The following is a 57,671-nucleotide window of genomic DNA, read 5'->3' as shown; positions in this document are numbered from 1 at the left end:
CCCCGCAGGCCATTCCCGGCCTGCGGGGTGTTTTTTCTTGTGGCAGGATGGCGCGGGTGGTTTATGGTGCTGCGATGACTGACGCCATCCACCCCTGAGCCGGCGGCCTGCATGTACCGTGCCGCACCCCGCATCCACCGGCTGCTGAGCCGCCTGGTCGCCATCGAGGCGCACGAAGTGCGGGCCACGCTGCTGGGCTTTGCCTGGTTCTGCTGCCTGCTGTCGGGCTACTACCTGCTCAGGCCGCTGCGCGATGCGCTGGGCTTGGTCGGTGGCGCGCAGGAGCTGCGCTGGCTGTTCACCGCCACTTTCGTGGCAATGCTGCTTCTGGTGCCGGCCTTCGGGTGGCTGGTGGCGCGCTTTCCGCCACGCCGCTTCGTGCCGTATGCCTATCGCTTCTTTGCATTGACGCTGCTGGCTTTCAGCGCCTTGCTGGCGCTGCATTTGGACAGCGTGTGGCTGGCGCGCAGTTTCTTTGTCTGGGTCAGCGTGTTCAACCTGTTCATCGTCAGCATCTTCTGGAGCGTGCTGAACGATTGCTTCAGCAACGAGCAGGGCCGGCGCCTTTTCGGGTTCATCGCGGCCGGCGGAACGCTCGGCACGGTGATCGGCCCGCTGCTGGCCGCCGCCGCGGTGAGCGTGTTCGGCCCCATGGTTCTGGCCTTGCTTGCCGCCTTGCTGCTGGAGCTGGCGTTGCGCTGCTTTCGGGGCATCTACCCCCACAGTGCGCCCGGTGCTTCCTCGCCTGTGCGGCCCGTGGGCGGCCAGGTCTGGGCCGGGCTGACGCTGATTGCCGGCTCCCCGTATCTGCTGGGCATCTGCGCCTACCTGTTGCTGCACACGGCGGCGTCGACATTTCTCTATTTCGAGCAGGCGCGCATCGTCGCGGACGCACTGGACGGCACCGCGGCGCGCACGCGTTTTTTCGCGGTCGTCGATTTCTGCGTCTCCTGCCTGACGCTGGGCCTGCAGCTGCTGGTCACCGGCCGGCTGATGCGCCGGTTCGGCCTGGTGCTGTGCCTCGCCATGCTGCCCGTCGTGACCGTCGCGGCTTTTGGCGCCCTGGCGCTGGCGCCGACGCTGGCCGTGCTGGCCTGTGCGCAGGTGGCCAGGAGGGCGCTGGACTATGGCATTGCCCGGCCCGCGCGCGAAGTGCTTTTCACCGTCGTGAGCCGGCAGGAGAAGTACCAGGCGAAGAACGCCATCGAGACGCTGGTCTACCGCGGCGGCGATGCCCTCAGCGGGTGGTTGTCCTCCGCGCTCGGCGCGCTGGGCGTCGGCGTCGGCGGCATCGCGCTGCTGGCCATCCCGATGGCGGCGGGCTGGGGCGCGCTGTGCGTCTGGCTGGGCAGGCGCCAGGAGCAGCTGCGTGGGCGGTCCGTCTCCGGCGTCACGGCGGTTGCGGCAAACCTTGGAGAGAAATCATGAATCCCAGTCATTTCGAAAACGCGGGCGTGAACCGCGCCGGCTTCCTGCGCGCATCGCTTGCGGCCTCGCTCGCGGTGGCGCTGCCCGGCGGTGCCTCGGCCGCGGCCGGCAGCGCACCCGCCAGCCAGATGCGCAAGCGCCGGATCGCCAAGACCGGCGAGGAACTGCCGGTGATAGGCTGCGGCACCTGGGTGGGCTTCGGCCATGCGCCCGGCACGCCGGAGTACGCGCGCCTGCCGGGCGTGCTCGAAGCGCTGTTCGACGCGGGCGGCACGCTGCTCGACAGCTCGCCGATGTACGGCCGGTCCGAGCAGACCACGGGCGAACTGCTGGCCCGCTCGAGCCGCCGCGGCCAGGCGTTTCTGGCCACCAAGGTCTGGACCACGGGGCGCGAGGCGGGGATCCGCCAGATGCAGGAGTCGATGTCGCTGCTGGGGGCGCAAAAGCTCGACCTGATGCAGGTCCACAACCTGGTGGACTGGCAGACCCAGCTGCAGACGCTCAAGGAGTGGAAGGCGCAGGGACGGGTGCGCTACATCGGCATCACGCACTACACGCAGTCGGCCTACCGCGAGCTCGAGGCCGTCATGCGCCGCGAGCCCATCGATTTCCTGCAGATCAACTATGCGTTCGACGACCGGGCCGCGGCCGAACGCCTGCTGCCCCTCGCGGCCGACAAGGGCATCGCGGTGCTGGTCAACAAGCCCTTTGGCGGTGGTGGCCTGCTGCGCCAGTTGCGCGACCGCCCGCTGCCGGCCTGGGCGCACGAGATTGAATGCACCAGCTGGGCGCAGGTGCTGCTGAAGTTCGTGCTGAGCAACCCCGCGGTCACGTGTGCCATCCCGGGTACCAGCCGTCCTGAACATATGGCCGACAACGCCGCGGCGGGGATGGGCACCATTCCTGGTGCGGCATTCTGGCGCCAGCGGTCTCTGGAGTCCTGAGGGCACTGGTGTCAGCATCCAGGGCTGGATCGTGAAGTCCTTCAACGAAGCGGCGGTGCTGGCCACGTTCAAGATGCTGGCCGGCGCAGCCTGAGCGGTTTCAGGCACAAAAAAAGGCTTCCCGTGGGAAGCCTTTTGTGTGCACAGCAGCTGGAGGCCGCCATGTTCAGACGCGTTTGCGGTATTCGCCGGTGCGGGTGTCGATTTCGACCTTGTCGCCCTGGGCCACGAACAGCGGCACGGCGACTTCGAAGCCGGTGGCGATCTTGGCAGGCTTGAGCACCTTGCCCGACGTGTCGCCCTTGACGGCGGGTTCGGTCCAGGTGATTTCGCGCACGACGCTGGTGGGCAGTTCGACCGAGATGGCCTTGCCGTCATAGAACACCACTTCGACAGCCATGCCGTCTTCGAGGTAGTTCAGCGCGTCGCCCATGTTTTCGGCTTCGACTTCGTACTGGTTGAACTCTTCGTCCATGCAGACGTACATCGGGTCGGCGAAGTAGGAGTAGGTGCACTCCTTCTTGTCCAGGATCACGTTGTCGATCTTGTCGTCAGCCTTGAACACGTTCTCGGTGCCCATGTTGCCCAGCAGGGCCTTGAGCTTCATGCGGACGGTGGCTGCGCCGCGGCCGCCACGGGCGTACTCGGTCTTCAGGACGATCATCGGGTCCTTGCCGTGCATGATCACATTGCCGGCGCGGATTTCTTGGGCGATTTTCATAGCTAGATTTGCTGGGGGTTGTGCCGCTCAACGCGTCCAGCTGCGCCGCCCTGGGGGCTGCTGCATTGAAACATGTTCCGCGGCGGGGGGAAACGAAAGCGCTGGAGCTCCAGCGGCAAAACCGGGATTTTAGCTTTTTTCTGCCACAAACTGCTGCAGTTGGCTGATCAGATCCCTGGAATCCATCTGGCATGCGCGTGCGGCCTGTGCGCAATCGCGCCATTCGGCCAGCATCGCCGCGCTCAGAACGGGCAGGGGCGCGCGCGTGGGCATGCCGTTCCAGTGGTGGTGGAACAACCGTAGGGAAGGCGGGGCCTCTAGCCAGTCGAGAAAGGCGTCGAGCTTGGCGTGGTGGGCATTGTCATGCTGGGGATAGATATGCCAGACAAAGGCTTCGCCGGCCCACAGCGCGCGCACCAGCGAATCCTCGCCGCGCACCAGGTTCAGATCGCTGGCCCAGAGCATCTCGTCGAATGCGGGCTGTGCGCAGGGGGCGAGCCAGGTGCAGGGCGGCGCCGCCTGCAAGGGATCGTCGAGCGCGGCGCGCACTGCAGCCGCGGCGCGTCCGGGGGTGACCAGCAGATGGCTGGGTGCATCGCCGGACTGCAACTGGGACAGCAGCTGCGGCAGCGCTGGCGGCTCGTAGCAAAACAGCGAGACCAGGCGCGTCGCGGAGTCGATGCCGCGCGCGGCGCGCCACGCCGCACGCTCGAACGCCGCCTGGCGCGCGCCCAGCGCGGCCTCGCGCAGCAGGCCGCCGGTGCGCGGCGTGAAGCCGGGGTAGAAGAACCAGCGCGTGAGGCCCGCGGCCGGGCCGCTCATCAGCAGCGAGGGCAGGCCGTGGCAGCGCTCGACATAGGGCTCGGCGCTCAGGTATTCGAGGTTGATCCAAACCGGGGCCTGCGCAGCGCCTGGCGCCTGGCGCGCCTGACGCTGCGCCAGCAGCTCGAGGAAGGGCGCGGGAATGGTGCAGCCAAACGCCTCGATGACCACATCGCCGACGCCCTCTGCGGGCAGCCACTCGGCCCTGTCAGGCCAGGCATGGACGCTCAGTCCTGCGGGATACGGCGCGGGCGCCATCCAGGCCAGCGCGCTGGCATCGTCCAGCCACAGCCGCACCTGCTGGCCGCGCGCGGCGAGTTCGGCGGCCGCGCGCCAGCAGACGCCGATGTCGCCGAAATTGTCGATCACCTGGCAGAAGATATCCCAGCGGAGGGAGCGGTTCGAAGTCATGGAAAGGCCTGGAGACATGGCGCGCCGATGGTACCGCTTTCGCCACACCGGTACGGGCTCTCGCGGCGCTTGCCGAAAGCCGGCGCCAGCGCCGCCACAATAGCGCCATGTCTCAAATGCATTCCGATGAACTGCTGGCCCAGGTCGCAGCGCTGCCGTCGCTGCCGGGCGTCTACCGTTACTTCGATGCCCAGGGCGGGCTGCTCTACGTCGGCAAGGCGCGCAATCTCAAGCGCCGGGTGGCCAACTACTTCCAGAAAAGCCATGGCGGCACGCGCATCGGCCACATGATCAGCAAGATCGTGCGTCTAGAGACCACGGTGGTGCGCTCCGAGGCCGAGGCGCTGCTGCTGGAAAACAACCTGATCAAGACGCAGCACCCCAAGTACAACATCCTGTTTCGCGACGACAAGAGCTACCCCTACCTGATGATCTCGGGCGTGGCTGCGCGCGACGGCGAGGGCCCGCAGCCCGGCCAGCGCTTTGCGCGCATGGCGTATTACCGCGGCAGCGTCGACAAGAGAAACCGCTATTTCGGGCCGTATCCCAGCGCCTGGGCGGTCAAGGAGACCATCCAGTTGCTGCAGAAGGTGTTCCGGCTGCGCACCTGCGAGGACACGGTGTTCGCCAACCGCTCGCGGCCCTGCCTGCTCTATCAGATCAAGCGCTGCACCGGCCCGTGCGTGGACCTGATCTCGCCCGAGGCCTACGCGCTGGACGTGCGCAATGCCGAGGCCATGCTGCGCGGCGAAACCGAGGAATTGCTCAAGCAGCTTGAAACCCGCATGCTCGCGCATTCCGCAGCGCTGGAATTCGAGCAGGCGGCCGAGGTGCGCAACCAGGTGACGGCGCTGTCGCGCGTGCTGCACCAGCAGTCGATAGAAACCACGTCGGACAAGGATGTGGACGTTCTCGCGGTGCGCGTGCAGGGCGGGCGCGCCTGCGTGAACCTGGCCATGGTGCGCGGCGGCCGCCATCTGGGCGACCGGCCGTACTTCCCGTCGCAGCTGGGCGATGCCGCGGCAGTGCACGATGCCGAGGACGAAGCCGAAGGCGAGGGTGAAAGGGCTGCGGCCCAGCCGGTCGAGGTCCTGGTGCTCGAGGCCTTTCTGGCGCAGCACTACACCAGCGTGCCCGTGCCGCCGGTGCTGGTGCTGAGCCATGCGGTCGACAAGGCGCTGGTCAAGGCGCTGTCCGAGTCCAGCGGCGTGCGCGTCTCGGCACTGCACCAGCCGCGCGAGCAGCGCCGCGCCTGGCTCGACATGGCGCAGCGCAATGCCGAGCTGCAGCTGGCCCGGCTGCTGGCCGAGGAAGGCTCGCAGCAGGCGCGCACGCGCGCGCTGGCCGAGGCGCTCGACCTGCCCACGCACGATCTCGACAACCTGAGCATCGAGTGCTTCGACATCTCGCACACTTCGGGCGAGGCCACCAAGGCCTCCTGCGTCGTGTTCCATCACCACAAGATGCAAAGCAGCGAGTACCGGCGGTTCAACATCGAGGGCATCGTCGGCGGCGACGACTACGCCGCCATGCGCCAGGTGCTGATGCGCCGCTACGGCCGCGTGGCCGAAGCCCAGCGCGAAGCCGGCGGCGCGGAGCCAACCGCGGGCCAGGCGCGCCTGCCCGATCTGGTGCTGGTCGACGGCGGCGTCGGCCAGGTCAGCATGGCGCGCGAGGTGTTCGAATCGCTGGGGCTCGATCTGTCGCGCATCGTCGGCGTCGAGAAGGGCGACAAGCGCAAGGTCGGCCTGGAGGAGCTGGTGTTTGCGGACGGCCGCGAGAAGGTCTATCTGGGCAAGGACTCGGCGGCGCTGATGCTGGTGGCGCAGATCCGCGACGAAGCCCACCGCTTTGCGATCACCGGCATGCGCGCGGCGCGCGCCAAGGTGCGCATCGGCGGCGGCCAGCTCGAGGAGATCGCGGGCGTGGGGCCGAAGAAACGCGCGCGCCTGCTGCAGCGCTTTGGCGGCGTGCGCGGCGTGGCCGACGCGAGCATCGAAGACCTGATGAAGGTCGAAGGTATTTCACGCGATTTGGCCGATACCATTTACCGGGCACTGCATTGACCATGATGCAACGGAGTGCTTCCGAGCCCCTGCCGCATGACACAATCGCGCTATGTTTCTGACCATCCCCACCTTGATGACCTGGACGCGCATCGTCGCGATACCCTTGATCGTGGGGGTGTTCTACACCCCCATGGAGCCGGGCGTTCGCAACCTGCTGGCCACGGTCATGTTCGTCGTGTTCGCGGCCACCGACTGGCTCGATGGCTATCTGGCGCGCAAGCTCAACCAGACCTCGTCCTTCGGCGCGTTTCTCGATCCGGTGGCCGACAAGTTCCTGGTCTGCGCCTCGCTGCTGGTGCTGGTGCACCTGCAGCGCGCCGACGTGTTCGTCGCGCTGATCATCATCGGCCGCGAGATCGCGATCTCGGCGCTGCGCGAGTGGATGGCACAGATCGGCGCGAGCAAGAGCGTGGCGGTGCACATGCTGGGCAAGCTCAAGACCACGGCGCAGATGGTGGCGATTCCCTTCCTGCTCTATGACGGCGTGCTGTTCGGCGCGATCGATACCGGCGTGTGGGGCCATGTGCTGATCTGGATTGCCGCCGTGCTCACCGTGTGGTCGATGGTCTACTACCTGCAAAAGGCGGTGCCCGAAATCCGCGCCCGCGTCGGCCGCTAGCCGCTCGCGGCGGCGCGCGACAAAAACCGCGGCGCACGCCTGGCAGGGGGGCAATTGCAGCTAGAATCGCTGCAGCCGCTGGGATTGCAGCGGATAACATTGACACTTGGAAGGTCGATGGCATGCACCGCAGGCTTGCGGGCTGGCCGCACGATGCATCGGCATCGGGCAGCAGCGACATTCCATCCACTATTTCTCGAGAGGCCTGTTGTGAATAAGACCGAACTGATTGAGCACATCGCGAACAATGCCGACATCTCCAAAGCCGCCGCTGCGCGCGCCCTGGAGTCGACCATCGAAGCCGTGAAGAAAACCCTCAAAAAGGGTGGTACAGTATCGCTCGTCGGTTTCGGCACGTTCACCGTCGGTGAGCGTTCCACACGCACCGGCCGCAACCCCCGCACCGGCGCCACGATCGAGATCCAGGCCGCCAAGGTGCCGAAATTCCGTCCGGGCAAGGCGTTGAAAGACGCGTTGAACTGACCCGCAGTTGCGATGGGGTGCTTAGCTCAGTCGGTAGAGCGGCTCCTTTACACGGAGTAGGTCGGCGGTTCGATCCCGTCAGCACCCACCACCATCCCACGAGAACCAGGGCCTGGAGCAATCCAAGGCCCTTTTTCTTTGCCTGGCCGCGGCCTGCGGACCGCAATCGAAGCTTTGCGGGCCTCATTGCTGCCATCGGCTGCTGGGGCCATCAGGCGCAGCAGGTAGAATCTGCGCAGTTTCCTTCACCAGGGAGCTGGGTTCGTTGGCAGGCATGTGCATGGAGAGTTCAACAAGGGAGTTCAAACCCTTTCTAGACATATTTCCACGATCGGGCTTGGCTGGCACTCGGCACCGTACAAAGGCGAACAATGGTTCGCCTTTTTTCTTGCTTCCACAGAAAGATCGACTATGTTTGAAGCCATCCGCAAGCACTCCAAGTTCGTGATGATCTTGCTGTTCTTGCTGATCATTCCCTCGTTCATCTTCGTCGGCATCGACCAGAACTATTTCTCGGAATCCAGTCCGACGGTGGCTCGGGTGGATGGCCACGATATCAAGCAGTCGGACTGGGACAATGCGCACCGCATGGAAAGCGATCAGATGCGCGCCGCGAACCCCGAGCTCGATGCCAAGCTGCTCGATTCGCCGCAGGCGCGCTATGCCACGCTGGAGCGCATGGTGCGTGACCGCGTGCTGGTGGCAGCGGCGCAGAAGATGCACCTCACTGCCAGCGATGCGCAACTGGTGCGCAGCCTGCAGCAGATCCCGGCGATTGCCGCGCTCAAGCGTGCCGACGGCACGCTCGATGCCGAGGCCTACCGCGCGCTGGTGGGCGCGCAGGGCATGACGCCCGAAGGTTTCGAGGCCAATCTGCGCAGCAACCTGGCGCTGAGCCAGGTGCTGGGCTCGGCCATCAACTCCTCGTTCGTGACCGACAGCCAGCTCAAGCTGGCAATGGATGCGCTGTACCAGCGCCGCGAGATCCAGGTGGCCCAGTTCAAGGCCAGCGACTTCGCGGCCAAGGTCCAGCCCACGCCCGAAGACCTGCAGGCTTACTACAAGGCCCATCCGGACCGCTTCCAGCAGGCCGAGCAGGCCAGCGTCGAGTACGTGGTGCTGGATACGGCCAGCGTGCAGGCCTCGATGGTGCTCAACGAGGACGATCTGCGCACCTACTACCAGGAAAACCTGTCGCGCATCGCGGGCCAGGAAGAGCGCCGTGCGAGCCACATCCTGATCAACGCGCCCAAGGACATGTCGGCCGACGACCGCATGAAGGCGCGCGAGCAGGCGCAGGCGCTGCTGGCGCAGCTGCGCAAGGACCCATCGTCGTTTGCCGCGCTGGCCAAGCAGTCGTCGCAAGACAGCGGCACCGCGCAAAGCGGCGGCGATCTCGGCTTCTTCGGCCGCGGCGCCATGGTCAAGCCTTTCGAGGACGCAGCCTATGCGCTGAAGAAGGGCGATATCAGCGACGTGGTGGAGAGCGATTTCGGTTTCCACATCATCCAGCTGACCGACATCAAGACGCCGCCGCAGCCGAGCTTTGCCGAACTGCGTCCGCGCCTGGAAAAGGAACTCAAGGAGCAGCAGGCGCAGCGCCGGTTCGCGGAGGTCGCCGAACAGTTTGCCAATGGCGTGTACGAGCAGGCGGACAATCTGCAGGGCGTGGCCGACAAGCTCAAGCTGACCGTGCGCAAGGCCGAAGGCGTGACGCGTGTGCCGGCCGGTGACGCGCAAGGCCCGCTGGCCAGCCCGCGTTTCCTCGAAGCGCTGTTCTCGTCCGAATCGCTGCAAAGCAAGCGCAATACCGACGCCATCGAGATCGGCTCGGGCGTGATGGCCGCCGGCCGCATCCTGTCGTACTCGCCCGCGCATACGCTGGCGTTTGACGAAGTTGCCGACAAGGTGCGCACGCTGTTCGTGGCGCAAAAGGCCGCCGAACTGGCGCGCGAGGAAGGCCAGAAGCAGCTCGCAGCCTGGAAGGCGCAGCCCGCCGCAGCCGCGCTGGGCAACGCCGTGGTGGTGGGCCGCGACCAGTCGCAAAGCCTGCCGCGCGAAGTCATCGACGCCGCGCTGCACGCGCCTGTCGATGCCTTGCCCGCATGGACCGGTGTGGACCTGGGCAATCTGGGCTATGCCGTGGTCAAGGTCAATGCCGTGGCCGAGCGCCCGGCGCAGGACGCGCAGATCGTGGCCGCGCAAAAGCAGCAACTCGCACAGTGGTGGGCGGGCGCCGAAGGCGCGGCCTACTATGAGACGCTCAAGTCGCGCTTCAAGGTGCAGATCAAGGTCGACCGCCCCTGAGATTAAATGCGGCCGGATGGCGCGATTCGCCATCGGGCCGTGTTTTTGCGGTTACAATAGATGCTTCTACGGTGGCTGTAGCTCAGTTGGTAGAGTCCAGGATTGTGATTCCTGTTGTCGTGGGTTCGAGCCCCATCAGCCACCCCAAATATTGAAAACGCCCGAAGCGCAAGTTTCGGGCGTTTTTTCGTTGCGCTTCCGGTTCGCCGCCCGGGCCTTTCGTGCCTGCCCCATGCCCACAGCATTCAGTTCCTGGGTGGTGGCGCTCTGAGGACCGACCGTGCGCTCAAGGGGCGGGTGGGGGCGAAGTGCGCAGGGCAGGGCGCGAGGCGCATATAGGCCTAAAGGGACACGCGAAGTGTGACTTCGATCGGGACAATGGGCAGGCACGTCTCAGCCTGTATGTGATGGCGGCTGGGCACCCGTGCCCCGGTTCGCCAAGCCACCTCGATCACGCCAGGAGATCCAATGCAGATTCCTTTGCCGTCCCTTCGCCCCCTCGTTCCCATGGCCCTGCTGAGCCTGCTCGGCGCGTCGGCGCCCGCCTGGGCCATGCCCGAGGCGATCACCGACAAACAGGACGGGAAGCTCGATTTGTCCGACTGGCTCATCGAACGCAAGGGGTTCTTGCCCATTCCCATCGTCATCACCGAACCGGCGGTGGGCAACGGCGGTGGCGTGGCCTTGATGTTCCTGCGCAATTCGATGGCCGAGTCGGCGCAGAAGGCCAAGGAATCCGGCCTGGCGGTGTCGCCGGACATCTGGGTCGTGGGCGCGGCGGCGACCGAGAACGGGACCAAGGCGGCCTTTGCGGGCGGCATGAAGACCTTCGGCGACGGGCGCTTCAAGTACCGCGGAGCGGTCGGCAAAACCGATGTGAACCTGGCCTACTACGGCACCAGCGGCAACACCACGGGCATCGACTATTCGCTCGATGGATGGATGTCGAGCCAGCAGGTGCTGGCGCGGCTGGGCCAGAGCAACAACTGGCTGGGCGCGCGCTGGATCTACATGAACCTCAGCAACAAGCTCGACATCCGTGGCAATCCCAGCATTCCGCTGCAGCCCCACGAGGTCGCGCGCAAGGCCTCGGGCCTGGGGCTGACGCTGGAGCATGACTCGCGCGACAACGTCTTCACCCCTTCTAAAGGCTGGACCGGCGCGGTCGATGCGATGTTCTACGACCCGGACATCGGCAGCGCGACCCGGTTCCAGAGCTACCGCGGCCATGCCTTTGGCTACTGGCCAGTGCGCAAGGACGTGGTGCTCGCGGGGCGGGTGGACGGGCGCGCGGCGCGCGGGCAGGTGCCGTTCTACATGCTGCCTTTCATCGACATGCGCGGCATTCCCGCGGCGCGCTACCAGGACCGCAACACCGCCGTGATGGAGACCGAGCTGCGCTGGAATTTCACGCCGCGCTGGGCCGCGGTCGGATTCATCGGCGCCGGGCGCGCCTGGGGCAAGGGTGGTTCGTTCGACGATGCCAGCACGGCGGTGAGCAAGGGCGTCGGCGTGCGCTATCTGCTGGCGCGCAAGCTGGGGCTCTGGGTTGGCCTGGACTATGCGCGCGGCCCGGAAAGCGGCACCTACTACATCCAGGTCGGCAGCGCCTGGCGCTGAGCGATGCTCAGTGCAGCGTGGACAGGAACGCCGCCATGTCCTGAGCGTCCTGGGGTGTGACGCCCAGCTGGGGCATGGCCGTGCCGGGCTTGACCTGCTGGGTGTGGGTGAGCCAGCGCGCGAGATTCTGCGGCGTGTTGGCCAGGCTTCCGGCAATGAGCGTGCGCTTGCCCATGCCCTTGAGCGGCGGGCCGACATAGACATCGGCGCCGGTGATGCCGGGAATGCTGTGGCAGGCATTGCATGCGTATTGGTGCAGTGCCTGGCGGCCGCGTTCGACATCGGCAACGAAGTCGGGCGGAAGCGCTGCCTCGAAGCGCACGCGGTCGGTGGCCGCGGGCGCCGACCGGGTCCACTGCGCATATTGGGTTGCATTGAGCTGGGGCAGTTGCTGCATGAAGGCCACCAGTTCCCAGATCTGCGCATCCTCCAACCGATATTGCCAGGCCGGCATGCCGGTCATCTTGATGCCATGGCGTACCACCCAGTAGAGCTCGCGCGGCTTCCAGTGCTGCTGCGCGTCGACCAGCGGGCCGGGCAGCGGCTGCATGCTCAGGCCGATGTCGGACTGCGCCACGCCGGGCGCGCCATGGCATTGCACACATTTGGCCTGGTAGGTGGCGGCGCCGCGCAGCGCCATCTGCGGGTCGGACAGGGCGGGCTCGTCGATATCCCTGGCTTGACGGCGCACCGACTGGCGCATCGCGACTTCCATCAGCGAATGGGTGGCTTGCCAATGCTGGCGCGTGGCGGAAATGTCGTAGGCGCCCGAATAGACCACGACAGCCGCGGTGACGGCTGCTGTAAGCGCAATTCCAGTCGCCGTGACAGCAAGAATCAGAAACAGCTGGTTTTTTCTCATCTGCTTCGATTTTGCGTCAGTTGAGCTCATTCGTGCGACAGAATGGGCTAATGAACCGCAAGTATGCCTTTTCGCCTACGCTGCTGCCGGTGCTGTTCGCGGGTTTGGCCTGCGTCCCTACCGGAATCCAGGCGCAAGACAATTCCGCCACCACCCCCAAGCAGGACCACATTCTCATAGAGCGTGGCAAGGCCTTGCTGGGGCAGTACCAGTGCGGCTCCTGCCATGCGATTCCGGACGTGCCGATCGCGCGCGGACCCGTGGCGCAGCCCCTCGATGCGTGGAGCCAGCGCAGCTACATCGCCGGCCGCGTACCCAACCGCCCGGACACGCTGGCCCGGTGGATCATCGCGCCGCAGTCACTGGTTCCGGGGACAGCAATGCCCAGCATGGGCGTCTCGCCCGAAGATGCGCGGGCCATGGCCGCCTTTCTCTTTTCGCTCGAATGAAGGACGGCGCCTTTTTCGCGGCCGGCGATGCCGCGCAGACCATAGAAACCGTCACCTGGGTGTTGATAGGCGGCGGATTGCTGATTTTTATCGGCGTGATGCTGCTTTTGGCTTGGTCGCTGCGCACGCGCGCGTCCGCCCTGCGGCCCAGGCTGTGGGTCATCGGCGGCGGCGTGGTGTTTCCCGCGCTGGTGCTCACCGCGCTGTTCGTCTGGGTGCTGCCGCGCATGCCGGCCTGGAAGCCCGTGCCGCCCGCCGACGCGCTGATCGTCACCGTGAACGCACATATGTGGTGGTGGGAGGTGCGCTACCGCGATCCCGCCACCGGCGCCGATGTGCGCACGGCCAACGAGATCCGGATTCCCGTGGGCCGACCGGTCTACTTCGCATTGACCAGCGCCGATGTGATCCACAGCTTCTGGGTGCCGCAACTCGCCGGCAAGATGGACATGCTGCCCGGGCGCATGCAGCATCTGCTGGTGACGGCCAAGGAGCCCGGCGTCTGGCGCGGCCAGTGCGCCGAGTTCTGCGGCGCGCAGCATGCGCAGATGGCGCTGCATGTCGTCGGCCTCGAGCCGCAGGCCTTCGACGCCTGGCTGGCGGCGCAGGCCCGGCCCGCGCCCGCGCCGGCCAGCGCGCGCCAGGAACTGGGACGCAGCGCGTTTGTGGAGAACCGCTGCAACGCCTGCCACACCGTGCGCGGGGTGAGCGAGCAATCGCGGCTGGGTCCGGACCTCACGCATTTCGGCAGCCGGCTGCACCTGGGCGCCGGAATGCTGGCCAACACGCCCGAAGGCCGCGAGCGCTGGCTGACGCATATTCAGCAGATCAAAACCGGAGCCCGCATGCCTTCCTACGACCGACTCGACCCCGCCACGCTGGATGCCCTGGGTGACTGGCTGGGATCGCTGCAATGAACGCCGTGCCCGCGCAGCGCGAACTGCCCAACCGCCTGCCACGCCCCGAGGGCGAGCTGCAGGCGCTGCAGCGCGCCTGGCAGCCGCCCCGGGGCTGGCGCCGCATCTCGGCCGTCAACAACAGCCAGATCGGCGTCTACTACCTCGCGACGGCGCTGCTGTTCTTCGTGCTGGCCGGCATACTGGCGCTGATCATGCGCACCCAGCTCGCGGTGCCGGACAACACGCTGGTGGATGCGGGCAGCTACAACCAGCTGTTCACCATGCACGGCTCGGTGATGATGTTCCTGTTTGCCGTGCCGGTGGTCGAGGCGGTCGCGGTCTGGCTGCTGCCCAACATGCTGGGCGCGCGCGACCTGCCATTCCCGCGGCTGTCGGCCTATGCGTTCTGGGCCTATGCGATCGGCGGCCTGGCCTTCTTCATCACGCTGTTCTTCGGCGCCTCGCCCGATGGCGGCTGGTTCATGTACCCGCCGCTCACCAGCAAGGAGTATTCGCCGGGCATAGGCGCCGACTGGTGGCTGCTGGGCATCGGCTTCATCGAGATCTCGGCCATCGCCGGAGCCATCGAGCTGATCATCGGCATCCTGTTCACGCGCGCGCCCGGCATGCGGCTGATGCAGATGCCGCTGTTCGCATGGGCCACGCTGGTCGCAGCGCTGATGATCATCTTTGCGTTCCCGGCGCTGATCGCGGGCACGCTGCTGCTCGAGCTCGAGCGCGCCTTCGACTGGCCGTTCTTCATTCCCGCGCGCGGCGGCGACCCGCTGCTGTGGCAGCACCTGTTCTGGTTCTTCGGCCACCCCGAGGTCTACATCATCTTCCTGCCCGCGGCCGGCATGGTGACGATGATGGTGCCGGTGATGGCGCGCACCAAACTCGTGGGCTACGGCGCGATCGTCTGGGCGCTGGTGGGCGTGGGCACGATCAGCTTTCTGCTGTGGATGCACCACATGTTCACCGCGGGCCTGGGGCCGCTGGCGCTGCATGTGACGTCGGTGGCGAGCTTCGCGGTGGCGATTCCCAGCGGCGTGCAGGTGTTCTCGTGGATCGCCACGTTCTGGAAGGGGCGGGTGCAGATGACTGCGCCCTCGCTGTTCCTGCTGGGTTTTCACTTCATCTTCGTGCTGGGCGGGCTCACCGGCGTGATGCTCGCGGTGCTGCCCTTCGACTGGCAGGCGCACGACAGCTACTTCGTCGTCGCCCACCTGCATTACGTGCTCATCGGCGGCCTGGTGTTCCCCTTGTTCGCCGGCATCTATTACTGGGCGCCGCTGTACAACGGCCACGCGCTGTCGGAGCGCGTGGCGCGCTGGAGCTTCGGGCTGATGTTTGCCGGCTTCAACCTGGCCTTCTTTCCCATGCACATCGCTGGCCTGGCGGGCATGCCGCGGCGCGTCTATACCTACGCCGACGGTCTGGGCTGGGGGCTGCTCAACCTGCTGGCGACGGTGGGCTCCTATGTGTTTGCCGCGGGCGTGCTGTGCTGCCTGGTCGATCTGGTGCGCACCTTCCTGCGCAAGGAACGCGAGCCGGGCAACCCCTGGGGCGCGGATTCGCTCGAATGGCTGCCCCAGGGCGACTACGGCGTGCGCAGCATTCCGCAGATCGAGGCGCGCGCCCCGCTGTGGCACCGGCCGGCGCTGGCCGAGGAAGTGCCCGCGGGCCGGCACTGGCTGCCGGGCACGGTGTTCGGCGGGCGCGAGACGCTGGTCACGAGCCCGGGCAGCGCGCAGATCCGCCATCTGCTGCGCCTGCCCGGCGATGGCTGGCCGCCGTTCATCGCGGCCGCGGGCACGGCGGGTTTCTTCCTGCTGCTCACGGTGTACTGGATCATTCCGGCCTTCATCTCGGCGGCGATCTCGCTGGCCGCGATGCTGGTCTGGCTCTGGGGCTCGGACCGTCCGCCGCCACGGCCCACGGCCCAGATCGGCGAGGGCGTGAGCGTGCCATCGGTGGCCACGGGCCGCGCCTCGCATTCGTGGTGGGCGACGCTGATCCTGCTGGCCGTCGATGCGACGATCTTTGCCTCGTTTGGCTTTGCGCATATCCATGTATCGATGGCACTCGATGTCTGCCCGCCGCCCGGTGCCAGCCTGCCCGTGGGGCGGCTGTGGCCTGCGGGGATGCTGCTGGCGGCTTCCGGACTGATGGTGTGGGCGCAGCGTTGCCTGGGCCGCAAGCCGCAGTCGGTGCTGCGGCTGGCCGTGCTGCTGGCCATGCTGGCAGCCATCGGTGCGATCGGGCTGGACCTGGGGCTGCATCTACGCGACGGCTTGTCGCCGCGCGCCGATGCCTGGAGCGCCACGGTGGCGGCGCTGGTGTCGTGGCAGTGCTTCCACGCGCTGGTGCTGCTGGTCATGGGCAGCTATCTGCTGGCGCGCTCCTGGGCCGGCTGGCTGCGCCCCGATGCGCGCGCCACGCTCGACAACACGGCGCTGATGTTCCACGGCACGGTGGCGCAGGCCATCGTCGGCATGGCGCTGGTGCGCTGGCTGCCGGCCTGGATGGGGGGCTGAAGCGGGCAGTGCGTCACTGCTTTCAGGGAGTGTCACGGGGGTTTCATGCGCGCCCGGCAAGCTTGGCGCTTTGCAAACCCGAAAGACAGCCTTGAAACGCGTTCCTTACGTCCTCTCCCTGGGTCTCATCGTGTCCGCCGTGCTGACGGCGTGCGGCGGCAGCGACGGCGATGTCGCCACCCCGGGCGCCGGCAATGGCAATGGTGTTGACGTGGGCACCGGCACCGGCACCGGCCCCGCCGCGCAGCCCATGGATCTGACCATCCTGCATGTCGGCGACCACCACTCCAACCTCGACAGCAAGAGCAAGGACCTCAAGCTCAAGACCGGCGCTGGCGCGGCCGCTGGCACCGTGACCGCCGATGCGGGCGGTTTTCCGCGCGTCACGGCGGCCATCGAGCAGCTGGCCGCCCAGTCGAAGAACGTGCTGAAGCTGCATGCCGGCGATGCGCAGACCGGCACGCTGTACTTCAACCGCGCGGGCGCCAACGGCGAAGCCGACGCGGCGCTGATGAATACCGTGTGCTTCGATGCGTTCACGCTGGGCAACCATGAGTTCGACAAGGGCGACAGCAACCTCAAGAGCTTCATCGACCTGCTGCACAAGGGCAGCTGCAAGACGCCGGTGCTCAGCGCCAACGTCGAGTTCGGCGCCAGTTCGGCGCTGTTCCCGGCCAAGGCGCCGGGCTACGTGAACAAGTCGGTGGTCGTGCAGCGCGACGGCCAGTCGATCGGCCTGGTCGGCCTGACCATCGCCAGCAAGACCAAGGCTTCGTCGAGCCCCGACGCCGACACCACGTTCGAAGACGAAACCGTGGCGGCGCAGCGCGAGATCGATGCGCTGCGCGCGCGCGGCATCAACAAGATCGTGGTGATGAGCCACATCGGCTATGACTACGACAAGGCCATCATTCCCAAGCTGAGTGGCGTGGACGTGGTCGTGGGTGGCGATTCCCACACCCTGCTGGGTCCCGCCAGCCTCGAAACCTATGGCGTCGGCTCGCCGGCCGGCGACTACCCGACGCGCCTGACCAACAAGGACGGCAAGCCGGTGTGCCTGGTGCATGCCTGGGAATACAGCCAGGTGGTCGGTGAACTCAAGGTGTCGTTCGATGCCAATGGCGACGTGACCCAATGCGTGGGCACGCCGCACGTCTTGATCGGCGACGGCTTCACGGTGGCCAAGGCGGCCGCCACCGAGGCGCAGAAAGCCAGCATCCTGGCCGATGTGAACGCCAGCGGCTTCCTGCGCGTGACCGCGCCCAGCGCCGCCGCCACCGCCACGCTGCAGCCGTTCAAGGACAAGGTCGACGTGTTCAGCAAGAGCCAGGTCGCGACGGCGCCGCAGGAATTGTGCTCGCGCCGCGTGCCCGGGGGTGTCGGCAGCGTCGATTACAGCCGTTCCGGCGCGGACTGCAATGCGCTGGGCCAGGTGAGCCTGCGCGGCGGCGACATCCAGCAACTGGTGGCCCAGGCCTATGTGGATGTGGCCAACGCCAGCTATGGCGGCGCCGACATCTCGCTGCAAAGCGGCGGGGGCGTGCGCGTGCCGCTGAAGGGCAATGTGACGGCGGCCAATGTCATCGAGGTGCTGCCATTCGGCAATATGCTGATGCGCCTCGAAGTCACGGGCCAGGAAGTCAAGAGCATGCTGGAAGACGGCCTGCAGGCCGTGTATGGCGGCAACTCCACCGGTTCGTACCCTTACACCGGCGGCTTGCGCTTCGACGTGAACGCGGGGCTTGCGCGCGGCAGCCGCGTGGCCAATGTCGAGGTGCGCGACGCGGCCACGGGGCTGTGGGGCGTGCTCGACATGGCCAGGACCTACAAGCTGTTCGTGCTGAGCTTCAATGCCAATGGCGGCGACGGCTATGACACGCTGAAGGCCGTGCCGGCCGCGCGCCGTCTCGATATCGGCGTGCTGGACGCCGATGTGTTCCAGGCCTATATCGACAAGCAGGCCAAGGATCCGGTGAGCGGACTGCCGTTGTTGCGCCCGCTTGACGCCGCGCTCTACAGCACCAGGTCGTACCTGGGCCCGCAAGCCCAGCCTTGAGAGGGTGGGGGCCGGCGGGGGCGGCTGATGCCGTACCTGCCGGAGCTTGCGGCACCGGACTACAGGGGAGCGCCAAGGCGCCCAACCATACTCGGCGCATGAACAAGCCCGCTCCTTCCCATTCCCTGCGCTGGTTTTCGCTGCTGGCGCTGGCCGGCAGCATGGCCGGCGCCTCTGCCCAGCAACTGGCCGCGCCCGGCATGGGCGTGAACCCGCATCTGCCCGCGCCCGACAAGGGCGGGTTGCTGCCCACGGTCAACATCGCCCCGGCGCTGGGCTGGGCCGAAGGGCGCATGCCGCAGGCGCCCGAAGGCTTCCGGGTCACGGCGCTGGCCGCGGGACTGGACCATCCACGCTGGGTCTATGTGCTGCCCAATGGCGACGTGCTGGTGGCCGAGAGCAACAAGCCCGAACCCGAAGCGGGCGCGAAGAACGTGCATGCCGACGGCCTGCGCGGCAAGGCCATGGGCATGGTGCAAAAGCGCGCGGGCGCGGGCACGCCCAGCGCCAATCGCATCACGCTGCTGCGCGATGCCGACGGCGACGGCGTGGCCGAGACCCGCAGCGTCTTCCTGCAGAACCTGGTGTCGCCCTACGGCATGGCACTGGTCGGCAAAGAGCTCTACATCGCCAACGCGAATGCCATCGTCAAGGTGCCCTACGAGACCGGGCAGACCTCGATCTCGGCCACGCCGGTCAAGCTCACCGACCTGCCCGCAGGCGCCAACCACCACTGGACCAAGAACATTCTGGCCAGCGCCGACGGCAGCAAGCTGTATGCGACCGTGGGCTCGAACAGCAATATCGGCGACAACGGCATGGCCGCGGAAGAGGGCCGCGCCGCGATCTGGGAAGTCGACGTGGCAAGCGGCAACAAGCGCTTGTTCGCGAGCGGCCTGCGCAATCCCAACGGCCTGGGATGGGAGCCGCAGTCCAAGACGCTTTGGACCGTGGTCAACGAGCGCGATGAACTCGGCAACGACCTGGTGCCCGATTACCTCACCTCGGTCAAGGACGGCGCGTTCTACGGCTGGCCCTGGAGCTACTGGGGCCAGCATGTCGACGAACGCGTGAAGCCCGCCAACCCGGACATGGTGGCCAAGGCGATTGCGCCGGATTACGGCCTGGGCGCGCATGTGGCGCCGCTGGGCATGGCGTTTTCCGATGCGCGCATGCCTGCGCCCTATGCCAACGGCGTGTTCATCGGCCAGCACGGCTCGTGGAACCGCAAGGAACTGGTCGGCTACAACGTGGTGTTCGTGCCGTTCGCATCGGGCCGCCCTTCGGGCGCACCGGTGCAGTTCCTGGGCGGCTTCCTGAACGACGAAGGCAAGGCCTACGGCCGGCCCGCGGGCGTGGCGCTCGACGGCAAGGGCGCGCTGCTGGTGGCCGATGATGTCGGCAACACCCTGTGGCGCGTGGCGCCGGCGAAGTAAGCCGGTCTCAGGCGGCGCGGCGCGCTGCCAGCCAATCCTGCCAGCGGAATACCAGCCACAGCGCTGCGAGCATGGCGGCGCCAAATACCCAGGCGCTCAGCGCGCCGGCCATGCCGCCGGAGAGCAGCGTGCCGATGGTGCAGCCCAATCCCGTCATGGCGCCCCAGCCCAGTAACGTGCCGCCCGCAATGCCGCGCAGCGCATCCCTGGCGGTTGGAAGCCTTGGCGCGAATTGCCGGCTCGCGAGCGCGGCGACGAAGGCACCGCCGATCAGTCCCACCAGCACCAGCGCATTGGGGGTGGCCCAGCTTTCCTGCGGCAGCGTGGCGCAGCCGGCAAAGCCATCGAGTCCATCGAGCCGAGCCGGCACCCAGCCGTGCTGCTGCAGCGCGCCGCGCACCTGGCTGCCCAGCGTGGCCGTGACGCCCAGCGGCCGCATGCGCACGATGGCGGCCACGCTGATCAGCCCGACCAGCAGCCCGCCCAGCGCATAGTTCCAGCGGCCGGTCCACAGCGACTGCCACAGGCTGCGCAGATCCTGCGGCGCGGACGCGGCGCTGGCGCGCGGCTTGCCGGCCTGGCGCTGCAGATGGCGGTGCCAGATCCAGGCCGCCGAGAGCCCCAGCGCGCCGAGCTGCACGGCCAGCGCGCCGCCATAGCCCAGATACCGGGGCAGCCAGACCACGGGGGCATCGGCCACGGCCGCGCTGTACAACGGGTTCCAGCTGTGGAAGCCCAGCGCGAAGCCCAGGCCGGTGCCGATCAGCGCAAAGGGCGCCACGGCCGAGCCTTCGGCCAACCGGTACCAGTGCGCGCTGATGCGCGAGCCCGACACCGCCATGCCCGCGCCGAAGGCCAGCCCGGCCAGCACCAGCACCCAGCTCACCGGGCCGATATGCATCTCGGGAGGGAGCTGCCCGGCTTGCGGATGGGCCACCCAGCTGCCCTGCACGACCGTCATGCCCGCCACGCCCACGGCCCATGCCAGCACGATGGCCAGGATGCCGCGCGGGTCGCCCCGCTGCAGCCAGTCGCGCGCGTGGCAGTAGAAGCAAAAGCGTGTGCGTTGCAGCACCACGCCCAGTGCCATGCCGATGGAAAGGGCGAAGACCAGGGTGCGGCCGCCGGTCCAGGTCTGCAGCTGGGTGGAGAACCATCCCAGCAGGACCAGGAGCGCAGCTGCGGCCCAGGGTTGCCAGGCCGTGGGGGCGGGCGGGCTTTGGGTGGGTATTTCTACAACGGACATGCTTGTTCTCGAGAGCAGGACGTTCATCCTTCGACAGGCTCAGGACGGACGGTGAAGCGGCAGGCTGACCTCAAACGGTGTGGTTGGCCCGCCATGAACGTCTTGCTTACTTCGCCGCCCAGACGGTGCCGGCCGGGTTGGTGATGGGCACGCCCACGGCGTTGCCGTATTCGGTCCAGGAGCCGTCGTAGTTCTTCACGTCGTAGCCCAGGATCTTCGACAGCGCGAACCAGGTGTGGCTGGAGCGCTCGCCGATGCGGCAGTAGGTGATGACCGACCTGCTGCCGTCGATGCCCACGCCGGCGTAGAGCTTGCGCAGCTCTTCCTTGGGCTTGAAGGTGCCGTCCTCCTGCACCGCCTGGCCCCAGGGCACGTTCACCGCGCCGGGAATGTGGCCGGCGCGGATCGCGAGTTCGGGCACGCCGGCCGGGGCAAAGATCTTGCCCTGGTATTCGTCGCCCGAGCGGATATCGATCAGCTTGGCCTGCGACTTGCCTTCGGCCACGGCCAGCGCATCGCTCAGGCGCGCACGCAGGTCCAGGTTGACCTTGCCGACGCGGTAGCTGGTGGCGGCGTAGTCGGGCGCGCGGTTGTTCAGCGCGCGGCTTTCGGCCTCCCACTTCCTGCGGCCGCCATCGAGCAGCTTGACGTTCTTCACGCCATAGATGTCGAACACCCATGCGCCCCAGGCGGCAAACCAGTTGTTGGTGTCGCCGTAGAGCACCACCGTGGTGTCGTCCTTCACGCCGGCCTTGGACAGCAGCTTCTCGAAGTCCTGCTTGCCGACGATGTCGCGGCGCAGCTTGTCGTTGAGGTCGGTGTGCCAGGAGAAGTTCACCGCGCCCGGAATGTGCGCGCGCTCGTAGACGCCGGGATTGACGCTGACTTCGATCACGCGCAGGTCGGAGCGGTTGAGGTTCTGCGCCAGCCATTCGGTGGTGACCAGCGGGCCCGCGGCTGCCGCGGCGGCCGGTGGGGTATTGGCGAGTGCCGCGCCGGCCACGCTGGCCAGCAAGACCGTGGCAAGGGCGCGCAGGCCGGGGGCGAAAGCTGTCGTTGTCATGGTGATCCTTGATGGGTTGGGAGACGGAGGGATTCGCGCCAGCCTCCGCGGCCAGCACTTGCAACTGAATGTAGAAGCGCGTGCCGCGGCCGCCAAGTGAGTTTTTGGCGCATGGATATGCGGCGCACGCATACCGTGGCGGGCTGATGCACATTCCTGCCACTTGCTTCGACAGGTCAAAAAACCACGCTATAATTCGTGAATACGGTGGCTGTAGCTCAGTTGGTAGAGTCCAGGATTGTGATTCCTGTTGTCGTGGGTTCGAGCCCCATCAGCCACCCCAGAACACCGCTGAATTCGTCAGCAGCAAAAAGGACCTTCGGGTCCTTTTTGCATTTGCGGCCGCAGGCGTTGTCCGAGGCCGGGGGCTCGCATATAGTGGTTCTTCCCGTGTCCAACCACCAAGGAACCACCGAATGAAGCAGATTTCCCTTCTGTCCTGCGGCCTGTTGATGTCGTTTGCCGCGCTGTCCGCGGGCGCCGCGGAACGCACCGTCACGCTGAACACGGCCACCGCCAATGGCGAAGGCCCGGCCGTGGGCACGGTGCGCATCGTCGAGACCTCCTACGGCCTGGCGTTCTATCCCGACCTCAAGGGGCTGACCGCCGGCCAGCATGGCTTCCATGTGCATGAGAAAGGCTCGTGCGCACCGACCGAAAAGGATGGCGTGAAGACGCCCGCGGGCGCCGCCGGCGGCCACTACGATCCCAAGGGCAGCGGCAAGCATGGCGAGCCCTGGGGCGACGGCCATCTGGGCGATCTGCCAGCACTCTATGTGGCTGCCGACGGCACCGCCACCTCGCCGGTGCTGGCGCCGCGCCTGAAGCTGGCGGACGTCAGCCAGCGCGCGCTCATGGTGCATGTCGGCGGCGACAACCATTCCGACCATCCCGCGCCGCTGGGCGGTGGCGGCGCGCGCATGGCCTGCGGCGTCATTCCCGGCTGAGCGGGCGCGCCCGGCTACTTCTTCTTCAGCCAGCGGTCGGTGATCTCGCTGGCCTTCTTTTCGGTGCGCCGGTCGATCTCGGCCACTTCCTGCGGGCTGCGCGCCGCGCTGTCGCAGCGTCCCGCAACGCGCGGAAAGCGCTGGCGGCATTGCTGGGCCTGCTGCTTTGCGCGCTCCCAGCCATCGACCTCGCCGTAGAACCTGACCGCGTAGGGCATGGTCTCCTCGGCCACGGCGAAGTGCTGCAGGCCGCGCTCGAGCAGCTTTTTCGATGCGTCGCGCTGCCCGCTTTCCTTCAGGCGCGTGCTGCGCTCGGTGTAGAGCGCCCAGGCCCGATCGGTCTCCGAATTGAAGTTGGCCTCGAACAGGCTGCCCAGGTCGCGCGGCAGGCCGCGCACCGCGCCCGGCTGCGCGCTGGCGGCGCTGTACAGGGCGAACAAGGGCACGGCGTGCGTCGCGGTCGGGCCCGACGCGGCCTGGCGGGCGAGCGCCACGGCGCCGGGCGACTGCGGCGCTTCCATGGCCTTGTATGCGGCCTGGTAGTTCTTCAGGATGAGCTGGGTGCGCTTTTGCGCCAGCGCCGCCTGCAGCGGCGCCTGCGTGGGCGCGCGGTCCTCGGCAACCTCGGGGTAGCGTTCGGCGATCTCGGCCAGGCTGTCCTGGCGCTTGACGGTTTCGGGATGCGCGCTGGTGAGCTTGCCGATCCAGCGCGACAAATCGAAGCTGGCCTGGTTCAGGCCGCCATTGATTCCGGCCTGCAGATTGGCCGAGGCATCGTTGAGCGCGGTGGACACCGCGTTGTTGCTCTGGGGTGCCGTGCGCCTGGCGCGTTCGATGGTACTGGCCTGCAGTGCCTGCTTCAGTGCCTCCTGCTTTTGCAGCTCCAGGGTTTCGTTTTGCTGCTCCCATCCCGCCTGGCGCTCGAGAAAGGCCTTGGCTCCATGCTCATAGCTGTAGCCCAGGCGGTGCGTGACATGCAGCGCAAAGCGGTCGGCCGCGCCTTCCTGGGTCTGGCCATACAGCGCCGTGGTCAGCGTCTTGCCCAGCGCATAGGAGGCCTGCAGCGTGTCGACCTGGTTCCACCCGGTGGCCTGTGCGGTCTTGTACGCGATGCCCAGGCCCAGCGAGGCAAAGCCGGCGGCCGTGTCGGCGCCGGCAATCGCGCCTTCGAGGCTGTGGTAGTGCAGGTAGATATGCCCGAACTCATGGGCCAGCAGCGCCACCAGTTCGTCCTCGCTCTGGACCGATTGCAGCCAGGGCAGCGAGACATAGATGTTGCCCGCAGCGGTCGCATAGGCGCTGAGCGAGGACTGAGCCAGCAGATACACGTCGCCGGGCCAGTCGGGCACCAGCGCCGCGGCCTTGATGCGTGCCAGCAAGCCGTTGAGATAGCGCTGGGCTTCGGGCGCATGCACCAGGCCGAAACCGCGTGCGCGCTGGTTGATCACGTCCTGCTGCGGATCGGGCCAGGCGCGCGCTTCGGGCGCCGGCAGCGCCTCGAGCGGGCTGGCGGGCTTCTGTGCCAGGCTGGACATGCCCGGCAGCTGGTTCAACGCCTGCGGCATGGTCTCGCAGCCGGCCAGCAGCGCGCACAGCAGCGCCAGTGGCCAGAGGCCGCGGCGGGCGATCCCGTGGCGGGCAACCCCGCGGCGGGCCTCACTTGCAGGCATTGGGTCCTGCTCCGGGCGTGGCGATGGTCGGCTGGCTGTCGACGCGCTGGGTGGCGCAGCCGCCCTCGGCGCCGCGCAGGATGCGCACGTGCACTCCCTTGATCCAGTAGTCCTGGCCGGCGATGCGCACGCGATGGAAGCTGGACTTCGATTCCTCGATGGTCAGCGGCAGCCCCAGTTCCGCCACCGGCGCCTGGCGCGCCGCAGCCGCCGCGCCCGCGGACGCGAACAGGTCCACCGTGGTCCTGCTGCTGGGGCTGGCGGCAACGATGCGGTCCTGCGCCTGTGCGGTGCACGCGGCCGCGGCCAGGCAGGCAGCAAGGAAGAAAGCGGTTTTCATTCACGGTCTCCAGGAGTTCGAGGGGATGGGGATGGCCGCGCCGCCGGCTCGGGATCGGGCCCGAGCAGCAACCAGCGCAGGCGCGCGAGATAGCCCAGGCCTTCGGCCACCAGCGTCATGCCGACCAGCTCGACGACGGGCAGCATGCCGATGCGCGAAAAATGCTGGAACGCGGCAATCAGCGCCATGGCGGCAATTGCCTTGAGCGTGATGGCGGCTATCCAGCCGGCCGCGGCCAGCGCGCACCAGGCCAGGCGCGTGCGCAGGCGCGAGGGCGCGTCGGGCGACAGCGGCCGCGGCAGTCCGGGCCAGCGCCGCAGCGCCGCGTCACGCAGCGCCGACCCGCGCCGGCGCAGCCGCGCGCGCAGGAAATTCCAGACCAGGTGCACGAGGAACACCGCGGCAATGGCGCTCAGTCCCGGCAGCAGCAGTGCGCGCGGCGGCGGCAGCGTCCATTCGGCGCTTTGCTTGTAGTCGTTGCCATAGGTCAGGAAGTTGTCCAGCGCCATCGCATGCATGTGCACGCCCGCAACCCGGCCGTGCACCGGCGACTGCGCATAGTCGTTGTAGCCCGCGACCTGGGCGCCGACAAACAGGTACTTGCCCGAGACGTGCTGCGCCAGGGCCGCTTCGTCGAGTCCCGCGATGTCGCTGAACGTCAGCGTTCGGTGGTACGGGCACAGCGCCTGCGTCGGCGCGTCTTCCCAGAGCTGGCGCACGAGGCCTGGCACCAGGCTGCTCCAGCGGCGCTCGCCAGGCGCGCAGTGGCGCGCCGTGCCCGCGGCCGCGGGCGCCGAGTTGTGCCCCCAGACCAGGGCCATGGGTTGGGGATGCGCGCCGCGCGCGATGCCGGCCACGTCCTCGGCCATGGCCAGCGCCGCGCTGCGATAGGCCGGCTGCGCCTGGGGGTCGGGCGACGGGCCCTCGACCCAGGCGGTGCCATTGAAATGGCGCTGCATCTGATAGGTCCAGGCCACGGCATCGAGCGGGTCGGGCACATAGTCGACGCCCACCAACGCGAAGCAGCGGCTGCTCGCGTCCATCAGTTCGCGCCGCACCGCAAGCCGGCCGGTGGCCGCGTCGGGCAGTGCCGCGAGAAATACCGCGATGCCGCGCGCGTGCATCGCGCATAGCTGTTGCTCGAGCGCGGCCCAGCTCGGGTCGGGCCGCTCCTGGCCAAAGGTGATGTCGACCATGACCGCCTTGGGCGGGGCGCCGGGCAGATCCACGAGGCGGCCCAGCCAGTCGGCATGTTCCTGGTAGGAAATGGGCCACGCCGTGCCCAGCCCGTCGAGAAAGGGCTGGTCGTACAGCACCACGGTGATGGCATCGCGGCCCTTGGCGGGATAGGCCAGCTGGGCGCTGACGGGTGCCTGCGCCTTGGCCATGAAGCGCGTGACGGCCATGCCCTGCGCATTGATCCGGTCACCCAGCCAGAGCATGCCGAACGAGACCGCGGCCAGCAGCATGAAGCCGAGCAGCAATGCCAGCGGGCCGGGACACCGCCAGCCCTCGCCCGCACCGCCAAGGTACAGGGCATCGCGCAGCAGGGCGTCCACGCGCTGGCGCAGGGTATGGACTTTCGGACGGGACATGGAGCGGGAGAGGACGGGCTGAGCGGGACGCGGGATGGCATGCTGCGGCGGCCCGGGCGTGCAGCGCAGCCCGCCAGCGAGATACCGTCTCGCTGGCGCAAGTTGATACAAAACGTATCATAGCCAGGCACTTCGTGCCGCGGCGCACATTTCGCGCACTGCGGCGCGGCCGCCACACCGGTCTGTTGGGCTCAGGGCGCGGCGGCGGGCAGGGTCAGCGGCGCCTGCCGCTGCGCCATGGCGCGCTGGAACAGCGCCATGAAGCGCGGCGCCACGCTGGAGATGTGGTATCGGCGGCCGGTTTCACGCGCCGCCTGGCTGTAGCGCGCGCGGCGCGCGGGGTCGGCGCGCAGCGCGCGGATCGCGTCGATCCAGGCATCGTCGTTGTCGGGCAGCAGCAGGCCGTTGACATCGTGCTGCACCAGCTCGGGAGTGAAGCCCCAGTTCGAGCCGATGATGCAGCCGCCGCGCGCCAGGATCTCCATCAACCCCCAGTTCGCCACGCCGTAGCGCAGGGGATAGAGAAACAGATCCACGCCGGCCAGCATCGCGGCGAATTCCGCATAGGGCAGGCGGCCCGGGAACTCGACCACCCGGGCGCCGGGATAGACCTGCAGCAGGTGGTCGCGAAAGCTTGCCACCTTGCCGCCGTAGCGCCGCTCGACCCATTGCTGCTCGTAGCCGTAGGTGGCCGCGGTCGGGTCGCCAATGGCAATGAAACGCGTGCCTTCGGCGTCGCCTTCGCGCACCAGCCGGTCGACCAGGCGCATATAGGTCTCGAAGCCCTTGGCGCTGGACAGGTCGCGCGCGGAAAACGCCACCGTGAACGGCTGCGTTTCTTCCGGTGATGCGGGGCGCTCGCGCAGCGGCGCCTGGATGTCGAAACCCTCGAACTGCACCGCGATGCGGTCCTGCAGCGCGGCGGGAAACATCGCGCGCGCATGCGCGCTGGGCACGATGGTCAGGTCGCTGCACAGCACCTGGTGGAAATGCAGCATCTCGGTATTGCGGTCCGCCAGGCGCTGGGCTTCGTCGGGCGGGTAGGCCGCGTCGTTGCCATGCGCGCGGTAGCTGGGGAATTCGATGTAGCTGACGATGGCCGCATCGAGTTCGTCGTAAAGCCAGTTGGGCGCGCCCCACAGCGAATGCGCGACCACGACATCGATGCGCCGGCCCTGGGCCTGCTCGAAGTCCTTGAGCGCCTTGAGCACGCCGCGGCAGATGCGCGCCGAGCGTTCGACCTTGCTCGAGTAGTAGTAGCTTTGCGGGCCGACGATCTTGCCGTCGGGCTGGAAGGACAGCAGGTGGTCGCAGTCCTTCTCATGGTTGGCCTTGTGGCCGGGCGTGGTCATGAACCAGCTGTCGGCCATGCCGGTGGCGCGCAGGTGGCTGCACAGCAGGCTGTACTGGCTGGGATAGACGGCGCCGACGAAAACGATCAGGGGTTTTTGCATGGGTCAGGGCACGGCGGCAGCGCCGCGCGAATGGGCAGGCAAGGGGACGGGCGCGGGCCGCGTCATCGGTCGATTTCGTCCTCGATCTCTGGCGCGCTGCTGGTGGACACGGGAACCTCGGGCTCGCCATCGCTGATCTGGTATTTGCGCATTTTCTCCCAGAGCACCTTGCGGCTGATGCCCAGCTGCTGGGCGGTGTTCTGCCGTTTCCAGTCGTTGGCGCCGAGCGCGGCAATGATGCGGTTGCGCTCCTCCAGATCCCAGTTCGCGCGGCTGGCCGGCGGCGGCTCGCTCGCGCCCGCGGGCGGTGGCGGAAGGGTCAGGGCCGACAGGTTCTGCGCCTGCTGCAGGATGCGCTCGGTCGCGCCGCCCGCGAGCCAGTTGCGCGTCTGGCGCGCGGCCACGCCGATGCGCTCGGCCAGGTTGCGCAGCTCGCGCACATTGCCTGGAAAGTACATCTGCGCGACCGCATCGAGAATGAAGAACGGCGGCTCGCCGAGCTCGGCCATCAGCTCCTCGCCGACCACCTTGTGCAGGATGCTGGCGAAGATCGCGAGCTTGTCGGCCTCGCCGCGCTCTTCGAGGCTGGGCATCTGCAGCTCCACCACGGCCAGCCGGAAGAACAGGTCGGCGCGAAAGCGTCCCGCATGCACCTGGTCGCGCAGGGGCTTGTTGGTCGCGGCAACGAGGCGGAAGTCGAGCCGCACCGGCGTGGCCGAGCCCAGCCGGGTCACGGTGCGCTCCTCGAGCACGCGCAGCAGCTTGACCTGCTGGTACAGCGGCAGGTCGGCGATCTCGTCGAGAAACAGCGTGCCGCCGCTGGCCTGCTCGAAAAAGCCCTTGTGCGCGGTGACGGCGCCGGTGAACGAGCCCTTGGCATGGCCGAAGAACAGCGACTCGAACAGCCCGTCGGGGATCGCGCCGCAGTTGACGACGACAAACGGGCCCTGGCCGTAATGCGTGTTGCGCACATGCAGGCGCTCGGCGATGCGCTCCTTGCCGGTGCCGGTCTCGCCGCTGATCAGCACGCTGTGTTCGCAATCGGCAAAGGTGTCGACGTCGTTGAGCAGGCCCAGCATGCAGTCGGCCACGGCAATGATGTCGTCCGAGCGCTGCGGCTGGTGGTGCGAGCTTTGCAGGCGCTGCAGGATGCGCGCCAGCATTGCGCGCAGTTCGGCGCCTGTGAAGTCGAAGGGCAGCACATGCGAATACTCGTTGGCATAGCTGCCGGCGGTGGCGCCGCGCAGGTTGGAGCTGACCCACAGCACCGGCATGCCGCCGAACGTGCCCTCGATATGCTGGCGGCTGAAGCGCGCGCCTTCGAGCACGGACACGCTCACGATGGAGATCGCGTTCTGGCTCGACGCGGCCAGCGGCGGCGCGTTGAGGCCGTCGGCGCGCACGACTTCGACGTCCATGCTGAGCATGCAGCGTTCCACGCGCTCGGCAATATCGGCTTGGCCCTCCCAGACGTAGATGACCAAATCACTCTGATTCACTGTGGCGTTCCTTGTAATTCGATGGGTTGCCCATGCATGCGCTCAATGGACCAGTTGCGCCGGGTTGCAGTCGGCCCAGAGCAGTTCGACATCGGCATAGCCGACCTGCAGGCCGAGTGCGCTGAGCAACGGGCCCAGCAGCGAATCGAGCAATGCAAACACCGGCGTGAGCAGCGCGGACAGCAGGGGCGTGAGCGCCGAGACAATGGCCGACAGGCTGTTGACCAGGCCGTCCACTATCGAAGACAGGTAATCGAGCCGCAGGCCCAGCAGCGTGAGGCCGCTGGTATCGAGGCGGAACTGCAGCAGGTTCTGGTTGAAGGCATTGCCGAGATAGGAGCCCAGCTGGTTGCGGGTGCCGGCGGTCTTGACCAGATCCTGCGCCGAGCGCGCGGTCTCGGTCGAATAGCGGAAATCGAGCTGCTGGTACGCCGCCGCGTTCTGGGTGTCGGTGGTGTCCAGGTCGAGCCGCGCCATCAGCTTGACCGGGGCCTCGACGACGGTGATCAGGTCGCCCAGCAAGGTGGCTTTGACGTTCAGGTCGAGAAGATGGAAGAAATCCTTGGACAGGCTGGTCCAGGGCGCGCCGGTGTTCGTCATGGCATCGGGCGCCTGGCCCAGAAGCAGGCTGGCAACGCCGGGTTTGGCATCGATGCTTGCCTTGTGCACGTTGCTGCCGTACTGGTGGCAGGCAATCTCCTTGAGGCGCGCATCGCCCGAAGCCACCTCCAGATAGACGGGCAGGTTGATGGCGGACCGGTTGGTCGGCAGCGAGACCCGCAGGCGCAGCAGCAGCAGGTTGAGGTCCAGCAGATTGCCAGTGGCGCTCAGCGAATTCACCACCTGCAGGTTCAGGTTCAGGCGCACCTGGCCGGTATGCGCCGTTGTCATGTATCTGCCGCTGCCATCCGTGCCTGCCGGGCCCACGGCAATGACCGGCGGCTCGATCACCTTGGCGGCCACCGTGGCCTTGGCCAGCAGGCCGAGGTCGAGCGAGGTCTGCAGGGCCGCGGCCGAATCGGCGTTGGCCACCTGCAAGGCGGTTTTCACCAGGCTCAGCACGCTGGCGTCGGCATTCAGCGCGGTGGCCGGGTTGTCCTGGTGGATGCCCACATCGAGCAGGCCGTTGCCGCTCGCGCCTTTGAGCAGGTGGATGAAGGTGTTGGCGAGATCGACGCGGGCCGGCAGCGCCAGCATGTTGCGCAGCGCGGCAATGGCGATGTTGGCGGTGGCCTGGTCGGGCAGGTTCTGCGCGACCTGGATGCTGGCGTTGATCAGTTCGCGCAGGCTGATCTCGGTATCCAGCAGCTCCGAGTAGTTGCCGGCGTCGAGCTGCAGCGCGTCCATGATGCCCAGCAGGTTGACGTTGGTGCTGGCCAGGCCTTCGTAGTCGGCCAGGCTCAGATTGAGGGTGGTGCCCAGCAGCATGCCCAGCAGGCTGTTGAGCGCGCCATCATTGAGGCGGGCGACACCCGAGCCCGCGGTGAATGCGCCAATGGGGTTGCCCGCAATGGCCGCGGTGGACGTCGCCATGATGGTTCTGCTGCCGCTGAACGGCAACAGTTGCAGGCTGTCTCCGGCCAGCGTGACGCGGGTGGCATTGAACGGGCTGGTCGCGTCGAACCCGTTCATGCGCGTCCAATGGCCGCATTCGATCCGCATGCCGCTGTCGCTGCCGCGGTTCACGCCCAGCGGCCATTGCGCGTCGATGCTGGTTCTGGCGGCCGCCGTGGCCTCGCTGCAGCTGGTGGCGAGCTGGATGGCGTTGGAGGACTCGAGCGCGGCAATATCGGCAATGCGTTGCAGGTCGCGCTTGGCGGAATACATATAGCCCACCTGCACCGTGCCCAGCATGGCCAGCAGCACCAGCGCGACAAAGGCGAACTGGACCAGGACCGAGCCCTGTTGCGCGCGTGGGGGGCGAAAGCGTGGCTGCTGCATGGCGGCTGTCCTTCAGGTCCGGGAAGGAAAGTGGACGACGATGCGGTCGCGGATGCTCAGCGTGGTCGGCTCGGCAAGCCAGTCGCTGCCGCCCAGCAGCGCCGGCAGCCGGTAGCTGACGTTGAAGCTGAAACGCTCGGCCGCGGTGCCGGAGCAGGCCCAGGCCTTGTCGGTGAGGCTGAACCCGCTGGCGGGAAGGCCGCCATGCACCAGCTGCTCCCGGATCACGTTCTCGACGCGGGCTTCGATCGCGGCCTTGTTGGCCTGGGCATTGGCCACCACGCACGGCAGGGTGCCCGTGATGACCAGCGTATGCGCCGCGCGTGCGCCGTCGCCCGCGGCCTTGGCGAGTATCTGGCTGGCCTGGAAGTAGCGCCACCACACCAGCAGGCCCAGCAGCAGGACGACCATCAGCGTCGCAATCAGCGCCAGCTCGACGGCCGCCGTGCCCTGCTGGCGGCAGCGGCGCATACCGGTGTTGGCGAGCGGCGGGTTCACAGCAGCTCCCTGTCCATCAGGATGCTGGCCGTGGCCTGCAGCGTCGACGGCAGCACCAGGCCGAATCCGGGAATCGCCGGCGCGATGGCGCTGGACTGGTAATCCTGGATCGCATAGGACACCAGGATCAGGCAGGGCGTCTTGGCATCGCAGCCCAGGTCGGCAACCAGTGCGCTGTCCGCGTTGCAGCCGGCATCGCCCACGCGGCACACGGTGAAGCGGATATCGGCGTCCGTGGGCCGGATCGCGGGCGGCAGCCAGTCGAGGCTGTCCTTGACGGCCTGCAGCGCGAGCAGCTTGCGGTCGTTCCAGTCCGAGGCGCTTTTGCCCACCGGATAACGCAGCGCGGCGCGCGCGCCTTCCTCGACCGCGTGCTGCATCGACGCGCGCACGAGGAAGCTGAGGCCGTAGCAAAGGATGGCGTAGACCAGCAGGAAGAACACCGGAAAGATGATGGCCCACTCGAGCGCGTACACGCCGCGCTGGCGGCGTGGCGGGGCAGGGGTGTGGCACGGGCGCATGGAGCAGGTCCTGGCTAGCGCTTCTTCAGGTCCAGCCCGGTGCCGTAGTGCTCCGGAATGCTGGTTTCAAAGCTCTTGAGGTAGCGCTGGTAGCTGCGGCTGGCCTGCTCGCCATCGATCGGCCGCGGCCGCGCGCCGATGGCATTGCGCTGCATGGCCAGCAGGCCCTCGGTGGCGCTGCCGATCGCGTTGCCGCCAGACGCGGGCGCGCTGGCGCTGCCATAGGGTTGTGCTGGCGCCAGCTCGACGCTGACCACGGCGTTGTCCGCAACCGGCGTTGCGCCGTCGGCCAGCGCCGCCGTGCCGGCGGCCAGGCCCAGCAGCAGCGCGGCAAGGCGCGGCCCCAGTGGGCGTGGGAGGGAAAGCCGCATCATTGAAGCTCCTGGAGGCGGGGGGATGGGAGGGGCGCGCTGCCCAGCACCAGGGGTGCGCGAGGGTCCGCGCGCGTGCGCACCGCCTGCTCGATGCTGGCCAATTGCGTTTGCAAGGTCTGCAGCGAGGTGTCGTCGATCAGCGGCGCGGCGTTGGGCGACGCCGGCTGGCGCAGGCGCTGCAGCAGCAGGCCGGCCTGGTCGCGCGCGCCGCTGGCAAGCCAGTACAGCGCCAGGTTCAGTTGCACGCGTGCATTGGCGGGCGCGAGCTGCGCGGCCTGCAGCATGGGCAGCGCGGCGGCGTCGAGCCGGCCGTCGAGCATGTGGGTGTAGGCCAGGTCGGCCAGCAGGTCGGCATCGATGGGATTGAGCTGGCGCGCGCGCTCGAGCTGGGCCACGGCCGGCGCATAGCGCTGCTGGCTGGCATAGAGCAGCCCCAGGCCGCGGTGGGCGCGCGCCTGCACCTGGCTGTCGGCCTCGCCCAGCAGCGCCTGGTAGGCCTGCTCGGCGGGCAACGCCTGGCCGGTGTTGCGCAGCGCGTCGGCGCGCTTGAGGCGGATCTGCGCGTTGCTGCCGTACTGGCGCTCGAAAGCCTCGGTGTGCGCCAGCGACGCGTACCACTGCCGCGCCTGCTGCATCTGCGCGATCAGGTTCAGATAGGTCTGCTGCGGGTCGATCTGCGTCAGCTGCTCGGCTTTTTCCAATTGCTGCTGCGCCTGTTGCGCCAGGCTCGGGTCGACGGCCGCGCCATAGCCTTGGACCGGCTTGGCCGCGCAGCCGGCCAGCAGCAGCGCGCCGGCGGCCAGCGCCAGCGTGCCCAGGCGGCGCAGCGGCAGGGGAGATGCGGTGGCGGTCATGGTCTATTTCCCTCCGATCGAAGACAGCGAACGGATCACGGCGGTGAAGCCCGGGCCGGCGGTGATGACCAGCAGCGCGGGCAGCAGGGTCAGCACCATGACGCCGGTCATCTTGACGGTGATCACGCCGATGCGTTGCTTGAAGTTCGCCTGGCGCTTCTCGCGCAGGCGCAGGCTGAATTCCTTGAGCGGGTCCTGCACGGCGCCGCCATGGCGGTCGACCTGCACCAGCAGATTGACGACGGCGCTCAGGTCGTCGTCGGCGCCGAGCTGGGCCAGTCGTTGCAGCGACTGCTCGCGCGTGCGGCCGCTGCTGTGCAGCCGGTTGGCCAGCGCCAGTTCCGAGCTGATCACGGGCAGCACGCTGGTGAACTCGGTGGCCAGCACCTGCATGCTCTGGTCGATGCTCAGGCCCACGCCCTGCAGCAGCCGCAGCATGTCGACAAACAGCGGCAGCTCCTCGACGACCTGCCGGCGCCGCTCCTTGGCCTTGGCGCGCAGCAGCCATTTCGGCAGCATGACGCCAGTGCCCAGGGCAAGGAAGCCGTACATCAGCGCCTTCTGGCCCTGCGGCTGCAGCACCAGCAGCACGAGCATCGGCAGCAGCAGCGCCAGCACGGCGCGCGCAATTACGTACCACAGGCCGCCGCGCGCGATCTCCAGGCCGGCCAGTTCCATCAGCTTGCGGTCCTCATCGGCAAACAGCGCCTTGGACAGCCCCGACTGCAGCCACGGCGGCGGCTTGAGACGGTCGGCCACCGACTGCGCCGCCGCGTCCTCGCTCCGGTCGCCGCCCGGCGTGCCGGGCAGCGGCTGGCCGCCCGGCATGGGAAACGGCGCGAGGAACGGGGTGCCCGCCGGCGCGGCATGGCTTTCGCGCGCCTGCAGCACTTCGCCCATGCGCGCTGCGGCGCGTGCCGAGCGGCGCAGCTGCCAGGCCAGCGCCATGGCCAGCAGCAGCGCGCCCAGCGCGGCCAGTCCCAGGCTCAGGGTCCACAGCTGCTGCGCGGTCATGGCAGCTCCTGGCGCGGGGCGCAGCGGTGGGGGGGAACGGGGTTCATGGGCATGGCGGTGCTAGCGCAGGCGGGCCAGGCGGTACATGAGCAGCGAGCCGAAGACCTGCAGGCCGGCCGCAGCGAAAACCAGCTTCTGGCCCATGGCGTCGTTCCACATGCGCAGGAAGTAGCCCTGGTTGAGCAGCATGATCATGCCGCCGACCACGATGGGCAGCAGCGCCAGGATCCAGGCCGACATGCGGACCTCCGCCGACATCGCACGCAGTTCGCGCTCGGCCGACTGGCGGTCGCGGATGTAGCTCGAGACGCGCTCGAGCACCATGTCCGCGCGCCCGCCGTAGCGCGTGCTCATGCGGAACACCGCGGCCAGCAGGCCGAACTCGGGCAGGCCCCAGGTGCGCTCGAGCTGCGCCATCGCCTGGCCGAGGTCGGGCGAGACATTGAGCCCGGCCGACACCTCGGCCAGCGCGCCCCCGAGCGGCTGCGGCACATTGCTGCCCGCGAACTGGAAGGCCGCGTGCAGCGAGTTGCCGATGGACAGCAGCCGCACCAGGTTGTCGAGGAAGGCGGGCAGTTGCAAAAGCATCTTCGCGCGGCGCCGGCTCACGCGCAGCCAGATGCCGAACGCGCCCAGCAGCAGGCACAGCGCCAGCAGCATCAGGCCCAGCAGCGCACCGCCTTGCAGCGCGGCGAGCAACGCCAGCGCCAGCGCCGCCGCCGCCAGCAGCGCGAGCGTGCGCGGCGCCACGCCCCAGGCGCGGTAGCGCAGCAGTTGCTTGAGCCGGCGCAGGCCTTGCGGGCCGGGCTGCGCCGGCCGCGCCAGCGCGGGTGCCATCGGGTGGGACAGGTGCAGCGGCTCGCCTGCGTGCTGCTCGCGCCGGATCTCCAGGCTGCGCTCGAGCGTGCTCTGGACCGCCTGCCTGGCCTGCTGGCGCCGCGCGCTGGACCACAGCCACAGCGCCAGCGCCAGCAGCACGCAGGCCAGTGAGCACAGCACGAGGATGGCTGGCAGGTGGGAAGTCATCGCATGCCGCCCTGGCCGGATTGCTGCTGTGCGCGCCACCAGCTCAGCAGCTTGGGCGAATGCGGCGAGATGCCCATCGACACCCAATGGTCGGCCTCCTGCCCGTCGGCGCCGATCTGCGGTTCATAACGGTAGAGCTCCTGCATGGAGATCACGTTGTCCGACATGCCCGTGACTTCGGTCAGCGACAGCACGCGGCGGCGGCCGTTGGACAGGCGGCCGATCTGCACGATGAAGTCCACGGCATTGGCGATCTGCCGGCGCAGGCTCGATTCGCTGCCCTGGAAACCCGCGAAGCCGGCGAGCATCTCGGCGCGGTACAGGCACTCGCGCGGCGAGCTTGCGTGGATGGTGCCCATCGAGCCGTCATGGCCGGTGTTCATGGCCTGCAGCAGCTCGAGCACCTCGCCGCTGCGCACCTCGCCGACGATGATGCGGTCGGGGCGCATGCGCAGGCTGTTGATCAGCAGGTCGCGGATGCTCACGTGGCCGCTGCCGTCGAAGCTGCCGGGCCGGCTCTCGAGCCGCACCACATGGCTGTGGTTGAGCGACAGCTCGGCCGTGTCTTCGATGCTCACGATGCGCTCGCGGCTGGGGATGAAGGTCGCCAGCGCGTTCAGCAGCGAGGTCTTGCCCGAGCTCGTGCCGCCGCTGACCAGAATGTTGCAGCGCGCCTGCACCGCCATTTCCAGGATGCGGCAGATGTCGGCGTTGAAGGTGCCCAGTCCGACCAGTTCCTGCGGCGTCAGCGGGTCCTTGCGGAACTTGCGGATCGAGACCGAGGGGCCGTCGATGGACAGCGGCGCGATGATCACGTTGATGCGTCCGCCGTCGGGCAGGCGCGCGTCCACCATCGGGCTGGACTCGTCCAGGCGCCGGCCCAGCGGCGCGAGGATGCGGCGCACGATGCGCAGCACATGCTCGTCGTCCTTGAAGTGCGAGGTCTCGCGCGTGAGCATGCCGCCGCGCGAGACGTAGATCTCCTGGTGGCCGTTGATCAGGATGTCCTCGACGGCCGGATCGTCCAGCAGCGTCTGCAGCGGCCCGAGCCCGGTGAGTTCGCGCGTGAGGGCGCTGGCGACCAGGTGGGCTTCCTCTTCGTTGACCGGCACCGGATGCAGCCGGATGTAGCTGTCGAGTTCGAGGGCGACGAACTGCGCGATCGCGGCGCGCGACCAGCGCCCGAACTCCGCGCCCAGCTCCTCGATGCGGCTCAGCAGATGTTCATAGGCCTTGTTCTTGAGGTCGGCAAACAGCGCGCTGTTCTCGAACTCGGCAAGGCTGGCATGCGCAGGAGTGGGGTAGGCCGTGGTCATCATGGTGCGTTCAGTTCCTGCGCAGGCGTTGCAGCAGTCGGGTCAGCGGGTGGGCGGCGGCGGAGTCGGGCAGCGCCATCTCCGGATGGTGATCGGCCAGGAGCCGCCGCACCAGCTGCGCGACGGCCTGCACATAGGGCTCGCGCCGCTGCTGCGGCGTGAACAGGCGGCCCTGGTCGACGACCCGGGACAGCTCGCGGCGGCGTTCGGGCAGCTGCGCCAGCAGCGGCAGCTGCAGCTGCCGCGCGATCTGCTCCGCGCTCAGCTCCAGGCGCTTGTCGTGGCGGCCGACGATCAGGCGCAGCCGCTCGCGCGGCACCTGCAGCATCTCCAGCTGGCGCAGCAGCTGCGCCGTGCCCACCACGCTGGCCACGCTCTGATCGCACAGCACCCACACCTCGCTGGCGCCGGGCAGCACGTCCTTGAGCAGTTGCGGCGAATCGCAGGCGCCCAGGTCGAGAACCACATGCCGGAAATAGTGGCCCAGGCGGTTGAGCAAGGCCTGCACATCGCCCGACGCCAGGACCTGCGGCTGCTGCGCGAGCGTGAGCAGGCGCAGCCCGCTGGCGTGGCGCGCAATCGCGCTTTGCGCCATGCGGCGGTCCAGGCGATGCTGCTGGTGGACGGCATCGGCAAAGCCGAACTCGCCCGGCGTGTTGAGGTAGATGGCGCAGTCGCCGCCGGGATGGCCCAGCTCGATCAGCAGGCTGGACAGCGCTTCGTCGGTGCTGCTGGCGGCAGCCGATGGGGCGGGCGCGGGCTGCGGCCACTGCAGCCGGGCTTGCAAATGCGCGCTCAGGTGCGCGGCCAGCAGGCTGCAGCCCAGGCCGGCGCGCGCCGAGACCAGGGCGGTCTGCGGTGCGCGCGACAGCTGCACGCCGCCCGCGGGTGGCGCATCGAGCAGCTGGTGCACCACCTGCTGCGCATTGTCGACCGAACCGTCGATGTCGATGAAGTCCTGCACCCCGGTGCGCAGCGCGGCCAGCATGCACTGCGCATGGCGCGTGCGCCCGATCGCCAGCCGCGGGATCTGCGGATAGCTGGCCTGCAGCTGGGCCGACAGGGCCACGGCCGCATCGATGCAGCAAGGGTCGAACTGGATCAGCACGGCGTTGGGCTGGTTGTCCAGCACCAGGTCGATCACGCCTTCCTGGAAGCGCGCGAGGTACAGCGACGCGCCTTTCATCACATGCTGCATCCAGGTCTGGATCAGCGCGCCTTCCGAGAACCCGGCATGCACCAGAAGCAGCGGCACGCGTGCCTCGGCAGTCAGCGCCGCCGCTTGCGCCGGCAGGTGCTGAACGGGTGGGGGCGCGGGTTCGGCGAAGTCGACGGGCTGAGGCGCGGCCGGCTTAGGCGCGGCCGGCTGAGGCGCCCCCGGCTGAGGCGCCTCGGTCCCGGCCGGAGCGCGCGCGCGGGCATGCGCGCCCAGCAACTCATCGAGCGACGGCGTGGGCGCGGGGTTGCCGGGCGAGGGCGGGAAAAAAGGCTCTTTGCTCATGGCATCAGTTCGAGAAGCCCGGCAAGGCCGAGTTGGCGTACGGCGCGCCGATGACATAGGGCGCCCAGACCTGGGCCGCGCCCTGGTGCTCCGACAGCGCGCCGGGCAGCATCGCCTCGAGCCGGATGTTGGCCGGCAGCGGCTGCACCAACCGCGGCGTGACGATGATCACCAGCTCGGTCTCCTCCTGCGAATAGTTCAGGTTCTTGAAGAAGTTGCCCAGCACCGGCAGGTCGCCCAGCAGCGGCACCTTGTTGACGCTGGAGAGCGTCGCGCGATTGACCAGGCCGCCGATGATGAAGCTCTCGCCATCGGCCAGCTCGACCATGGTGTCGGCACGGCGCGTGCGCACCGCCGGCACCGAGACGCCGCTGATGGTCACGCCCTGGGTGTAATCGAGGTCGCTGGCTTCGGGCGCCACCTTCAGCGCGATGCGCACGTCGGACAGGATGGTGGGCGTCAGCTGCAGCTTGACCCCGAACTCCTTGTATTCGATGGCGACGTTGCCATCGCGCCCCGGCACGGGAATCGGGATCTCACCGCCCGCCAGAAAGCTCGCGCTCTGGCCGGTATGCGCCACCAGCGTCGGCTTGGCCAGCACGCGCGCGAGTCCGTTGCCTTCGAGAAAGCCCAGTTGCGCGGTGATGCCCTGGCCGCTGAACGCCTTGCCGAAACCCAGCACCAGATTCATGGCGCTGGTGATGGCCGACATGCCGTTGCCCGACCCCGAGCCGGAGCCCGAGCCGGAGGAGCCACCGCCGCTGGCGCCGGCGCTGGTGCCGGGCGTATAGACGCCGAACTGGAAGCCGTGGTCGTTGGGGCCGCCGCTCGCCAGGTTCATGCCGGCGCGGCGCAGCGCGGATTTCTTGAACTCCACCACCTGCACATCGACCTGCACGGTATTGCTGGCCACCTGGATCTCGGAACGGTCGAGCAGCAGCGCCTCGCGTGGCGCGGTCACGCGCATTTCGGCCAGGGCCTGGGCGTGCTGCTGCACCGAACCCAGGCGCCGCTCGAGCAGCAGCCGCGGCAGCGCAACGCGCACTTCGCGCGTCTGCGGCGCGCCATTGGCGGGCCAGATGACCAGCGTGGTGCGGCCCGCGGCCTTGGGCGTGAGCAGCAGCTGCGCCGCCTTTGGTGTACCGGCCGCGCGCGCCGTGCCCGCAGCCAGGTCGCGCAGCAGCTTCACGTCGAGCAGGTTCGGGTCGCCGATGGCAATGCGCGCCACGGCAGCGGGCTCCTGCAGCAGATGCTGCTGTCCCACGGTCAGGTCCAGAACGGGCAGCGCGCCGATCGCTTCGGCGGGCTGGGGCGCGGCGCCGGGCGCTTGCTGGGCCAAGGCCGAAAACGGGTAGCCCGACAGCGCGGCGCAAGCCAGCAGGCCGGGGAGCGTGAGTGGCGAAGGGGAGGCGGTTCTCATGGTCTCTACCTGTGTTGCCGGCGCGCCGTCAGTAGGCCACGGTCTGGACCGTGCCTCCCTGGTACACCTCGACGGTCTGCGGGCGCGGTGGCGCGGGCGTGCGCGGCGCGGCCGCGGCCTGCAGCGCGGCGGGCGGGCGCGGCGGGCTTTTCGCGGGCGCGCCCGCCGCCAGGTCCTTGAAGCGCAGGCCGGCATAGGCGCGGTCGGAAGCTCCGAGCTCCTGCCCCTTGGCCGGCCGGCCTGCGACCGGTTGCAGCGCCGTGGGCAGCGCCGCGAACAGCGCCGGGTCAGGCATGCTGAGATCATCCGGATGGCGCAGCGCCAGCGTCAGCTGGCCGTATCGTTCAGCCAGCGTCAGCCGCTGCACGTCGTCAAGTGCCACCGCCAGCACCGCGGTATTCGCATTGTCGGGCCGGCCGCCGGCATTCTCGCGCGCGCTCGCGCGGCGCACCCCGGTGCTGTTGTCCTGCTGTTCCTGTTCCTGGCGCTGGGCTGCCGTGGGCGGCGGGTTCTCGACACTGGCCGCGCCATAGGCCAGCACGCGGCTGCGCGCGAGCAGCAGCCGGGTCTGCGTATCGACCTGGGCCTGGTCGGATTTGCCATCCAGGGTGAAGAAGACATCGACGAAATCGCCAGGACGCACATGATGGCCCGCGGCCATCGCTTCCTTGACAGCCACCGACACCGCGCGCTGGCCGCTTTCAAGCTGCAGCGCCAGGCCGTTGAGCAATTGCTGCTCGAACAGCGGCGCATCGGCGTGGATGTGGGTGCCCGTGGTGCGGCCCAGCAGCGCGGCCGGGTTGCCGAAGCCATGCGGCACCGCCGCGGGCATCCGCACCACCTTGAGGTCTTCGGCGACGAGGCGCTGGCCTGCGGCAATGGCCTTCGCGGCGACCACGACATCGTGCTGCTGCGCCGGTGCCACGGGCGCTGCCGCGGGAGCGGTGCTTGCCGGGGCGCTGGACGGGCGGCCCAGCATCCAGGCGCCAATGGCCAGCAGCAGGGCCAGGGCCAGCAGCAGGCCGGCAAGGATCTTGGTGAGATTCATGGCGTGGATCTCCTGGCTGCGCAAGACAGGGAAGCTTTGCTTTCGGTGCTGGCGCGCGGCAAGCCGGCCTCGAAGGCAAAACTACCTGGTGCGGAGGATGGCTTCATGACGTTCCTTTCTAGGCGGCCAACACGGACCGGTCCACGAACAACAGCCAGATGGCGGCCAGCGCCATATAGCCGGCATAGGGGATGCTGCGCACGATCACACGCTGGCCGTCGGCCGCCACGGGCGGCGTGTCGGGCGGCGTCACCAGCGCCACCATGCGCAGCGGCAGGCGGGCCTGCAGCCATTGGGCGCTGGCCGAGGCCTGCGCGCGGCGCCAGGCCAGCACCAGCACGCCATGCACGCCGGCCAGCAGGCTGCCGCCCAGCCAGATGCCCAGCAGCGCGGGCGACAGCCCCAGCCACAGCCCGATGACGGCGGCAAACTTCACGTCGCCCGCGCCCATCCAGCGCAATGCGTAGAAGGGCAGCAAGGCGGAAAACGCCACCAGCATGCCCAGCAGCGCCTTCCAGGCCGGGACCTGGAAGGGCTGGATGCCCGCAGCCAGCGCGATGGCGCCCATGCCCAGCCCCAGCAGCACCATCCAGTTGCGTACCTTGCGGATACGCAGGTCCATGACCACTATGGCAATGAGCCAGAGCAGGCACAGGGGGACCAGAAAGTTCGACCACGGCATCAGCAGGACTGCCTTGCGGGCTTCAGACTTAGTTCGAGGGCGTTGGAGTGCCGGCGCCCGTAAGGATGGTGGAGATCTTCTGGAAAATGACGTTGAGTTGACCACCCAATGTGCTCACCGTCCCGAGGATTGCCACGGCAATCAAACCCGCAATCAGTCCGTATTCGATAGCCGTTGCACCTTCTTCGTCATTCCAGAAGCGTTGGATGAGTTTGGTCATTTTGATTCCATTCAAAAGTGCAGCCCATGAAACAAAGCGGTTGGCGGGCGATGGGCTAGCGCTCGCTGCCGCGGGTGGAAACTCAGGGGATCACCATCGCAAGGCGTGGTGGGTTGTCGGGTTCTGCGGCGCCGTTGCGAGCGCCGGATCGAGTCGGGTTTCAAGCCGCAACTGCAAGGGCTGGGCCGGCGCAGTGGGAGTGGTGTCGGGCGCGGCGCCCGGCATCGGAGCGCGGGCGGTGGCAAATGCGGGGCGTTCGGCCGGCGGCTGGTCGAACAGCCGGTCTAGCCATTGATTGGGCAGTTGCGGCGGCAGCAGCTGGCCGGTGGTGCGGATCAGCCGCAGGCCGTTGATGCGCTGGTCGTAGCGCGCATCGGCCTCCTCGAGCATCAGGCGCTGCATCTCGAGCTGCGAGTCCAGCACCTGGGACAGGCTGCCGCGGCCGACTTCAAGCAGCCGGCGGTAGCCTTCAAACGCGGTGCGCGCTTCGCGCACCGCATCCGTGAGCTGGGCCTCGCGCTCGCGTCCGGCCTGCCAGCGGCCCCAGGCGGCCGAGGCGGTTTCCTGCACCTGGCGGCGCACGGCTTCCTGCTGCGCCTCCTGGGCCTGCAATTCGTTGATCGCCTTGAGGATGCGGTCGCGCAGTTCGAAGCCATTGCCGAAATTCCAGTTGAGCTCGACGCCGTAGCGCGTGCCCTCGTTGTAGAGCACTCCCTTGGGGTCGTGCGTCTGCGCCACCACGCCGGCCAGCGTGGGAAAGCGCTGCGCCTTGCTGCGGTTGACCTCGGCGGTCGCGCGCTCGATCATGTGGCGCGACTCGCGCAGCTCGGAGCTGTGGTTCTCCGCGGCTTGCAGCGCGGCCTGCTCGCTGGCCGGCAGCCATTGCGCCGGCACCTGCAGGTCGGGCAGGGCGCTGCCCGTGGGCGCGTAGTTGAAATAGCGCGTGAAGCGCGCCAGCGCGTCCAGGCGCTGCGACTGCAGCCCTTGCTGCTCGGCCAGCGCGCTGGCCTGGCGCGAGGCCGCGCGGCGCAGGTCGTTGCGGCCCACGGCGCCCAGTTCGGCGCGGCGCTGCTCGACATGCGCGAGCTGGCCGATGGTCGCCGCCGATTCGGCCGCGACCTGAGCCTTGAGCTCGAACCGGTGCAGCTCCAGCAGGGCCGTGAGGGCTTCGAGCAACACGTTCTGGCGCGTGCTGTAGAGCACGCTGTCCTGGGCGGCCTCCATTTCCTCTGCGGATCGGATGCCGGCGCCGATCGCGCCGCCATCGAGCAGGTTCATGCGCACTTCGGCGGTGATCGCGGTGTACGACTCGCGCCGCTGGCCCTGGCCAATCGAGGCCGTGCCCGAGGAGGTGCCGACCTTGAAGCTGGGCCAGCGCGCGCCCTTGGCCGAACTCACGTCATGGCCCGCGGACTCGAGCGCGGAACGCGCCTTGAGCACGTCCGGATGCGCATTGAGCATCTCGTACAGCGCGCCCAGCAGCTGCCTTTGCGACTGGTTCGTGGCCAGCGAGCCGGGTGCGAGCTGCGGCGACAGCTGCAGCGCGGGCGGCTGCGCCGGCTGCGCGCCGGCCGGCAGCGCCAGGGCCAGCATCGAGCCCAGCAGTCCGGCGGCGCGCAACGCGCGGCGGTGGGTGCGGGTGAGCAGGCCGGCCGTGCGCATCATGGCTCCCGGAAGGCTTGGCTCTGGATGTGCAGCACGGGCCGCAGCAGGTACCAGATGAAGGGTTCATGACCGACCAGCAGGTCCAGTTCGGCCTGCATGCCGGTGGTGATGCGGTTGTCGGTGCGGCCCACCCAGGGCTGCTGCAGGCTGGCCTGGATGCGGAAGTAGGAGGGCGCTTCGGGCCGGTTCGGATCATGGTCGGCATCGGCCGACACCAGCCGCACCTGGCCCTGCACGAAGCCATAGCGCAGGTAGTCGTAGGCGGTGATCTTGGCCTTGGTGGCCTGGCCGACATGCACGTAGCCGCGGTCCGAGGGGTTGAGCCGCGCCTCGACCACGATCTCGTCCTTGTCCGGCACGATCTCGAGAATCGGCTCGCCCGGTTTGACCACCCAGCCCGCACCCGAGCTGCGCAAGCCCTTGACGATGCCATCGGTGGGCGCCAGCACGACGGTGCGGCCACGCTGGCTCTGCGCGCGCGCCACATCCTCCGACAGGCTCATCAGCTCGCGCTCGGTCTGCGCCAGTTCCTCGGAGGCGCGCCGGCGGAACGCGCCCTGCGTCTCCATCAGCTTGGCCTGGGCCTGGTCCACCTTGGCCTGGCCGCTCACCAGGTTCTGGCGCGCCGCGGACAGGTCGGTACGCACCGCCTCCAGCGCGCGCTGCTTGTCGATGACTTCGAGCTGGCCGATCAGCTGCTCGGCCGCCAGCTGGTTGGCTATGGCGGCTTCCTGTTCATACAGGCGCAGGCTGGTTTCAAGCCCCTTGATGCGCGCCTGGGTCTGCGCCACATCGCCGCGCGCCTGCGCCAGCAGCGCCTCGGACGATGCCAGGCTGCCGCGGTGCTCCAGCGCGCGCGCGCTGAACGCACCCAGCTCGGAGCGCACGATGCGCGCATCGACTTCCTTGGGGAATTGCGCGGCATCGAGCTGCCGGCCCTGGCTTTCGGCCGCCAGGCGCGTCCTCACGGCCTGGGCTGTTGCGCTGCGCGCGGTCAGCTGCTCGAGGTTGAGGCTGCTTCCGCCCAGGTCGATCTCGAGAATCGGCTGGCCCTTGCCCACGGACTGGCCTTCCTTGACATGCACGGCGGTGACGATGCCGCCTTCAAGATGCTGCACGCTCTGCACGCGGTCGGACGGAATCACCTGGCCGCTGGCCACGACCACGTTCTCCACGGGATAGAACAGCCCGACCAGCACCAGCCCGGCCAGCGCGCCCGTGATCAACCGCTGCCGCGTGAGCAGCGACGGCCCCTTGCTGAAGGGCGTGCCCTCGGCCGCGCTTTCCGCGGGCGCGGCATCCGCCTGCGCATTGCGCAGCACTTCGGGAAGGTCTTGGTGCAGCTTGCCCATGGTCACACCATCACCGGCGCGGTTTCGGAAGGTGCGACGTCCGGCGCGGCGCCCGCGGCCGGGGCCGCGCCGGCACGCGCCACGCCAAACAGCGCGGGCAGCATCTGGTCGGGCGTGCCGTGGTCGACATGGCCGTCGCCGCGCACGTGGTAGACATGCTGGGCCAGCGAGGCCACGCGCAGCGAATGCGTCACGACCACGATGGTGTGCTTGAGCGAGATCTGCCTGAGCGTATGCAGCAGCGCGGTCTCGCTCTCGAAATCGAGGTCGTTGCTGGGCTCGTCGAGAATCAGCACGGACGGATTGCGCAGGTACAGCTGGGCGAGGCCCAGCTTGCGCAGCTCGCCCGCCGACAGCCCCGCGCCGCCTTCGCCCAGCACCGTCTGGTAGCCGTTGGGCAGGCGGCTGATGAAGTCGTGCGCGCCCGAAAGCCGGCAGGCGATGAAGATGCGGTGGCTGTCGGCCTCGGGGCTGACCATGCGCAGCGTGTCGATGATCGGTCCGCCGAACCAGTAGGACTGCTGCGGCAGGCAGCCGACCCAGCGTCCCAGGTCGGCGCGCGAGAACTGCGCCATGTCGTATTCATCGATGAACAGGCTGCCCTGCGTGGGCTGGTAGAGCCCGGCGAGCAGCTTGGCCAGCGTCGACTTGCCGGCGCCGTTGCGCCCCAGGATGGCATGGATGCCGCCCGGGCCGATCTGCAGCGAGACCTGGTCCAGCGCGACATGGCCCGAAGGGTAGTGGAAGCTGACGTTGTCGAGCCGGAAGCCGCCGCGCGGGCGGGGCGGCTCGACGCTTTGCGCCGCGGGTTCGAGCGGCTCGCGCAGCACCGCCTGCAGGCGTGCCGTCGACTCGTTGGCGCGCGCCAGCGAGCGCCAGTTGCTGGCCAGCTGGGCGATGGGTCCGAGCGCCTTGCCGGACAGCAGATTGACGGCCATCAGGCTGCCGATGCTCATCCACTGCGCATTGATGGCGATCGCGCCGACGGTGATAACGGCCACGGAAAAAAAGGTCAGCAGCACATGGCTGGTCTCGCGCGCATTCTCCATCTCGCCGTTCTTGCGGAAGCTCTCGCCCAGCCAGCGGTCGTAGCCGGCCTGCCATGACTGCTTGGCCGCCGCGTCGTATCCCAGCACCTTGAGCGTCGAGCGCGCATTGCAGATCTCGGCCGTGCCCCGGTCCAGCTGGCGTGCCTGCTCGATTTCCTCGACGCGCGCACTGCGCACCTCGTCGGCCCACCACCAGGCCAGCACGCCCAGGATCAGCATGGCCACCAGGATCACCGGCAGCACCGGCCAGGCAATGATGCCGATGACCACCAGCGCCAGCAGGGCCATGGGCAGATCGAGGACCGAAGCGGCCAGCCCGCCGGAGACGCAGGAGCGCATGGCGCCGATATCGCGGAACAGCTGCAGCCATTGGCTCGACGGGCGCCCCTCGAGCGTCAGCAGCGGATGGCGCAGCATGCAGTTCATCAGCGACTGCGAGACTTCGCGGTCGATGGTGGCACCGGCTTCTCTGAGCGCGAGCGCGCGCCGCCGGCGCAGCCAGAGCTCCAGTCCGAGAAAACACAGCACGCCGGCCACCATGGCCGTGAGCGTGGCCAGCCCGCCGCGTGCAATCACCCGGTTATAGACCTGCAAGATGAAAATCGAGGGCAGCAGTCCCAGCAGGCTGATCGGCAGTGAAAGCCATGCTGCGCGGCGCAAATGAACCGAAGCGCGGTCGAATGATTCGCGGATGGCCGCGCCATATCCTGCGGCCGCGCCGGATTGCGCGTCTTGCTCGACGGCATTCAGTAACTGGCGAGGTAGCAGGTATTGGAGCATGTCGGCTGTCTGTCTCGGGAAATGGAGGGCGGGCGTTATGTCGCCATGGAAAAATGGCTGCAATACCTGTGAATACTATTAAATATAAATTTCGATAGCTTTTGTTAATTGCTCGTTTCTTGATTTGTAAATCAACGAGGATTTCCTGACGTTAATCAATGTTCGGATTAGTGTAATTCAGTAATTAGTTGTTTTTCAAACCTTATCTCGACTGGGTTTTTAGGTTTAAAAATGAGAATCGTTCTCACCATTGCCAGGCAATCGGAATTGTTGTATTTGGTGCGTCTCTTGGGGTTCCTTGGCGAACTCGTCCTACATGATGCTTATACCAGCGCTGCTACGAATGTTGCTTTAGCGACATTTTCGCACCAAGTTTTTCTTGGTTCGATTCAGTTACGCGGTGGGTTTGCTTTCGCTTTGGTTCGTTTGGCAAATATATCAATGCAGAAACACTCGTTTCTGCGCGCATGTGCGCGAAATGCAGATTTGGCTATTCTTGCTTGGAGAAGCAGCCCATCGCCGTTTGCGCTGTCTTCCGCTTATCGTGGATATGCGCGGTTACCGTCTCAACTGTTCCCAAGGCGACACTTCATCTCAAAGTCCATGCTGCCGGGTGGAGTATCTGGATGGCTATTGGAGAATCGCGCTGCGACAGCAAGGTAATGGAAAACCCTGGTTATATGCGATAGGAAGTAGGATGGTTCTTACATGAGCACCAAATAGGTGCGATGAGAAATTAATGCCCATTCAAGCCATTCATGTCACGTCGAATATATCGATGTAAGAAAAATTGCTATGGCGGCGGCGCCGCGTCCAGGTGCGCGGGTGGGCATTCGCGCGCTTTATGTCCGCGTGCCGGAAATCTCGCCTTTGGCGTATACCGCCAGATGCGTGGTCAGGCGCTCCATCCTGCTGAGCAGTGCGGCCAGCGGAACATCCGCATTCCGTCCGGCGATATGGCGCGTGAATACCAGCAAGCCCATTGCCTGCTCGACATCGGCTGGGTCGGGGGGGCCTTGCCGGCCATGCATATGCTGCTCAAGGCACGCCAGCGCGCGTTCGATGGCCTCGAGCATTTCTGCAAGTGCCAGAGCCGGGTTGGCGGCCTGCCGCTGGGCAAGCAGCAATGCCTCGGGCACGCAGCGCCGGTCACAGCCCGCGCCGTGCCGGTGCTGATCGGGCTGCAGATGCAAGGGTGCCGGCGGGCGCGGTGGGGACGACGCGGGGGCGCGCTGCGGCGCCGGCGCGGTCGGCAGCGGGGTCTGCAACCCATTGCGGTCCACATGCAGGCCTTGTAGCCGCAGCAGCAGATTCACCTCGGCCAGACCGCGCAGCGGCGGCGCGCAGGCGTCGGTCCCGCCTTGCCCGCCCGTGGCGGCGTGGCTGGCGCCGGGCAGTGCCGTCGGCGGCAGGAATTCGGCGTGTTCGAGGTCGTCATCCGCCAGCGCCCACGCGGAAGCCGCGCCCCATGGAAGAAGCCCGGGAAGGCGGTTGCCGATCACCAGGATCTCATCGGGCCAGTCGATGCGCAACTCGACCGCGGCAAGCTGCCGCATCCAGGCCCACTGGCGCACGCGCGTCGAGCCCTCGCGCCACGCCGCTTCGAGCGTGGTGCGGCGCACGAAAAACACGCTGTCCGGCGAGCCTTGCGCGGCCACCGTGAAAAACAGCATGCAGCAGGCATAGGGCTCGGGCAGCAGCGTGATGCGCTGCTTCAGGTGGCGCAGGCTGGCGCTGAGCTGCTGGGAGAGGGTGATCCGGGGCTCCTGCGACTGCAGGGCGGGTCCGGCAGGGGGGTGGGGGCTCTTGCGGATCAAGGCAGTCCCTGGCAGTCGGGCGGCGGCGCGGCCTGTTGCGCTCAGCGGTATTCGAATTCCACGCGGCGGTTGCGCTGGTGCGCGGATTCGCTCGTGCCGGGATCGGCCAGCTGTTCCTTGCCATAGCTCACTGCCTCCATGCGCTCCTGGGGCACGCCCAGCAGCTGCAGGTCGGAGCGCACGGCCTGGGCGCGCTTGTGGCCCAGCGCCAGGTTGTATTCGATGCCGCCGCGGGAGTCGGTGTGGCCCTGCAGCACCAGCGAGCGCTGCGGATGGTCGCGCAGCCAGCGCGCATGGCTTTCGAGGATGGCGCGATCCGATGCCTTCACGGCGTAGGAATCGAAATCGAAATAGACGATATGCGCCACGTTCTCCGGTCCCTTGCGGCCTTGCTGCGGCTGCGCCACCACGGGCGCGACGCGCGCGTTGTCGCTGATGGGCGCAGGCATTGGCGCGGGCGGTTTGCCGAATGCGTAGTGCTGCTCGCTGCGTTGCGAACTGGAGCCGGGGGTGGAACTGCAGGCGGCGAGGAAACAGGCCAGCAGCAGCGTGGTGTGGATATGGTGGTGCTTCATGGGACTCCTTGCATGCCCCTGCCGCGGCCTCGCAGGCGCAGTGGCAGGGGCGTTGTCGCGGCTTTGCGGCCGCGGTCGATCATCAAGCCAGCAGGTTGTGCTGCAGCGGCTGGGTCAGGATGGAGGCGGCGTCGCTGCCCGCATCCGCCTGACTGCTGATGGACACTGCAATCGCGTCTTGCTCTGCCGGCGCGACGCTGACCGTCGCCTGCACGCTGCTCTGGCCGAGCAGGCCTCCGAGCAGGCCGCCGCTGCCGCCGCCCAGCAGGCCGCCGGTGGTCTGGCCCAACAAGCCGCCGACCAGGCCCTGCGGGCCCGTGACTGCGGACAGCACGCCGCCTTCCGTACCCAGGCTGCCCAGCAAGCCCTGATCGCCGGTCACGCCCGACAGCAAGCCGCCCTCGTTGCCGAGCAGGCCGCCCAGCAAGCCTTGATCGCCGGTCACGCCCGACAGCAAGCCGCCTTCGCCGCCCAGCAAGCCGCCCAGCACGCCCTCGTTGCCGGTCACACCGGACAGCAGGCCGCCCTCGCTGCCCAGCAGGCTGTTCAGCACGCCTTCCTCGCCGGTGACGCCGGCCAGCAAGCCGCCTTCATTGCCCAGCACGCCGCCCAGCAGACCCTGATCGCCGGTCAGGCCGGACAGCGGGCCGGCTTCACCGCCCAGCAGTCCGCCGAGCAGGCCGTTGTCGCCCAGCACCTGCTGGATCACGCCGTCCAGGCCGCCCAACGTGCCGTTGTCCGAGATGCCGGTGATCAGGTCGTTGAGCACGCCGATGACCGGCTCCAGGCCTTCGCCCGGGACCTGCGTCAAGCCGTCCACCAGCTCGGTCAGCACATTCAGCGGGCCGCCGTCGGCGCCCGTGAGGTCCTCGAGCGCACCGGTCACCTGGGACAGCGTGCCGTCGTCGGGCGAGACCAGCGCGTCAAGCAGGCTGGTCACGGGAGCGGCCACGGTGCCGCCCAGCAGGTTGTCGACCACATCCTGCGCCGAGGTGATCAGGCCCGGGCCTTCGCCGCCGGTGCCGCCACCGAGGCCGCCGGACAGATTGCCCAGCAGATCGCCGACGCCCGCGAGCGGGCCGCCATCAGCCAGCAAACCGCCCAGCGCGCCGTTGTCGCCCAGCAGGTTCTGCACCACGTCTTGCAGCGAGCCGGCGCTGCCGTCGGCGTCGCCCAGGCCCGCGACCAGGCCATTGAGCGTGTCGACCAGGGGCTCGAGCCCTTCGCCGGGAATGTTTGTGAGCCCATTGACCAGCTCGGTGACCACGCCCAGGGGGCCGCCTTCCGCGCCCGTCAGGTCTTCCAGCGCATTGGTGACATCCGCGAGCGTGCCGTCATCGGGATGGGTCAAGGCGTTGAGCAGGTCGGCCACGGGTGCGGCCACGGTGCCGCCGAGCAGGTTGTCGACCACATCCTGCGCCGCGGTGACCAGGCCCGGGCCTTCGCCGCCGGTGCCGCCACCGAGGCCACCGGACAGATTGCCCAGCAGGCTGCCCACGCCCGCGAGAGGGCCGCCATCGGCGAGCAGGCCGCCCAGCGCGCCGTTCTCGCCCAGCAGGTTTTGCACGACCTCCTGCAGCGAAGCGGCGCCGCCACCCGCGTCGCCCAGGCCCGCGACCAGGCCATTGAGCGTGTCGACCAGGGGCTCGAGCCCTTCGCCGGGAATGTTTGTGAGTCCATTGACCAGTTCGGTGACCACGCCCAGCGGGCCGCCTTCGGCGCTGGTCAAGCCTTCGAGCGCGTTGGTGACATCCGCGAGCGTGCCCTCATCGGGATGGGTCAAGGCGTTGAGCAGGTCGGCCACGGGAGCGGCCACGGTGCCGCCGAGCAGGTTGTCGACCACATCCTGCGCCGCGGTGACCAGGCCCGGGCCTTCGCCGCCGGTACCTCCACCAAGGCCGCCGGACAGATTGCCCAGCAGGCTGCCCACGCCCGCGAGAGGGCCGCCATCGGCGAGCAGGCCGCCCAGCGCGCCGTTCTCGCCCAGCAGGTTTTCCACCGCCTCCTGCAGTGCGCCCGCACCGTTGCCCGCGCTGGCGAGCTCGCCGACCAGGCCGTTGAGCGTGTCGATCAGCGGCTCGAGGTTTTCACCCGGAATCGTGGCCAGTTCATTGACCAGCTCGGTCAGCACGCCCAGCGGGCCGCCTTCGGCACCGGTGAGGCTTTCCAGCGCATTGGTCACGGCCGACAGCGTGCCGTCATCGGGATGCGTCAGCGCATTGATCAGTTCGGCCACAGGCGCCGCCACGGTGCCGTCCGCGAGGTTGTCGACCACATTTTGCGTCGCAGTGACCACGCCGGCGCCGTCCGTGCCGCCCGTTCCGCCGCCGCTGCCGCCCGTGAGCAGGCCACCCAGCAAACCGCCCAGCCCGCCGCTGCCCAACAGTCCGCCGACCACGTTGTTGACCACGTTCTGCACACCGCCACCGCCCGAAGGGTCGGCCAGGCCGGACACCAGGCCATTGAGCGTGGACACCAGCGGCGTCAGGCCCTGGTTGTCGGTATTCGCCAGGCCGTTGGCCAGTTGCGTCAATGCGCCCAGCCCGCCCTCGGTATTGGTCAGCTCCTCCAGCAGGCTGGTGACCGTGCTCAGGGTGCTGCCTTCGGGCGCCACCAGCGAATTGATCAGGTCAACGACCGGTGCCGCCACGGTGCCCGTCAACAGGTTGTCGACCACATCCTGCACGGTGGTGACCAGGCCGGGACCGCCGTCCGTGCCATCGGTGGGGTTGGTCGGATCGGTTGTATCCGTCGGGTTGGTGGTATCCGTTGGATCGGTGGTATCCGTCGGGTTGGTGGTATCCGTTGGATCGGTGGTATCCGTCGGGTTGGTCGTATCCGTTGGATTGGTTGTATCCGTTGGATTGGTCGTATCCGTTGGATTGGTCGTATCCGTTGGATTGGTCGTATCCGTTGGATTGGTGGTGTCCGTCGGGTTGGTCGTATCCGTCGGATTGGTGGTATCCGTCGGGTTGGTGGTATCCGTCGGGTTGGTGGTATCCGTTGGATTGGTCGTGTCCGTCGGGTTGGTGGTGTCCGTCGGGTTGGTGGTATCCGTTGGATTGGTGGTGTCCGTCGGATTGGTGGTGTCCGTCGGATTGGTGGTGTCCGTCGGATTGGTGGTATCCGTTGGATTGGTCGTATCCGTTGGATTGGTGGTATCCGTCGGGTTGGTCGGGTCCGTTGGATTGGTGGTATCCGTCGGGTTGGTCGTGTCCGTTGGATTGGTGGTATCCGTTGGATTGGTCGTATCCGTCGGGTTGGTGGTATCTGTTGGATTGGTCGTATCCGTTGGATTGGTGGTATCCGTTGGGTTGGTCGTATCCGTCGGATTGGTGGTATCCGTCGGGTTGGTGGTGTCCGTTGGGTTGGTGGTATCCGTCGGGTTGGTGGTGTCCGTTGGATTGGTCGTATCCGTCGGGTTGGTGGTGTCCGTTGGGTTGGTGGTGTCCGTTGGGTTGGTGGTGTCCGTCGGATTGGTCGTATCCGTTGGGTTGGTCGTATCCGTCGGATTGGTGGTGTCCGTCGGATTGGTTGTATCCGTCGGGTTGGTTGTGTCCGTTGGGTTAGTGGTATCCGTTGGATTGGTCGTGTCGGTTGGATTGGTCGGCTGCACAGGGACCGGGTTCTCATCGTCATCGTTGTTGTTCGATGCGATCAGCGCGCCTGCGCCCAGGCCGGCCAGGCCTGCGAGCAGGAAGTCGCCCAGCACCGAGCCGCCGGCCTCGGTGGATTCCTTGGTCACGACCAGGCCCACGGCGTCGGAGGCGCTGACGGGTGAGACGTCGACGTCGCCCGATGCCAGGTCCAGCGACATCACGCCCGTGCCCTCCTCGGTGCCGCGGAAGTTCAGCGTGGCTTCGGTGCCGCCGGAAAAGGTGCCGACCAACTGCTGGCCGCCGCTGCCGGAGAACAGCGCCTGCGCGCTGCCATCTGCGGGCACACGCACAGTGTCGCCGAGTTGCAGCCGGCTGCCTGGCTGCGCGGCCATCGTCTGGCCGTCGCGCACGATCTGCACGCCGGGCGATGCCTGGGAAAGCACGGCAGGACCTGTCGTCACCGGCGTGGGCGCGGCGGCGGCGGAAGGCGCGCTGAAGGTCTGCGGCTGGGCAACATTCAGCTGTGCGATGACGGTGCTGGAGGGTTGGGATGCAGAGGTCGTCATATGCTCTTTCCAGTAGGTTGATCGTTACATCGGTGAAGCGCGGCGGACGCTCCGCAACGCTTGTCTGGACCTCTTTCCGCAATATGTGTGCCAGTGCCGGCAAGCGCTTGAGAAAACGCAGCGAGGTTCTGCAATGCGTTGAATTCATTGGGGATTTTTGGTTTTCGTCACGGATTCCCGGGATGCCGGCGAGCGTGCGGACCACCCTGTGCGCCAGGTGTTACGGCCCATGTTCCGTAACGTGTGCCGTTTGTTCCGTATCGTTTTTCGACGTCCTTGCCGCAGCGCGTGCGCGCGGATACGGCAACCGCGCGGGCTGTCGACTGCGGGGCGGGCGCCCGGGCCCTGGTCGGGCACGTGCGCGCCGAGGCCGATATACAATCCAGAGGTTTTGCTGCGCGCTCCCATCCGTTCCCGGCCGGGCAACGAGAGGGCCGGTGTGCCAGCCCTGTGTCACTTCCCCTCCCATCCATCGCATAGAGAGAAAAGCGCCATATGCAGATTGCCTCCGGAGTTTCGTCGCGCCAGCGCAGCGCTGCGCCATCGCGCTTTTCCCGGCCCATGTTGGCCGTGCTTCTCGGTTGGGGCTTGAGCCTGGGCGGCCTGCCGGCGCATGCGGCACGCGCAGTGGATGAAGTGAGTCAACTGCTCGACCAGGGCAATACGCGCCAGGCGGCAAAGCAGGCCGACATCTATCTCAAGCAGAACCCCTCCGATGTGGAAATGCGTTTCCTGCGCGGCGTGATTGCCACCGAACAGAAAGACAACGCCCAGGCGGTCAAGATCTTTTCGGCACTGGTGCGCGAGCATCCCGGCATGCCCGAGCCTTACAACAACCTTGCCGTGCTCTATGCGGCGCAAGGGCAGGAGCGCAAGGCGGCCGAGGCATTGGAGCAGGCGATCCGCACCAACCCCAGCTACACGACCGCCCACGAGAATCTGGGCGACTTGTATGCGCGCATGGCCAGCGAGGCCTATACCAAAGCCTTGCAGCTTGACGGTTCGCGCCAGGCCATTCCCGCCAAGCTGGCGCTGATCACGCAGCTCGTGCCCAGCCAGCAGGCCGCAGCCAAGACCGTGTTGGCCGCGCAGGCCGCCACGGGCGCGCCTGCCGCCGCGGCGCCGACGCCAGCGCCTGCCAAGCCCGCCGAGCCCAAGGTCGAGCCCAAGGTCGAAAAGAAACCCGTAGCGGTCGAACCCAAACCCGTGCCGCCCGTGGACGCCAAACCTGCCGCCAGGAGCGCGCCGGTCACCGTGGCGGCTGCGCCCGTCGCGGCGCCACCGCCTGCCCCCGCAGCGACTCCGGCACCGGCTCCGGTCTCCGCCCCCGCGGCCCCGGCTCCCAGCCCGGCTGCGCCTGCGCCGGCGCCGGCACCCGTGGCCGCCGCGCCCGCGGCCAGGTCGGCCGAGCCCGGCGTGCAGCCCAAACCCGTGGTGGCCGCACCCGCGCCGGTGGCAAAAGCCGCCACGGCCGCGCCCGAACCAAAGCCCGCAGCAGCGCCGGCCGTGGCCGAAATCGAATCCGCGGTCAAGGATTGGGCCGATGCGTGGGAGAAACAGGACATGCCGCGCTATCTTGCGGCCTACAGCGAGCGTTTCGAGCCGGCCAACCGCGTGAGCCTGGCCCAATGGAAGGAAGCGCGCCGCGTGCGCATCGTCGGCAAGAGCGATATCTCCATCAAGTTGCAGAACATCCAGGTGGCGGTCGATGGCGACCAGGCCACGGCGAAGTTCCGCCAGAACTATGTGGCCGGCAGCCTCAACACCACCACCCGCAAGACGCTGTCGCTGCGCCACGAGGGCGGGCATTGGCGCATCGTGCGTGAAACCACCGGGGGTTGAAGCCGCGTTGCCGCGGCCTGCTTGCCCTTGCCAGATTGCCAGTTGAAGAAGATGACCGGGAATGTTGTTTAAAAGGCCGCTCCGCCGCGCGCTGCTGCCGCTGTACCTGATCGCCAGCGGCGTGGCATTCCAGCCGCAGGTCCACGCGCAAGCGCCGTCGCAAAGGTCGACCGCCGAAGCCAGGCAGACCAAGGCGGGCAAGCGCGCCGTCGCTGCCACGCCGAAGATGGCAAAACACGCCCGCACCGCGGCCGTGGCGGGCGCCGCCGGCGCCGGCGTTGTTGTGGCGGCGACGGCCGCCGCGGCTACGGCCGCCGCGGCTACGGCCGCCGCGGCTACGGTGCCAAAACCGCCCGTGCCCAACACCGCCGAAGCGCGCCTGCTGAACGTCATCGAGCTGGTCAAGCGCCAGGAACTCGATGCCGCGCTGCGCGCCGCCGGCGAGCTCACGTCCGACGTGCCGAATTTCCGCGCGGCCCAGTTGGTCTATGCCGATCTGCTGCGCTTCAAGACAGGCCGCGCCACGGGATGGGTCAATGCGCCGGCCGCGGAGGTCACCGAGTTGCTGACCCGCAATGCCGTGCTCGACCAGGCCGCGCTGGCGCCCGCGCAGGAATGGCAGGAGCAGGCGCATGGGCTGCAAAAAGAGCTTCAGCGCCGCGTTCATGCCTATGGCGTGCTGCCCGCGGCCGGCAGCGTGCCGCGCGAGTTCCAGCAGCTCGACGTCTCGGTGCGCCATGCGGTGGCGATCGATGCCAGCAAGTCGCGTCTTTATCTGTTTGGCCATGAAAAGGGCAAGCTGCGCCTGATCCGCGATTTCTACGTCTCGATCGGCAAGTTCGGCATGGGCAAGACTGCCGAGGGCGACCAGCGTACGCCGCAGGGCGTGTATTTCATCGGCCGGCAGATTCCGGGCCCGCGCCTGCCCGAGTTCTATGGCAAGGGCGCGCTGACCCTCAATTACCCCAATGACTGGGATCGGGCCGTCGACCGTTCGGGCGACGGCATCTGGCTGCATGGCGCCCCGCCGGACCAGTTCGCGCGGCTTCCCGAGGCGAGCGACGGGTGCATCGTGCTGTCGAATCCCGACCTGATCCTGCTGATGAAGACCCTGGACCGCCAGACCCCGGTGCTGATCCGCGACAAGCTGCAGTGGGCCGGCGCGGGCGAGCGCGTGCAGGGCCAGGCCGACGACGGCTTTGGCCGCGTGCTCGACCGCTGGCAGCAGGCCTGGAAGGGCGCCGACCAGCAGCAGCTCGCCAAGATGTATGTCGGCGCGCCCGCTGCTGACCGTTTCCCCAGGGCCCGGCTCACCGAGTTCTTTCGCTTCGCCGACATCGGCATGCAGCAGCTGTCGGTCTACTCCTGGAAAGACGCGCAGGGCGATATCCGCATCGTCGACATGCAGATCGGCAGCGCCAGGGCCGGCAAGAGCCTGCCGCTGCGCCAGTACTGGCGCAAGAGCGGCGGACGCTGGGAAGTGTTTTCGGAAGAAGTCCGCGGCTGATCGCGCTGGGTCGCGGGCACGGCTGAATTCAGGGCAGCCCGTTGACGCCCGTGCTCGGTTCGCTGCCTCCTGCTTCCAGGCCAGAGGCACGGTCACCTCACCTGATGCGGCCTGCAGATCTTGCGCTGCAGCGCCTGCCCTTGGGTACAGCTGCGGGCGAGAACCCGTCGGCAGATCCGCCGATTTTTTGCCTGCTGAAATGACCTTTTTATAATGTGGAAAAGCGCAATGCTGCAGCGCACAAATAAATATCGATAAGAGAAATCTGATTTCGCATTATAAAAAATTGTCGTAAGTTGTTGATTTATATAATAAGAATATCTCTTATATAAGACATAAGACTTGGGGTTTTTTGCGCAGGAGAACGTACATTGGTTTCCAAGGGCGGTACGGATCGCCCCCCGATTTCATCAACCTTGGAGAAGCAAAATGCCCCAATCCCTGACGCAGCAACTGAGCCGTGAACAGCAAATCGCCGCCCTTGAAAAGGACTGGGCGCAGAACCCACGTTGGAAGGGTGTCAAGCGTGGCTATTCGGCGGCCGACGTGGTGCGCCTGCGCGGCAGCCTGCAGCCCGAGAACACCTATGCGCAGCGCGGCGCCGAAAAGCTCTGGGAGAAGGTCAACGGCGGCGCCAAGAAGGGCTATGTGAACTCCTTTGGCGCGATTTCCGCGGGCCAGGCCATGCAGCAAGCCAAGGCCGGCCTCGAAGCCGTCTACCTGTCGGGCTGGCAGGTGGCCGCCGATGGCAATACCTCGGAGAACATGTACCCCGACCAGTCGCTGTATGCCTACGACTCGGTGCCGACCATGGTGCGCCGCATCAACAACACCTTCAAGCGCGCCGATGAAATCCAGTGGGGCCGCGGCCTGAACCCGGGCGACGAAGGCTATATCGACTACTTCCTGCCCATCGTGGCCGATGCCGAAGCCGGCTTCGGCGGTGTGCTCAACGCGTTCGAGTTGATGAAGAACATGATTGCCGCAGGCGCTGCGGGCGTGCACTTCGAAGACCAGCTGGCCGCCG

Annotated in this window: 45 protein-coding genes and 3 tRNA genes (1 of these 48 cut by a window edge); 19 read left to right on the top strand and 29 right to left on the bottom strand. The window is 67.7% G+C overall.

Going from position 1 to position 57,671, the window contains the following annotated elements; translation table 11 throughout:
• Positions 1 to 111: 111 nt before the first annotated feature.
• Together HUK68_RS11630 and HUK68_RS11625 are read left to right on the top strand one after the other, a co-directional pair.
• Positions 112 to 1,428: an NTP/NDP exchange transporter gene (locus HUK68_RS11630; protein ID WP_208458662.1), complete on the top strand. Its 1,317-nt coding sequence runs from the start codon at positions 112 to 114 to the stop codon at positions 1,426 to 1,428.
• Between the two features lie 26 nt (positions 1,429 to 1,454).
• On the top strand, positions 1,455 to 2,372 hold the full coding sequence (locus HUK68_RS11625) for an aldo/keto reductase (protein WP_175505826.1): 918 nt from the start codon (positions 1,455 to 1,457) through the stop codon (positions 2,370 to 2,372).
• 166 nt (positions 2,373 to 2,538) lie between these two features.
• Here the strand turns inward: HUK68_RS11625 and efp are convergent, their stop codons facing one another.
• Positions 2,539 to 3,093, bottom strand: a complete 555-nt coding sequence (gene efp / locus HUK68_RS11620) for an elongation factor P (RefSeq protein WP_175504289.1) — start codon at positions 3,091 to 3,093, stop codon at positions 2,539 to 2,541.
• Positions 3,094 to 3,222: 129 nt separating this feature from the next.
• Positions 3,223 to 4,326, bottom strand: a complete 1,104-nt coding sequence (gene earP, locus HUK68_RS11615) for an elongation factor P maturation arginine rhamnosyltransferase EarP (protein WP_175504288.1) — start codon at positions 4,324 to 4,326, stop codon at positions 3,223 to 3,225.
• Positions 4,327 to 4,433: 107 nt separating this feature from the next.
• On the opposite strand from earP, the gene uvrC reads away from it, so the two are divergent.
• The 7 genes from uvrC (at position 4,434) to HUK68_RS11580 (ending at position 11,424) form a co-directional block, all read left to right on the top strand.
• Positions 4,434 to 6,392 carry an excinuclease ABC subunit UvrC gene (gene uvrC / locus HUK68_RS11610; protein WP_175504287.1) on the top strand — a complete coding sequence of 653 codons (1,959 nt, stop codon included), beginning with the start codon at positions 4,434 to 4,436 and terminating at the stop codon, positions 6,390 to 6,392.
• 52 nt (positions 6,393 to 6,444) lie between these two features.
• Positions 6,445 to 7,014 carry a CDP-diacylglycerol--glycerol-3-phosphate 3-phosphatidyltransferase gene (gene pgsA / locus HUK68_RS11605; protein ID WP_175504286.1) on the top strand — a complete coding sequence of 190 codons (570 nt, stop codon included), beginning with the start codon at positions 6,445 to 6,447 and terminating at the stop codon, positions 7,012 to 7,014.
• A gap of 153 nt (positions 7,015 to 7,167) precedes the next feature.
• On the top strand, positions 7,168 to 7,497 hold the full coding sequence (locus HUK68_RS11600; protein ID WP_175505825.1) for an HU family DNA-binding protein: 330 nt from the start codon (positions 7,168 to 7,170) through the stop codon (positions 7,495 to 7,497).
• A 15-nt stretch (positions 7,498 to 7,512) separates the two neighbouring features.
• Positions 7,513 to 7,588 (top strand) — tRNA-Val (locus HUK68_RS11595).
• Between the two features lie 320 nt (positions 7,589 to 7,908).
• Positions 7,909 to 9,804 carry a SurA N-terminal domain-containing protein gene (locus tag HUK68_RS11590; RefSeq protein WP_175504285.1) on the top strand — a complete coding sequence of 632 codons (1,896 nt, stop codon included), beginning with the start codon at positions 7,909 to 7,911 and terminating at the stop codon, positions 9,802 to 9,804.
• Between the two features lie 71 nt (positions 9,805 to 9,875).
• A tRNA-His gene (locus HUK68_RS11585) sits at positions 9,876 to 9,951 on the top strand.
• A gap of 360 nt (positions 9,952 to 10,311) precedes the next feature.
• A complete protein-coding gene (locus HUK68_RS11580) occupies positions 10,312 to 11,424 on the top strand; it encodes a BamA/TamA family outer membrane protein (RefSeq protein WP_175504284.1) in 1,113 nt (370 codons plus the stop codon).
• A gap of 7 nt (positions 11,425 to 11,431) precedes the next feature.
• On the opposite strand, the gene HUK68_RS11575 is transcribed toward HUK68_RS11580, so the two are convergent.
• The gene (locus tag HUK68_RS11575) at positions 11,432 to 12,286 is read right to left on the bottom strand and encodes a c-type cytochrome (RefSeq protein WP_175504283.1); all 855 of its coding nucleotides are present in this window, start codon (positions 12,284 to 12,286) and stop codon (positions 11,432 to 11,434) included.
• 50 nt (positions 12,287 to 12,336) lie between these two features.
• Here HUK68_RS11575 and HUK68_RS11570 point away from each other — a divergent pair, with 50 nt between their 5' ends.
• The 5 genes from HUK68_RS11570 to HUK68_RS11550 all read left to right on the top strand — a co-directional run bounded on the left by HUK68_RS11570 (position 12,337) and on the right by HUK68_RS11550 (position 19,663).
• Entirely contained in the window at positions 12,337 to 12,735 is a 399-nt protein-coding gene (locus HUK68_RS11570; RefSeq protein WP_175504282.1) for a c-type cytochrome, read from the top strand.
• The gene (gene coxB / locus HUK68_RS11565; protein ID WP_175504281.1) at positions 12,732 to 13,652 is read left to right on the top strand and encodes a cytochrome c oxidase subunit II; all 921 of its coding nucleotides are present in this window, start codon (positions 12,732 to 12,734) and stop codon (positions 13,650 to 13,652) included. Before HUK68_RS11570 ends, coxB begins: the two co-directional genes overlap by 4 nt.
• Positions 13,649 to 16,171: a cytochrome c oxidase subunit I gene (gene ctaD / locus HUK68_RS11560; protein WP_175504280.1), complete on the top strand. Its 2,523-nt coding sequence runs from the start codon at positions 13,649 to 13,651 to the stop codon at positions 16,169 to 16,171. The genes coxB and ctaD overlap by 4 nt, the downstream gene beginning before the upstream one ends.
• A gap of 91 nt (positions 16,172 to 16,262) precedes the next feature.
• Positions 16,263 to 18,227 (top strand): bifunctional metallophosphatase/5'-nucleotidase, encoded by a 1,965-nt coding sequence (locus tag HUK68_RS11555; protein ID WP_175504279.1) that lies wholly within the window; start codon positions 16,263 to 16,265, stop codon positions 18,225 to 18,227.
• Positions 18,228 to 18,325: 98 nt separating this feature from the next.
• Positions 18,326 to 19,663: a PQQ-dependent sugar dehydrogenase gene (locus HUK68_RS11550; protein ID WP_175504278.1), complete on the top strand. Its 1,338-nt coding sequence runs from the start codon at positions 18,326 to 18,328 to the stop codon at positions 19,661 to 19,663.
• Between the two features lie 7 nt (positions 19,664 to 19,670).
• Here the strand turns inward: HUK68_RS11550 and HUK68_RS11545 are convergent, their stop codons facing one another.
• Together HUK68_RS11545 and HUK68_RS11540 are read right to left on the bottom strand one after the other, a co-directional pair.
• The gene (locus tag HUK68_RS11545) at positions 19,671 to 20,909 is read right to left on the bottom strand and encodes a YeeE/YedE family protein (protein WP_175504277.1); all 1,239 of its coding nucleotides are present in this window, start codon (positions 20,907 to 20,909) and stop codon (positions 19,671 to 19,673) included.
• A gap of 106 nt (positions 20,910 to 21,015) precedes the next feature.
• Positions 21,016 to 21,972, bottom strand: a complete 957-nt coding sequence (locus tag HUK68_RS11540; RefSeq protein ID WP_175504276.1) for a sulfurtransferase — start codon at positions 21,970 to 21,972, stop codon at positions 21,016 to 21,018.
• Positions 21,973 to 22,179: 207 nt separating this feature from the next.
• On the opposite strand from HUK68_RS11540, the gene HUK68_RS11535 reads away from it, so the two are divergent.
• A tRNA-His gene (locus HUK68_RS11535) sits at positions 22,180 to 22,255 on the top strand.
• 133 nt (positions 22,256 to 22,388) lie between these two features.
• Entirely contained in the window at positions 22,389 to 22,919 is a 531-nt protein-coding gene (gene sodC / locus HUK68_RS11530) for a superoxide dismutase family protein (RefSeq protein WP_175504275.1), read from the top strand.
• 14 nt (positions 22,920 to 22,933) lie between these two features.
• Here the strand turns inward: sodC and HUK68_RS11525 are convergent, their stop codons facing one another.
• From HUK68_RS11525 to HUK68_RS23420, 24 genes are all read right to left on the bottom strand, one after another.
• Positions 22,934 to 24,589: a M48 family metalloprotease gene (locus HUK68_RS11525; protein ID WP_175504274.1), complete on the bottom strand. Its 1,656-nt coding sequence runs from the start codon at positions 24,587 to 24,589 to the stop codon at positions 22,934 to 22,936.
• Positions 24,576 to 24,929, bottom strand: a complete 354-nt coding sequence (locus HUK68_RS11520) for a hypothetical protein (protein ID WP_175504273.1) — start codon at positions 24,927 to 24,929, stop codon at positions 24,576 to 24,578. Before HUK68_RS11520 ends, HUK68_RS11525 begins: the two co-directional genes overlap by 14 nt.
• Positions 24,926 to 26,524: a CHASE2 domain-containing protein gene (locus tag HUK68_RS11515; RefSeq protein WP_175504272.1), complete on the bottom strand. Its 1,599-nt coding sequence runs from the start codon at positions 26,522 to 26,524 to the stop codon at positions 24,926 to 24,928. The genes HUK68_RS11520 and HUK68_RS11515 overlap by 4 nt, the downstream gene beginning before the upstream one ends.
• Positions 26,525 to 26,715: 191 nt before the next feature.
• On the bottom strand, positions 26,716 to 27,978 hold the full coding sequence (locus HUK68_RS11510; protein ID WP_175504271.1) for a glycosyltransferase: 1,263 nt from the start codon (positions 27,976 to 27,978) through the stop codon (positions 26,716 to 26,718).
• A gap of 62 nt (positions 27,979 to 28,040) precedes the next feature.
• Positions 28,041 to 29,477 carry a sigma 54-interacting transcriptional regulator gene (locus tag HUK68_RS11505; protein WP_175504270.1) on the bottom strand — a complete coding sequence of 479 codons (1,437 nt, stop codon included), beginning with the start codon at positions 29,475 to 29,477 and terminating at the stop codon, positions 28,041 to 28,043.
• 42 nt (positions 29,478 to 29,519) lie between these two features.
• Positions 29,520 to 31,418 carry a pilus assembly protein TadG-related protein gene (locus tag HUK68_RS11500; RefSeq protein ID WP_175504269.1) on the bottom strand — a complete coding sequence of 633 codons (1,899 nt, stop codon included), beginning with the start codon at positions 31,416 to 31,418 and terminating at the stop codon, positions 29,520 to 29,522.
• Between the two features lie 12 nt (positions 31,419 to 31,430).
• Entirely contained in the window at positions 31,431 to 31,916 is a 486-nt protein-coding gene (locus tag HUK68_RS11495) for a TadE/TadG family type IV pilus assembly protein (protein WP_175504268.1), read from the bottom strand.
• Complete coding sequence (locus HUK68_RS11490) at positions 31,913 to 32,437, bottom strand: TadE/TadG family type IV pilus assembly protein (protein ID WP_175504267.1); 525 nt, start codon at positions 32,435 to 32,437, stop codon at positions 31,913 to 31,915. The genes HUK68_RS11495 and HUK68_RS11490 overlap by 4 nt, the downstream gene beginning before the upstream one ends.
• Positions 32,438 to 32,451: 14 nt before the next feature.
• A complete protein-coding gene (locus tag HUK68_RS11485) occupies positions 32,452 to 32,808 on the bottom strand; it encodes a DUF3613 domain-containing protein (protein WP_175504266.1) in 357 nt (118 codons plus the stop codon).
• Positions 32,808 to 33,665, bottom strand: coding sequence for a tetratricopeptide repeat protein (locus HUK68_RS11480; RefSeq protein ID WP_175504265.1), 858 nt, complete (start codon positions 33,663 to 33,665; stop codon positions 32,808 to 32,810). Before HUK68_RS11480 ends, HUK68_RS11485 begins: the two co-directional genes overlap by 1 nt.
• Before the next feature lie 3 nt (positions 33,666 to 33,668).
• Complete coding sequence (locus HUK68_RS11475; protein WP_175504264.1) at positions 33,669 to 34,679, bottom strand: type II secretion system F family protein; 1,011 nt, start codon at positions 34,677 to 34,679, stop codon at positions 33,669 to 33,671.
• Positions 34,680 to 34,739: 60 nt separating this feature from the next.
• Positions 34,740 to 35,705 carry a type II secretion system F family protein gene (locus HUK68_RS11470; RefSeq protein ID WP_175504263.1) on the bottom strand — a complete coding sequence of 322 codons (966 nt, stop codon included), beginning with the start codon at positions 35,703 to 35,705 and terminating at the stop codon, positions 34,740 to 34,742.
• Entirely contained in the window at positions 35,702 to 37,024 is a 1,323-nt protein-coding gene (locus HUK68_RS11465; RefSeq protein ID WP_244146149.1) for a TadA family conjugal transfer-associated ATPase, read from the bottom strand. The genes HUK68_RS11470 and HUK68_RS11465 overlap by 4 nt, the downstream gene beginning before the upstream one ends.
• A 7-nt stretch (positions 37,025 to 37,031) precedes the next feature.
• Entirely contained in the window at positions 37,032 to 38,522 is a 1,491-nt protein-coding gene (locus tag HUK68_RS11460; RefSeq protein WP_208458660.1) for a CpaE/TadZ family protein, read from the bottom strand.
• Between the two features lie 4 nt (positions 38,523 to 38,526).
• The gene (locus HUK68_RS11450; protein WP_175504261.1) at positions 38,527 to 39,942 is read right to left on the bottom strand and encodes a type II and III secretion system protein family protein; all 1,416 of its coding nucleotides are present in this window, start codon (positions 39,940 to 39,942) and stop codon (positions 38,527 to 38,529) included.
• A 28-nt stretch (positions 39,943 to 39,970) separates the two neighbouring features.
• Positions 39,971 to 40,990 carry a Flp pilus assembly protein CpaB gene (gene cpaB / locus HUK68_RS11445; RefSeq protein WP_175504260.1) on the bottom strand — a complete coding sequence of 340 codons (1,020 nt, stop codon included), beginning with the start codon at positions 40,988 to 40,990 and terminating at the stop codon, positions 39,971 to 39,973.
• A 118-nt stretch (positions 40,991 to 41,108) separates the two neighbouring features.
• A complete protein-coding gene (locus HUK68_RS11440) occupies positions 41,109 to 41,672 on the bottom strand; it encodes an A24 family peptidase (RefSeq protein WP_175504259.1) in 564 nt (187 codons plus the stop codon).
• Between the two features lie 28 nt (positions 41,673 to 41,700).
• Positions 41,701 to 41,892 (bottom strand): Flp family type IVb pilin, encoded by a 192-nt coding sequence (locus HUK68_RS11435; RefSeq protein ID WP_175504258.1) that lies wholly within the window; start codon positions 41,890 to 41,892, stop codon positions 41,701 to 41,703.
• Between the two features lie 90 nt (positions 41,893 to 41,982).
• Complete coding sequence (locus HUK68_RS11430) at positions 41,983 to 43,557, bottom strand: TolC family protein (RefSeq protein WP_175504257.1); 1,575 nt, start codon at positions 43,555 to 43,557, stop codon at positions 41,983 to 41,985.
• A complete protein-coding gene (locus HUK68_RS11425; protein WP_244146147.1) occupies positions 43,554 to 44,909 on the bottom strand; it encodes an HlyD family type I secretion periplasmic adaptor subunit in 1,356 nt (451 codons plus the stop codon). Before HUK68_RS11425 ends, HUK68_RS11430 begins: the two co-directional genes overlap by 4 nt.
• A gap of 2 nt (positions 44,910 to 44,911) precedes the next feature.
• Positions 44,912 to 46,738: a peptidase domain-containing ABC transporter gene (locus tag HUK68_RS11420; RefSeq protein ID WP_175504255.1), complete on the bottom strand. Its 1,827-nt coding sequence runs from the start codon at positions 46,736 to 46,738 to the stop codon at positions 44,912 to 44,914.
• An 842-nt stretch (positions 46,739 to 47,580) separates the two neighbouring features.
• The gene (locus HUK68_RS11415; protein ID WP_175504254.1) at positions 47,581 to 48,555 is read right to left on the bottom strand and encodes a hypothetical protein; all 975 of its coding nucleotides are present in this window, start codon (positions 48,553 to 48,555) and stop codon (positions 47,581 to 47,583) included.
• Positions 48,556 to 48,596: 41 nt separating this feature from the next.
• Positions 48,597 to 49,130 (bottom strand): OmpA family protein, encoded by a 534-nt coding sequence (locus HUK68_RS11410; RefSeq protein ID WP_175504253.1) that lies wholly within the window; start codon positions 49,128 to 49,130, stop codon positions 48,597 to 48,599.
• An 82-nt stretch (positions 49,131 to 49,212) separates the two neighbouring features.
• Positions 49,213 to 53,295 (bottom strand): hypothetical protein, encoded by a 4,083-nt coding sequence (locus tag HUK68_RS23420; protein ID WP_175504252.1) that lies wholly within the window; start codon positions 53,293 to 53,295, stop codon positions 49,213 to 49,215.
• Positions 53,296 to 53,856: 561 nt separating this feature from the next.
• Here HUK68_RS23420 and HUK68_RS11400 point away from each other — a divergent pair.
• From HUK68_RS11400 to aceA, 3 genes are all read left to right on the top strand, one after another.
• Entirely contained in the window at positions 53,857 to 55,137 is a 1,281-nt protein-coding gene (locus tag HUK68_RS11400; protein ID WP_175504251.1) for a nuclear transport factor 2 family protein, read from the top strand.
• 61 nt (positions 55,138 to 55,198) lie between these two features.
• Complete coding sequence (locus HUK68_RS11395; RefSeq protein WP_175504250.1) at positions 55,199 to 56,644, top strand: L,D-transpeptidase family protein; 1,446 nt, start codon at positions 55,199 to 55,201, stop codon at positions 56,642 to 56,644.
• A gap of 429 nt (positions 56,645 to 57,073) precedes the next feature.
• On the top strand, positions 57,074 to 57,671 hold the 5' end (the start) of the coding sequence (aceA, locus tag HUK68_RS11390) for an isocitrate lyase (RefSeq protein WP_175504249.1). The gene runs 734 nt beyond the window's last position; only the first 598 of its 1,332 coding nucleotides appear in the window; it begins with the start codon at positions 57,074 to 57,076; its stop codon lies off the right edge, out of view.

The sequence above is a fragment of the Comamonas antarctica genome (assembly GCF_013363755.1).
Lineage (GTDB): Bacteria > Pseudomonadota > Gammaproteobacteria > Burkholderiales > Burkholderiaceae_C > Comamonas > Comamonas antarctica.
The sequence above is the reverse complement of the archived record's forward strand: the minus strand, read 5'-3'. Positions and strand labels throughout refer to the sequence as shown.

Coding starts and splice junctions, on each gene's coding strand:
- HUK68_RS11630 (WP_208458662.1), top strand. CDS start 112: ATGTACCGTGCCGCACCCCGCATCCACCGGCTGCTGAGCCGCCTGGTC.
- efp (WP_175504289.1), bottom strand. CDS start 3,093: ATGAAAATCGCCCAAGAAATCCGCGCCGGCAATGTGATCATGCACGGC.
- earP (WP_175504288.1), bottom strand. CDS start 4,326: ATGACTTCGAACCGCTCCCTCCGCTGGGATATCTTCTGCCAGGTGATC.
- uvrC (WP_175504287.1), top strand. CDS start 4,434: ATGTCTCAAATGCATTCCGATGAACTGCTGGCCCAGGTCGCAGCGCTG.
- pgsA (WP_175504286.1), top strand. CDS start 6,445: ATGTTTCTGACCATCCCCACCTTGATGACCTGGACGCGCATCGTCGCG.
- HUK68_RS11600 (WP_175505825.1), top strand. CDS start 7,168: ATGCATCGGCATCGGGCAGCAGCGACATTCCATCCACTATTTCTCGAG.
- HUK68_RS11590 (WP_175504285.1), top strand. CDS start 7,909: ATGTTTGAAGCCATCCGCAAGCACTCCAAGTTCGTGATGATCTTGCTG.
- HUK68_RS11580 (WP_175504284.1), top strand. CDS start 10,312: ATGGCCCTGCTGAGCCTGCTCGGCGCGTCGGCGCCCGCCTGGGCCATG.
- HUK68_RS11575 (WP_175504283.1), bottom strand. CDS start 12,286: ATGAGAAAAAACCAGCTGTTTCTGATTCTTGCTGTCACGGCGACTGGA.
- HUK68_RS11570 (WP_175504282.1), top strand. CDS start 12,337: ATGAACCGCAAGTATGCCTTTTCGCCTACGCTGCTGCCGGTGCTGTTC.
- coxB (WP_175504281.1), top strand. CDS start 12,732: ATGAAGGACGGCGCCTTTTTCGCGGCCGGCGATGCCGCGCAGACCATA.
- ctaD (WP_175504280.1), top strand. CDS start 13,649: ATGAACGCCGTGCCCGCGCAGCGCGAACTGCCCAACCGCCTGCCACGC.
- HUK68_RS11550 (WP_175504278.1), top strand. CDS start 18,326: ATGAACAAGCCCGCTCCTTCCCATTCCCTGCGCTGGTTTTCGCTGCTG.
- HUK68_RS11545 (WP_175504277.1), bottom strand. CDS start 20,909: ATGTCCGTTGTAGAAATACCCACCCAAAGCCCGCCCGCCCCCACGGCC.
- HUK68_RS11540 (WP_175504276.1), bottom strand. CDS start 21,972: ATGACAACGACAGCTTTCGCCCCCGGCCTGCGCGCCCTTGCCACGGTC.
- sodC (WP_175504275.1), top strand. CDS start 22,389: ATGAAGCAGATTTCCCTTCTGTCCTGCGGCCTGTTGATGTCGTTTGCC.
- HUK68_RS11525 (WP_175504274.1), bottom strand. CDS start 24,589: ATGCCTGCAAGTGAGGCCCGCCGCGGGGTTGCCCGCCACGGGATCGCC.
- HUK68_RS11520 (WP_175504273.1), bottom strand. CDS start 24,929: ATGAAAACCGCTTTCTTCCTTGCTGCCTGCCTGGCCGCGGCCGCGTGC.
- HUK68_RS11515 (WP_175504272.1), bottom strand. CDS start 26,524: ATGTCCCGTCCGAAAGTCCATACCCTGCGCCAGCGCGTGGACGCCCTG.
- HUK68_RS11510 (WP_175504271.1), bottom strand. CDS start 27,978: ATGCAAAAACCCCTGATCGTTTTCGTCGGCGCCGTCTATCCCAGCCAG.
- HUK68_RS11500 (WP_175504269.1), bottom strand. CDS start 31,418: ATGCAGCAGCCACGCTTTCGCCCCCCACGCGCGCAACAGGGCTCGGTC.
- HUK68_RS11490 (WP_175504267.1), bottom strand. CDS start 32,437: ATGCGCCCGTGCCACACCCCTGCCCCGCCACGCCGCCAGCGCGGCGTG.
- HUK68_RS11485 (WP_175504266.1), bottom strand. CDS start 32,808: ATGCGGCTTTCCCTCCCACGCCCACTGGGGCCGCGCCTTGCCGCGCTG.
- HUK68_RS11480 (WP_175504265.1), bottom strand. CDS start 33,665: ATGACCGCCACCGCATCTCCCCTGCCGCTGCGCCGCCTGGGCACGCTG.
- HUK68_RS11475 (WP_175504264.1), bottom strand. CDS start 34,679: ATGACCGCGCAGCAGCTGTGGACCCTGAGCCTGGGACTGGCCGCGCTG.
- HUK68_RS11470 (WP_175504263.1), bottom strand. CDS start 35,705: ATGACTTCCCACCTGCCAGCCATCCTCGTGCTGTGCTCACTGGCCTGC.
- HUK68_RS11465 (WP_244146149.1), bottom strand. CDS start 37,024: ATGATGACCACGGCCTACCCCACTCCTGCGCATGCCAGCCTTGCCGAG.
- HUK68_RS11460 (WP_208458660.1), bottom strand. CDS start 38,522: ATGAGCAAAGAGCCTTTTTTCCCGCCCTCGCCCGGCAACCCCGCGCCC.
- HUK68_RS11450 (WP_175504261.1), bottom strand. CDS start 39,942: ATGAGAACCGCCTCCCCTTCGCCACTCACGCTCCCCGGCCTGCTGGCT.
- cpaB (WP_175504260.1), bottom strand. CDS start 40,990: ATGAATCTCACCAAGATCCTTGCCGGCCTGCTGCTGGCCCTGGCCCTG.
- HUK68_RS11440 (WP_175504259.1), bottom strand. CDS start 41,672: ATGCCGTGGTCGAACTTTCTGGTCCCCCTGTGCCTGCTCTGGCTCATT.
- HUK68_RS11435 (WP_175504258.1), bottom strand. CDS start 41,892: ATGACCAAACTCATCCAACGCTTCTGGAATGACGAAGAAGGTGCAACG.
- HUK68_RS11430 (WP_175504257.1), bottom strand. CDS start 43,557: ATGATGCGCACGGCCGGCCTGCTCACCCGCACCCACCGCCGCGCGTTG.
- HUK68_RS11425 (WP_244146147.1), bottom strand. CDS start 44,909: ATGGGCAAGCTGCACCAAGACCTTCCCGAAGTGCTGCGCAATGCGCAG.
- HUK68_RS11420 (WP_175504255.1), bottom strand. CDS start 46,738: ATGCTCCAATACCTGCTACCTCGCCAGTTACTGAATGCCGTCGAGCAA.
- HUK68_RS11410 (WP_175504253.1), bottom strand. CDS start 49,130: ATGAAGCACCACCATATCCACACCACGCTGCTGCTGGCCTGTTTCCTC.
- HUK68_RS23420 (WP_175504252.1), bottom strand. CDS start 53,295: ATGACGACCTCTGCATCCCAACCCTCCAGCACCGTCATCGCACAGCTG.
- HUK68_RS11400 (WP_175504251.1), top strand. CDS start 53,857: ATGTTGGCCGTGCTTCTCGGTTGGGGCTTGAGCCTGGGCGGCCTGCCG.
- HUK68_RS11395 (WP_175504250.1), top strand. CDS start 55,199: ATGTTGTTTAAAAGGCCGCTCCGCCGCGCGCTGCTGCCGCTGTACCTG.